General features: G+C 69.2%; 46 protein-coding genes and 1 tRNA gene (2 of these 47 cut by a window edge). 30 read left to right on the top strand and 17 right to left on the bottom strand.

Features of this window, described 5'->3' with window-relative positions; all coding sequences use genetic code 11:
- A protein-coding gene (locus KEC56_RS07720; RefSeq protein ID WP_227530472.1) for a putative hexosyltransferase crosses the window boundary here: on the top strand, positions 1-568 show its final stretch. The gene continues 647 nt to the left of window position 1, outside the view; only the last 568 of its 1,215 coding nucleotides appear in the window; the start codon falls outside the window, past its left edge; it ends in the stop codon at positions 566-568.
- Positions 569-671: 103 nt separating this feature from the next.
- Complete coding sequence (locus KEC56_RS07715; protein ID WP_147039918.1) at positions 672-839, top strand: DUF3117 domain-containing protein; 168 nt, start codon at positions 672-674, stop codon at positions 837-839.
- Between the two features lie 144 nt (positions 840-983).
- Here KEC56_RS07715 and KEC56_RS07710 read toward each other — a convergent pair whose 3' ends face one another.
- Positions 984-1,619 (bottom strand): O-methyltransferase, encoded by a 636-nt coding sequence (locus tag KEC56_RS07710; RefSeq protein WP_227530471.1) that lies wholly within the window; start codon positions 1,617-1,619, stop codon positions 984-986.
- A 75-nt stretch (positions 1,620-1,694) separates the two neighbouring features.
- Here KEC56_RS07710 and KEC56_RS07705 point away from each other — a divergent pair, with 75 nt between their 5' ends.
- The gene (locus KEC56_RS07705; RefSeq protein WP_227530470.1) at positions 1,695-2,105 is read left to right on the top strand and encodes a twin-arginine translocase TatA/TatE family subunit; all 411 of its coding nucleotides are present in this window, start codon (positions 1,695-1,697) and stop codon (positions 2,103-2,105) included.
- A gap of 27 nt (positions 2,106-2,132) precedes the next feature.
- On the opposite strand, the gene KEC56_RS07700 is transcribed toward KEC56_RS07705, so the two are convergent.
- The 4 genes from KEC56_RS07700 to KEC56_RS07685 are packed head-to-tail and all read right to left on the bottom strand — an operon-like array spanning position 2,133 to position 5,613.
- Complete coding sequence (locus KEC56_RS07700; RefSeq protein ID WP_227530469.1) at positions 2,133-2,633, bottom strand: hypothetical protein; 501 nt, start codon at positions 2,631-2,633, stop codon at positions 2,133-2,135.
- 12 nt (positions 2,634-2,645) lie between these two features.
- The gene (locus KEC56_RS07695; protein ID WP_227530468.1) at positions 2,646-3,788 is read right to left on the bottom strand and encodes an Mrp/NBP35 family ATP-binding protein; all 1,143 of its coding nucleotides are present in this window, start codon (positions 3,786-3,788) and stop codon (positions 2,646-2,648) included.
- Complete coding sequence (locus KEC56_RS07690) at positions 3,785-4,348, bottom strand: DUF1003 domain-containing protein (protein ID WP_227530712.1); 564 nt, start codon at positions 4,346-4,348, stop codon at positions 3,785-3,787. The genes KEC56_RS07695 and KEC56_RS07690 overlap by 4 nt, the downstream gene beginning before the upstream one ends.
- On the bottom strand, positions 4,348-5,613 hold the full coding sequence (locus tag KEC56_RS07685; RefSeq protein WP_175985881.1) for a magnesium transporter MgtE N-terminal domain-containing protein: 1,266 nt from the start codon (positions 5,611-5,613) through the stop codon (positions 4,348-4,350). Before KEC56_RS07685 ends, KEC56_RS07690 begins: the two co-directional genes overlap by 1 nt.
- A gap of 67 nt (positions 5,614-5,680) precedes the next feature.
- Between KEC56_RS07685 and KEC56_RS07680 the strand changes: the two genes are divergently transcribed.
- Together KEC56_RS07680 and KEC56_RS07675 are read left to right on the top strand one after the other, a co-directional pair.
- Positions 5,681-6,421, top strand: coding sequence for a YflT domain-containing protein (locus tag KEC56_RS07680; protein WP_227530467.1), 741 nt, complete (start codon positions 5,681-5,683; stop codon positions 6,419-6,421).
- 1 nt (position 6,422) lies between these two features.
- On the top strand, positions 6,423-7,067 hold the full coding sequence (locus KEC56_RS07675) for an alpha/beta hydrolase family protein (protein WP_372456251.1): 645 nt from the start codon (positions 6,423-6,425) through the stop codon (positions 7,065-7,067).
- A 12-nt stretch (positions 7,068-7,079) separates the two neighbouring features.
- Here the strand turns inward: KEC56_RS07675 and KEC56_RS07670 are convergent, their stop codons facing one another.
- Positions 7,080-7,688: a YdcF family protein gene (locus KEC56_RS07670; protein ID WP_227530466.1), complete on the bottom strand. Its 609-nt coding sequence runs from the start codon at positions 7,686-7,688 to the stop codon at positions 7,080-7,082.
- Positions 7,689-7,701: 13 nt separating this feature from the next.
- Positions 7,702-9,099: an aminopeptidase P family protein gene (locus tag KEC56_RS07665; protein ID WP_227530465.1), complete on the bottom strand. Its 1,398-nt coding sequence runs from the start codon at positions 9,097-9,099 to the stop codon at positions 7,702-7,704.
- A 36-nt stretch (positions 9,100-9,135) separates the two neighbouring features.
- On the opposite strand from KEC56_RS07665, the gene KEC56_RS07660 reads away from it, so the two are divergent.
- Positions 9,136-9,498 carry a DUF3054 domain-containing protein gene (locus KEC56_RS07660; RefSeq protein ID WP_227530464.1) on the top strand — a complete coding sequence of 121 codons (363 nt, stop codon included), beginning with the start codon at positions 9,136-9,138 and terminating at the stop codon, positions 9,496-9,498.
- 4 nt (positions 9,499-9,502) lie between these two features.
- Here KEC56_RS07660 and KEC56_RS07655 read toward each other — a convergent pair whose 3' ends face one another.
- Complete coding sequence (locus tag KEC56_RS07655) at positions 9,503-10,522, bottom strand: endonuclease/exonuclease/phosphatase family protein (protein WP_227530463.1); 1,020 nt, start codon at positions 10,520-10,522, stop codon at positions 9,503-9,505.
- Positions 10,523-10,607: 85 nt separating this feature from the next.
- On the opposite strand from KEC56_RS07655, the gene KEC56_RS07650 reads away from it, so the two are divergent.
- Positions 10,608-11,477, top strand: coding sequence for a PHP domain-containing protein (locus KEC56_RS07650; protein ID WP_227530462.1), 870 nt, complete (start codon positions 10,608-10,610; stop codon positions 11,475-11,477).
- A 1-nt stretch (position 11,478) separates the two neighbouring features.
- On the opposite strand, the gene KEC56_RS07645 is transcribed toward KEC56_RS07650, so the two are convergent.
- Entirely contained in the window at positions 11,479-12,996 is a 1,518-nt protein-coding gene (locus KEC56_RS07645) for a DEAD/DEAH box helicase (RefSeq protein WP_175985886.1), read from the bottom strand.
- 169 nt (positions 12,997-13,165) lie between these two features.
- Here KEC56_RS07645 and KEC56_RS07640 point away from each other — a divergent pair, with 169 nt between their 5' ends.
- Positions 13,166-13,876 carry a ferritin-like fold-containing protein gene (locus KEC56_RS07640; protein ID WP_227530461.1) on the top strand — a complete coding sequence of 237 codons (711 nt, stop codon included), beginning with the start codon at positions 13,166-13,168 and terminating at the stop codon, positions 13,874-13,876.
- 4 nt (positions 13,877-13,880) lie between these two features.
- On the opposite strand, the gene KEC56_RS07635 is transcribed toward KEC56_RS07640, so the two are convergent.
- A complete protein-coding gene (locus KEC56_RS07635; protein WP_227530460.1) occupies positions 13,881-14,168 on the bottom strand; it encodes a hypothetical protein in 288 nt (95 codons plus the stop codon).
- A 4-nt stretch (positions 14,169-14,172) separates the two neighbouring features.
- Entirely contained in the window at positions 14,173-14,397 is a 225-nt protein-coding gene (locus tag KEC56_RS07630) for a DUF3107 domain-containing protein (RefSeq protein WP_175985888.1), read from the bottom strand.
- A gap of 152 nt (positions 14,398-14,549) precedes the next feature.
- On the opposite strand from KEC56_RS07630, the gene KEC56_RS07625 reads away from it, so the two are divergent.
- Both KEC56_RS07625 and KEC56_RS07620 read left to right on the top strand, forming a co-directional pair.
- Positions 14,550-17,795, top strand: a complete 3,246-nt coding sequence (locus KEC56_RS07625) for an ATP-dependent helicase (RefSeq protein WP_227530459.1) — start codon at positions 14,550-14,552, stop codon at positions 17,793-17,795.
- Entirely contained in the window at positions 17,792-21,256 is a 3,465-nt protein-coding gene (locus KEC56_RS07620) for an ATP-dependent helicase (RefSeq protein ID WP_227530458.1), read from the top strand. Before KEC56_RS07625 ends, KEC56_RS07620 begins: the two co-directional genes overlap by 4 nt.
- On the opposite strand, the gene KEC56_RS07615 is transcribed toward KEC56_RS07620, so the two are convergent.
- Positions 21,202-22,554 (bottom strand): phosphotransferase, encoded by a 1,353-nt coding sequence (locus KEC56_RS07615; protein ID WP_227530457.1) that lies wholly within the window; start codon positions 22,552-22,554, stop codon positions 21,202-21,204. The genes KEC56_RS07620 and KEC56_RS07615 overlap by 55 nt on opposite strands.
- 64 nt (positions 22,555-22,618) lie before the next feature.
- Between KEC56_RS07615 and nudC the strand changes: the two genes are divergently transcribed.
- The gene (gene nudC, locus KEC56_RS07610; protein ID WP_227530456.1) at positions 22,619-23,530 is read left to right on the top strand and encodes an NAD(+) diphosphatase; all 912 of its coding nucleotides are present in this window, start codon (positions 22,619-22,621) and stop codon (positions 23,528-23,530) included.
- Complete coding sequence (locus tag KEC56_RS07605; protein WP_227530455.1) at positions 23,527-25,248, top strand: ATP-dependent helicase; 1,722 nt, start codon at positions 23,527-23,529, stop codon at positions 25,246-25,248. The genes nudC and KEC56_RS07605 overlap by 4 nt, the downstream gene beginning before the upstream one ends.
- A gap of 807 nt (positions 25,249-26,055) precedes the next feature.
- On the opposite strand, the gene KEC56_RS07600 is transcribed toward KEC56_RS07605, so the two are convergent.
- Positions 26,056-27,477 (bottom strand): zinc-dependent metalloprotease, encoded by a 1,422-nt coding sequence (locus KEC56_RS07600; RefSeq protein ID WP_227530454.1) that lies wholly within the window; start codon positions 27,475-27,477, stop codon positions 26,056-26,058.
- A 117-nt stretch (positions 27,478-27,594) separates the two neighbouring features.
- Here KEC56_RS07600 and KEC56_RS07595 point away from each other — a divergent pair, with 117 nt between their 5' ends.
- Positions 27,595-28,680 carry a YlbL family protein gene (locus KEC56_RS07595; RefSeq protein WP_227530453.1) on the top strand — a complete coding sequence of 362 codons (1,086 nt, stop codon included), beginning with the start codon at positions 27,595-27,597 and terminating at the stop codon, positions 28,678-28,680.
- A 56-nt stretch (positions 28,681-28,736) separates the two neighbouring features.
- A complete protein-coding gene (locus tag KEC56_RS07590; protein WP_227530452.1) occupies positions 28,737-31,667 on the top strand; it encodes a UPF0182 family membrane protein in 2,931 nt (976 codons plus the stop codon).
- A gap of 245 nt (positions 31,668-31,912) precedes the next feature.
- Here the strand turns inward: KEC56_RS07590 and KEC56_RS07585 are convergent.
- Positions 31,913-31,986, bottom strand: a tRNA-Met gene (locus tag KEC56_RS07585).
- A gap of 70 nt (positions 31,987-32,056) precedes the next feature.
- On the opposite strand from KEC56_RS07585, the gene KEC56_RS07580 reads away from it, so the two are divergent.
- Positions 32,057-32,848, top strand: a complete 792-nt coding sequence (locus KEC56_RS07580) for a carbon-nitrogen hydrolase family protein (RefSeq protein WP_227530451.1) — start codon at positions 32,057-32,059, stop codon at positions 32,846-32,848.
- A gap of 57 nt (positions 32,849-32,905) precedes the next feature.
- On the opposite strand, the gene KEC56_RS07575 is transcribed toward KEC56_RS07580, so the two are convergent.
- On the bottom strand, positions 32,906-34,108 hold the full coding sequence (locus tag KEC56_RS07575) for an aminotransferase class I/II-fold pyridoxal phosphate-dependent enzyme (RefSeq protein WP_227530450.1): 1,203 nt from the start codon (positions 34,106-34,108) through the stop codon (positions 32,906-32,908).
- 95 nt (positions 34,109-34,203) lie between these two features.
- Here KEC56_RS07575 and KEC56_RS07570 point away from each other — a divergent pair, with 95 nt between their 5' ends.
- Genes KEC56_RS07570 through KEC56_RS07560 form a run of 3 tightly spaced genes read left to right on the top strand, consistent with a single transcriptional unit; the run spans position 34,204 to position 38,418 of the window.
- Positions 34,204-35,688 (top strand): S1C family serine protease, encoded by a 1,485-nt coding sequence (locus tag KEC56_RS07570; RefSeq protein ID WP_227530449.1) that lies wholly within the window; start codon positions 34,204-34,206, stop codon positions 35,686-35,688.
- A 49-nt stretch (positions 35,689-35,737) separates the two neighbouring features.
- Positions 35,738-36,985 carry a CDP-glycerol glycerophosphotransferase family protein gene (locus KEC56_RS07565; protein ID WP_227530448.1) on the top strand — a complete coding sequence of 416 codons (1,248 nt, stop codon included), beginning with the start codon at positions 35,738-35,740 and terminating at the stop codon, positions 36,983-36,985.
- Complete coding sequence (locus KEC56_RS07560; protein ID WP_227530447.1) at positions 36,982-38,418, top strand: CDP-glycerol glycerophosphotransferase family protein; 1,437 nt, start codon at positions 36,982-36,984, stop codon at positions 38,416-38,418. Before KEC56_RS07565 ends, KEC56_RS07560 begins: the two co-directional genes overlap by 4 nt.
- A 3-nt stretch (positions 38,419-38,421) precedes the next feature.
- On the opposite strand, the gene KEC56_RS07555 is transcribed toward KEC56_RS07560, so the two are convergent.
- Positions 38,422-39,495 (bottom strand): glycosyltransferase family 2 protein, encoded by a 1,074-nt coding sequence (locus KEC56_RS07555; protein ID WP_504871044.1) that lies wholly within the window; start codon positions 39,493-39,495, stop codon positions 38,422-38,424.
- A gap of 49 nt (positions 39,496-39,544) precedes the next feature.
- Here KEC56_RS07555 and KEC56_RS07550 point away from each other — a divergent pair, with 49 nt between their 5' ends.
- The 6 genes from KEC56_RS07550 (at position 39,545) to KEC56_RS07525 (ending at position 45,502) form a co-directional block, all read left to right on the top strand.
- A complete protein-coding gene (locus tag KEC56_RS07550; RefSeq protein ID WP_227530446.1) occupies positions 39,545-40,819 on the top strand; it encodes a CDP-glycerol glycerophosphotransferase family protein in 1,275 nt (424 codons plus the stop codon).
- Positions 40,820-40,865: 46 nt separating this feature from the next.
- Complete coding sequence (locus tag KEC56_RS07545; protein ID WP_227530445.1) at positions 40,866-41,630, top strand: biotin--[acetyl-CoA-carboxylase] ligase; 765 nt, start codon at positions 40,866-40,868, stop codon at positions 41,628-41,630.
- Positions 41,631-41,709: 79 nt separating this feature from the next.
- A complete protein-coding gene (locus tag KEC56_RS07540; RefSeq protein ID WP_227530444.1) occupies positions 41,710-42,264 on the top strand; it encodes a PH domain-containing protein in 555 nt (184 codons plus the stop codon).
- 34 nt (positions 42,265-42,298) lie between these two features.
- On the top strand, positions 42,299-43,456 hold the full coding sequence (locus tag KEC56_RS07535; RefSeq protein WP_308013009.1) for a 5-(carboxyamino)imidazole ribonucleotide synthase: 1,158 nt from the start codon (positions 42,299-42,301) through the stop codon (positions 43,454-43,456).
- Positions 43,457-43,577: 121 nt separating this feature from the next.
- A complete protein-coding gene (gene purE, locus KEC56_RS07530) occupies positions 43,578-44,045 on the top strand; it encodes a 5-(carboxyamino)imidazole ribonucleotide mutase (protein WP_227530709.1) in 468 nt (155 codons plus the stop codon).
- Positions 44,042-45,502, top strand: coding sequence for an LCP family glycopolymer transferase (locus tag KEC56_RS07525; RefSeq protein ID WP_227530442.1), 1,461 nt, complete (start codon positions 44,042-44,044; stop codon positions 45,500-45,502). The genes purE and KEC56_RS07525 overlap by 4 nt, the downstream gene beginning before the upstream one ends.
- A gap of 101 nt (positions 45,503-45,603) precedes the next feature.
- On the opposite strand, the gene KEC56_RS07520 is transcribed toward KEC56_RS07525, so the two are convergent.
- Positions 45,604-47,319 (bottom strand): DUF4012 domain-containing protein, encoded by a 1,716-nt coding sequence (locus tag KEC56_RS07520; RefSeq protein WP_227530441.1) that lies wholly within the window; start codon positions 47,317-47,319, stop codon positions 45,604-45,606.
- Positions 47,320-47,435: 116 nt separating this feature from the next.
- Here KEC56_RS07520 and KEC56_RS07515 point away from each other — a divergent pair, with 116 nt between their 5' ends.
- The 6 genes from KEC56_RS07515 to KEC56_RS07490 all read left to right on the top strand — a co-directional run.
- On the top strand, positions 47,436-48,509 hold the full coding sequence (locus KEC56_RS07515; protein ID WP_227530440.1) for a glycosyltransferase: 1,074 nt from the start codon (positions 47,436-47,438) through the stop codon (positions 48,507-48,509).
- Positions 48,510-48,669: 160 nt separating this feature from the next.
- Positions 48,670-50,880: a LasA N-terminal domain-containing protein gene (locus KEC56_RS07510; protein WP_227530439.1), complete on the top strand. Its 2,211-nt coding sequence runs from the start codon at positions 48,670-48,672 to the stop codon at positions 50,878-50,880.
- Between the two features lie 201 nt (positions 50,881-51,081).
- On the top strand, positions 51,082-54,291 hold the full coding sequence (locus KEC56_RS07505; RefSeq protein ID WP_227530438.1) for a glycosyltransferase: 3,210 nt from the start codon (positions 51,082-51,084) through the stop codon (positions 54,289-54,291).
- A 78-nt stretch (positions 54,292-54,369) separates the two neighbouring features.
- Positions 54,370-55,239, top strand: coding sequence for an ABC transporter permease (locus KEC56_RS07500; protein ID WP_227530437.1), 870 nt, complete (start codon positions 54,370-54,372; stop codon positions 55,237-55,239).
- Positions 55,239-55,997: an ABC transporter ATP-binding protein gene (locus KEC56_RS07495; RefSeq protein WP_227530436.1), complete on the top strand. Its 759-nt coding sequence runs from the start codon at positions 55,239-55,241 to the stop codon at positions 55,995-55,997. The genes KEC56_RS07500 and KEC56_RS07495 overlap by 1 nt, the downstream gene beginning before the upstream one ends.
- Positions 55,994-57,671 carry the 5' portion of a glycosyltransferase family 2 protein gene (locus KEC56_RS07490; protein ID WP_227530435.1) on the top strand. It continues 26 nt past the right edge of the window, so the window shows 1,678 of its 1,704 coding nt (coding positions 1-1,678); its start codon is at positions 55,994-55,996; its stop codon lies off the right edge, out of view. Before KEC56_RS07495 ends, KEC56_RS07490 begins: the two co-directional genes overlap by 4 nt.

Here is a 57,671-nt window from a genome sequence, read left to right as displayed (position 1 = left end):
GCGCTGGGTCCGTCGTCGTCGCGAACCGCTGCCGGCCCGCGACGTCGTCCATATCATCGCCCTCGGGGCGCTGGCGACGGCCACGGGGTTCGGCTGGCAGGCGATCGCGGGTCTCGTCACCGGGGATCCCGGCGCCTATCTCGCGACAGAGCTGGCCTGGCGGCGCAACTGGGGTGTCGGCGAGGCCGCCTTCGTGCCCTTCGACGGCTGGATCCAGGCGGCTCAGTTCTGGTTCGTCCAGTGGGGGATGCCCGCGGCGTGGGGGATCGTCGCCCTCGTCGTGCTCGTGCTCGCGGCGGCAGCCGCTCTGCTGCTGCCGCAGGTGCGCAGGCTCGGCGCCGACCTGCGGCTGTGGGGTGCGAGCTATCTGCTGTACCTGCTCGCGGTGTTCTTTCCGCAGTCCAGCACGTTCCGGCTGCTGATGCCCCTCACCCCGCTCGCCGGAGCGCTCGCCGTCCCGCGGTCGAGGACGTATCGATGCACCGTTCTCGCGCTGTGCATCGCCGGTCAATGGCTGTGGATCGATCAGATGTACGCGAACGGGAACACGTTCTGGCAGGTCCCCTGAACGCCGGTGGGGCGGTGTTCACGAGGTATTCCCCCTGGGCGCGCACCGGGGCGGAAGTGTACCGATAAACTTGATGCATACCACCGAGGGAAAGGAAGCCACGATGGCAGCGATGAAGCCGAGGACCGGAGACGGACCCATGGAGGCCGTGAAAGAGGGACGACTCATCATCGTGCGCGTCCCCCTCGAAGGCGGCGGTCGCCTTGTCGTCTCGGTCAACGACGAAGAGGCGAAGGAGCTGCACGACGTCCTCGCCGGCGTCGTGAGCTGAGACTCGGGTTTTCACCCTGAAGGGCGGCGGATCCTCGGATCCGCCGCCCTTCGTCGTCCTCCGGGCTGCACGACGACGATCCCATCCGATTCCGCACCGGGTCCGAACGACTCATTGTGCGGCGAATGTCGCACGGAGTCCGAGTCAGTCCGTGCTGAGGCTGACGAGCTGCAGCAGGCCCTCGCCGGCGGTCGAGATCGCAGCCAGCACGGCGGGGGACTCCTGCGTCTCCTGGATCAGTGACCGGTATGCGCTGGTGACGGCGTCGCGCTGCACCGGGTCGGCGGCTCGCCCGCCCGCGAGAATCCGGGGCACGGCGACGACACCGCCGGTGCGGGCCAGGCGCAGCCCGTGCTCGACGTACTCGATGACGTTCTCGGGGTCGGCGTCGACGAGGACGATGTCGTACGCCCCCTCGTTCATGCGCGGCAGCACCTCGGCCGCGCGCCCGGTGATGAACCGGGCGCGGGTTGCGGGGACCTTCGCCTCGGCGAAGCCGCGCCGGGCGGCCGCGAGGTGCTCGGGCTCGTTGTCGATCGAGGTCAGGACGGCGCGCGGAGCGCCGCGCAGCATCCACAGGCCGGAGACACCGGCTCCGGTGCCGATCTCGACGATCGATCGGGCATCCGTCGTCGCGGCGAGCACCGCGAGCTGCGCCCCGACGGCGGGGCTCACCGATGCGACGCCGAGCTCCTGAGCATGCGTGCGGGCGCGCGCGATGTGCGCGGGCTCGATGACCGCCTCGCGGATGTATCGTGCGTTCGCGTCGTTCTCGCTCATGGCCGTATCCTCCGGTTCCCAGGGTATTCGCACGTCGGGTTCTTCACCGTCAGGCGCGGCGGGTAGCCTGTCTACATGGATTTCGGCCTTACCATCGAGAAGCTCTTTCTCATCGGTGTGATCGCCGCGGTCATCATCGGTCCTGAGCGGCTGCCGAAAGCGGCCGAGGCGTTCGCCGGGTTCGTCCGCAAGGCGGGGGAGTACCTGCGGGACACGCGCACGCGGATGCGCGATGAGCTCGGCCCGGAGATGGACGAGGTCGACTGGCGCAAACTCGACCCGCGGCAGTACGACCCGCGGCGGATCATCCGCGACGCCCTGCTCGAGGACGCGCCGGCAGCGCCCGCGACGGCAGCGCCCGCGACGGCAGCCTCGACGGCTGTGGCGCCGGCGCCCGCCGTCACCGCGTCGAGCCCGGGCCCGCTCAAGACCCGGCCCGAGTTCACCCGCGATTCCCCGCCGCCGTTCGACCTCGAGGCCACCTGAGCCTGTCTGAGTGCGCGGCCCTGTCCGTCAGATCCTGGACTTCAGCAGCGCGACGTCCTCGTCGCTGAGCACGGCCCGCGGCAGGACCGTGACGACCGATGTTCCACGCAGGCGCAGCAGCGCCGCGTGCCGGCCGACATGCACGGACCGGAACGTCGCATAGCGGATTTCGGAGGCCCCGGCTTTGGAGACCGCTTTGAGCGACTCCTCGCCCACCTCGACACGGACCACTGATCCCGGCGGCATCGTCGTGCTGATGGCACGGCGCGTCGACGCCCTGGTGAAGAGGATCGACGCGACGATCAGGGCGGCGATCGCGAGCATGGTCCAGGTCAGCGTCGTCGTCTGCTCCTGGTCGCCCCCGACCATCCCCAGGACGATCGCGTTGACGACGAACGCCGCGATCAGCGCCGCGTACGCGATCACGGCCAGTGGACGGGTGAGCGTGTAGATCACGGCATCCGTCGTCATTGCGCGGATCATCTCGGCATCCACGACGGCGGTGCGTGCGGGGGAATCGGCAGTCACCTCACGAGTCTTTCACGACTCGTCAGCGGTGGCCCTCGTCACCGTGATCGGCAGCGACCTGCCGGGCAGCCGCCGGCCCTGGCGCACGAGCCGGCGCGCGAGGGCGTCGATCTGCTGCGCCGCGGCATCCTCGGGCGCGCCGAGGACGACCGGGATGCCGGCATCGCCGCCTGCGCGCAGAGCGGGACTGAGCGGCACCGAGGCCAGCAGCGGCACATCGTCCCCTGACTGCGAGAGCGCGGCGGCCACCTCGGCTCCGCCACCGGATCCGAACAGGTCGACGGTCGTGCCGTCGGGCAGCGTGAGGGCGGCCATGTTCTCGACGACGCCGATCACGCGCTGACCGGTCTGCCGGGCGACCAGGCCGCTGCGGATGGCGACGTCGGATGCCGCGGACTGCGGGGTGGTCACGACGACGACCTCGGCGTGCGGCAGGAGCTGCCCGATCGAGATCGCGACATCGCCGGTGCCCGGCGGCATGTCGATGAGCAGCACGTCGATGTCGCCGAAGAACACGTCGGTGAGGAACTGCTGCACGGTGCGGTGCAGCATGGGTCCGCGCCAGGCGACCACGGCCTCGCCGTCGCGCAGGAACATCCCGATCGAGACCGTCTTCACGTCGTGGGCGACCGGGGGGAGCATGAGGTCGTCGATGCGGGTGGGCTGGGTGCCGGCGGGGATGCCGAGCAGCCCGGGGATGGAGAATCCGTGGACATCGGCGTCGACGAGGCCCACCGCGAGCCCCTGAGCCGCCAGCGCGACGGCGAGGTTCGCGGTGAGCGTGGATTTGCCGACCCCGCCCTTGCCGCTCGAGACGAGGATGACCCTGGTGAGCGAATCGGGTCCGAACGGCATCTGCCGTGCCGGTCGTCCGTCACGCAGCTTCTCGGTGAGTGCGGCGCGCTCCGCAGGCGTCATCACGCCGACCTCGACGTCGACCTCGGCGATGCCGTCGACGGATGCCGCGGCACGGCGGACATCGGACTCGATCCGGTCGGCTGCGGGGCACCCGACGATCGTGAGGACGATGCCGACCGTCGCCCTGCCGCGTTCGACCGTGATGTCGCGGAGCATGTCGAGTTCGCCGATGGGCCGTCGCAGCTCCGGATCGGAGACGGCGCCGACGGCCGCACGGACGCGGTCGGCCGCGCTCATGCGCGTGGTCGCCGCGGCCGGGTGATCGGGCCCGTCCTGGTGTCTCCTGCGGCCTCGGCGGGCGGCTCGTCGTCGAGGTCGGCGAGCAGCGCGCGCAGCTCGTGCCGCAGCACGTCGCGGGTCACCGCCTGCGCGTTGCGCTCCTCGAGGGCCATGCGCAGCGCGACGATCTCGCGGGCGAGGTACTCGGTGTCGGCGAGGTTGCGCTCTGCGCGCTGGCGGTCGTGCTCGATCTGCACGCGGTCGCGGTCGTCCTGCCGGTTCTGGGCGAGCAGGATCAGCGGCGCGGCGTACGAGGCCTGCAGCGACAGGATCAGCGTCAGCGCGGTGAAGCCGAGGGCGGCTGAGTCGAACCGCCACCAGCCGTTCTGCTCGGCGACGACCGTGTAGACCATCCACAGCGCGCAGAACAGCGTGAGCATCAGGAGGAAGACGGGCGTGCCCATGGCACGGGCGACCCATTCGGTGAAGCGCCCGAACCGGTCGCGCGACTGCGGCTTCTGACGCGACGCGCCGCGGCCGAGCGGGGCGTCGAGGCCCGAGCGGTCGTCCTTGGCCATCATCGCGCACCCCCTGCGGTCAGTTCGTCATCGGCATCCTGGGTGCGCCAGTCGTCGGGCAGCAGGTAGTCGAGCACATCGTCGATGCTGACGACGCCGACCAGACGCCCCGCCGCGTCGACGACGGGGAGCGAGACGAGGTCGTAGCTCGCCAGCAGCCGGGCGGTCTCCGCGGCGGAGGCCGCCACCGAGATCGGCTCCATCGTCTCGTCGACGATCGCGCCGAGACGTTCATGGGGCGGGTAGCGCAGCATCCGCTGGAAGTGCACGACGCCGAGCAGACGCCCGGTGGGCGTCTCGAACGGCGGCAGCGTGACGAAGACGGCCGCGGCCAGTGCGGGATGCAGCTCGTGGCGACGGATCAGGGCGAGGGCCTCGGCGACCGTCGCATCGGCAGACAGCACGATCGGCTCCGTCGTCATGAGGCCGCCCGCGGTGTCCGGTCCGTAGCTCAGCAGCGTCCTGACGTCCTCCGCCTCCTCCGGCTCCATCAGATCGAGCAGCTGCTCGAGCCGCTTCTCGGGGAGCTGGGCGAGGAGGTCGGCCGCGTCGTCCGGTTCCATGTGATCGAGGATGTCGGCCGCGCGCTCGTCGCCGAGGCCGTCGAGGATGTGCACCTGATCCTCTTCCGGCATCTCCTCGAGGGCGTCCGCGAGGCGGTCGTCGGAGAGCTCCTCGGCGACCTCGATGAGTCGCTGCTGAGGAAGGTCGAGGAGGGTCGTGGCGAGGTCGGCGGCGTGCAGCTCGGAGTACGAGGCCACGAGCTGCTCCGCCGACTGCGACTCGCCCGGTGTGTGCTTCTCGGTCACCTCGTTCCAGGCGGCGAACGTCGTCGGCCCCTTCGCGAAGGGGGACGCGCTCGTCTTGGGCTTGCGCAGGAAGAGCTGGTTGACGCTCCATTCGCCGAGCCGGTTCGGTTCGATGGCGACGTCCTCGATGACCGCGCTCCCGCTGCCGTCGACGAGCTCGACGCGGCGGCCCAGCAGCTCGGCGAGCACGCGCACCTCGCCCGGGCGGGGCTGGAAGCGGCGCACGTTGATGAGACCCGTGGTCAGGACCTGACCGGCACGGATCGACGTGACCCTGCCGATCGACATGAACACGTGACGGCGGCCGGGGATCTCCACGACCAGCCCGATCACACGGGGCGAAGCCGAACTTCGGTACACGATGACGACATCCCGGACCTTGCCGAGCCGGTCGCCCACGGGGTCGAAGACGGCGCAGCCGGCCAGGCGCGCGACGAAAACCCGTTGTGTGCTCACGCGTCCAGCGTAGTCCGCGCGACCCGGATCTCGGCTCCTGCAGAGGCGTGCGTGGAACAATGGGCGGATGAGCATGTTGAACCGTCCAGCCACCGGCACCGCAGTCGGCGAGACCGTCGCATCGGTCCGCGAATACGAGGCCGCCCAGAAGACGGTGTCGAAGCTGATCGCCGCCGAGGTGCCCGCCCGCGACATCGCGATCGTCGGGCAGTCCGTCCGCACGATCGAGCGGGTCACCGGACGCCTCGGCTACGCGGCGGCGGCCCGGTCGGGAGCCGTCAACGGCGTGCTCATCGGCCTGCTGCTCTCGGCGATCCTCGTGATCGGGAACCCGGATGCCCCGATCCAGCTGTTCGTCGGGTTCGTGTTCATCGGCGTCGCGCTGGGCATGATCCTCAGCCTCGTCACCTACGCGATCGTCCGACGCCGGCGCGACTTCGCGAGCGTCACCCAGCTCGCCGCCGACCACTACGAGGTCACCGTCATGCCGGCGTCCCTCGCGAAGGCCCGCGAGGCCCTCGGCACCGGCCAGCGCACCGAGGTCGTGCGACCCCCGGTCGATCTGGACGAGCCGCCGCGCTACGGCGAACGCGTCGCCCCTGGCACGGATGCCGCCGCCGCGGCCCAGCAGAGTCCGGCCGGGCACGTTATTCCGCCGCGACCGGCCGACCCGCGCCCTGCAGACACACGCGCTGCCGACGCGAAGCCGCGGTACGGCGAGCGAGTCGAAGCGAAGGAGAACGCCGGCGACGAGCAGCCGGACGCCGCGGCGGACGCGCCCGTCGAGAAGCGCGACGACGCGAGCTGACGTGGGCTTCGACGTCGAGCTGCCCCAGAGCACCGTCACCGTCAGCGCCGCATGGGGCGACGGAGACGGCAGAGGGACGATCGTCGTCGCGCATGGCGCCGGGGCCGGGATGGAGCATCCGTTCCTCGTCGGCTTCACCGACGCGCTGAACGCAGTCGGATTCTCGACGATGAGATTCAATTTTCCCTACCGGGAGCAGGGCAGGCGGATGCCGGGGCCTGCGGCCCATGCGACCGTCACCTGGCGCGCAGCGGTCGCGCATGCCCGAGAGATGTCCGCGGGGCCGATCTGGGCGACGGGCAAGTCGTACGGCGGCCGGATGGCGTCGATGGCCGTCGCTGAGGGGCTCGACGTCGACGGACTGATCTATCTCGGATACCCGCTGCATCCGCCGGGGCAGCCCGAGAAGCTCCGGGCCGAGCACCTGCCGTCGATCGCCGCGCCGCAACTTTTCATCGAAGGGACGAACGACCCGTTCGTGCAGCCGATCGCGCAGTTCGAGCAGGTCGTCGCGACGTGTCAGGACGCGCGCATCGCGTGGATCGAGGGCGGCGGCCACTCATTCGAGGTGAAGGGACGAAAGCGTCCCGCCGATGAGATCGGCGCATCCCTCGCCCCGCTCGTGGCGGAGTTCGCCACTCGCTGACCCGCCGGATCCTCAGCGGTGCTGCCAGCGGAACAGCAGCAGTCGCAGCGCAACGCCGATCTTCATCGGCACGATCTCGCCGAACCGGTGCTCATCGGCGCGCACGAGTCGATCCGCCAGATCGGGCCGCTGCTGGCGGAGGTACTCGCGGGCGACCTCGGCGTGCGGCGAGTTCGACACGATCTTGATGACGTCGGCGTGCTCGATCAGGGGGATCGCGTTCTCGATGTTCTCCCACGTCGACCGGCTGTCCGGTTCGAGCACGATCGCGCCGGTGTAGTCCAGCTCGTCACGGGCGTAGCGCTCCATGATGACGGCCTCTGGCGTGTCGCCCTCCACGGTTCCGCCGCACAGGACGACCGTGGTGTCGGCTTCGCGATCGATCGAGCGGATGCCGGCCCGCATCCGGTACCTGTTGACGAGGTTCGCCCGCTCGCCGGCGTTGCCGTATCCGAGCACGACCACGGCCTCCGTGACGGGGGATCCGCTCGCGGTGCGCGCGGGGGCGACCGACCGCGTACTCGATCGCCAGTTCACGAACTCCGCCCAGGCGGCGACCGCCGTGTACGCCGCGAAGCCCGTCCAGAACAGCCGGCGTGCGAGGCTTCCGGACCGGTTCACTCCTCCGGGCCCGTCATCCCTGCGAGCCGCGCGCGATCCACGCCTCGATCTCGTCGGCCGTCCGCGGAATGTCCGACGAGAGGTTCACCGGGCCGTCTGCGGTCATGAGGATGTCGTCCTCGATGCGCACGCCGATGCCGCGGAACTCCTCGGGAACCGTCAGGTCGTCGATCTGGAAGTACAGGCCGGGCTCGATCGTGAAGACCATGCCGGCCTCCAGGACACCGTCGTAGTACATCTCGCGCCGCGCCTGCGCGCAGTCGTGCACGTCGATGCCGAGGTGGTGGCTCGTGCCGTGCACCATGTAGCGGCGGTGCTGCCCGCCGGCGTCGGCATCGAGGGCCTCCTCGGCGGTGACCGGGAGCAGACCCCACTCGGCGGTGCGCTTCGCGATCACGGCCATCGCGGCCTCGTGCACCTCGCGGAAGCGCACACCGGGTCGTGCCGCGGCGAACGCGGCGTCTGCGGCCTCGAGGACCGTCTCGTACACGCGGCGCTGCACGTCCGAGAACGTGCCGTTCACGGGGAGGGTCCTCGTGACGTCGGCCGTGTACAGGCTGTCGGCCTCGACGCCGGCATCCACGAGGATGAGGTCGCCGGGAAGAACCGTGCCGTCGTTGCGCGTCCAGTGCAGGTAGCACGCGTGCGGACCGGATGCCGCGATCGTGTCGTAGCCCTCGCCGTTGCCGTCCTCGCGGGCCCGTCGGTGGAACACGCCCTCCACGACCCGCTCGCCGCGCGCATGCCGCGTCGCGTCGGGGAGCGCCGCGATGATGTCGTCGAACCCGCGTGCGGTGATCTCCACGGCGCGGCGCATCTCGTCGATCTCGTACTCGTCCTTGATGAGACGCAGCTCCGACACGAAGCGGGCGAGCTCGTCGTCGGCCAGGGTCACGTCGTCATCGGCGGCGCTGAACGCCTCGAGGTGGTCGGTCGCCACGGCGAGGTCCGCCGCGACGCCGGCGAGGGACGGACGCGGTCCGATCCAGAACTCGCCGATCGTGGCATCCGCATAGAACTCCGTCGTCGTGCGGTCGGCGCGCTCGCGGAAGTACAGCGTGACGTCGTGCCCGGATTCCGCCGGCTCGAACACGAGCACGGAGTCCGGCTCGGAGTCGATCGCCCAGCCGGTCAGGTGCGCGAAGGCCGAGTGCGCGCGGAACGGGTAGTCGGTGTCATTGCTGCGCTGCTTGAAAGAACCGGCCTCGATCACGAGGCGCTTGCCGGGGAACGCGGCCGACACGGCATCGCGCCGGGCCGCGGCGTACGCGGCCTGCGGGCGAGCGGCCGGCAGCGACTCGGGGCGCTCGGCCCAGCCGGTGGAGATCGTGTCCAGGAATCCGCGCGGGAACGGCTGCTTGCGGTTCGTGACGGGGGCTTCTTCGATCGTCTCGTTCTCTGCAGTGCTCATCCACCCAGTCTCTCACCCCTTTGTAGGCTGGGGAATGTGGTGATCCTCATCGATCTGGTGCTCGTGGTCGTCTTCTGCGCGATCGGACGGCTCTCGCACGCCGAGGGCATCCTCGGGGATCTGCCGGGAACGCTGAACACGGTCTGGCCGTTCGTCGTCGCCCTGCTCGTCGCACACGGCGCGCTGCTGCTGCGCCGGGCGCACGCCGAGCGGATGCTGCCGGGGCTCGTCGTCTGGGCCGTGACTGCTGCCGGCGGCCTGCTGCTGCGCGCAGCGAGCGGTCAAGGCACGGCGGTGCCGTTCATCATCGTCGCCGCCCTCACGCTGGTGCTGTTCCTGCTCGGCTGGCGCGCTGTGGTCGCGCTCGTGCGGCGATCACGGACGGGTTCGGGCCGCTGAACGCTCAGTCGGCGGCCGGGTCGAGCTGCACGACGAGCGCGCGGTGGTCGGAACCGGCGGCATCCAGCACGAGCGAGCCGGTCGGGTTCCAGTTCTGCGTCGCCATCACATGGTCGATCGGGGCGCCGATGAGCTCGGGATAGTCCGCGGGCCATGTGCCGGTGATCCCGGTGCCGGTGCGTGACGCGGCGTCGCGGCAGTAGCCCATGTCGCCCCCGCCGACGCCGAGGGCGGCCATGTGGTCGAGGGTCGCATTGAAGTCGCCTGCGATGATGAAGTCACCCTGTGGGCACTGGTCGGCGATCCACTCCAGGTCGGACTGCCAGCGCTCCATCGCCTCGACGCGCGGTGCCACAGCGTGCACGGCGACGATCGTGGGGCCGGAGCCGCTCACCGGCATGATGACCGCACTGGGAACGGAGCTGGTGTTGCTGCTGCCGTCCTCGGACGACTGGATCACCGAGTAGTCGCCGAGGTCGGGGGAGATGAGGATCGTCGTCTCCCAGGCCTGCGGGCCGTTCTCGACGTCGCCGAACTGCACGTGATGCACCCACATCGGATGCCCCTGCTCGCGCAGCATGACGGCGATGCGCTCACCGACGGACTCCGCCGTCTCCGGCAGGGTCACGACGTCGACCTCGCGGGTGAGGATGGCATCGGCGATCGTCTCGGCCGAGACGGCCTCGCCTGCGGTGTTCCAGGTGAGCACCCGCACGCTCGCATCGGTCTTCTCGGGCAGCGAACCCGTCCCGAAGCCGCGCATCGCGCCGATAGCTCCCGTGGCGGCAGCGCCCACGAGCGCGACGATGAGGATGGATGCCGCGAACCCGCGAAGTGGCCGGGCGAACAGCATGAGCAGCGACAGCACCGCGATCGCCAGGAAGGCGGCGAGGACGACACCGCGGACGGCGACGATCTGAGCGAACGGGAAGGTCTGCTCGAGCTGGAAGAACTGCGGCCAGACGACGATCGCCGTCGCGATCGCGAACAGCACCGTGAGGAGGATTCCCAGCAGTCGAAGCATCCTCACGAGCCTACGGGCGCACGCTGTGAATCGCCTGCCGCGTCGCCGCCGCGCCGTCGACTCGGTCCCGCAGTAGTGTCGAGTCATGACCGACGCCGGCAGCTTCGCGGGGCCGAGTGACCTGCACCTGCACTCCAATCACTCCGACGGCACCGAGAACCCGGGTCAGGTAGTCCGCCAGGCCCATGCGAACGGCATCCGCACGCTCGCCCTCACCGATCACGACCGCACGACGGGGTGGGACGAAGCCGCCAGCACGGCGGGAGCACTGGGCATGACGTTCATTCCCGGCATGGAGCTGTCGGCCAAGCACCAGTGGCGGAGTGTCCACGTGCTCGGCTACCTGTTCGACCCCGAGGACGCGGCGCTGCGCGCCGAGACCGAGCGGATCCGCGATGACAGGGTCGGTCGCGCGGAGCGGATCGTGCGCAACATCGGCCGCGACTACGCCCTGACCTGGGCCGACGTTCTCGAGCAGACGACCGCGGATGCCACGGTGGGACGCCCCCACATCGCCGACGCCCTCGTGGCGCAGGGCATCGTGCGCGACCGCTCGGAGGCGTTCGACGGGATCCTGCACCCGCGCGAGGGGTACTACGAGCCGCACTACGCGCCCGACCCGCTCACCGCCGTCCGGCTGATCACGGATGCCGGGGGAGTGGCGATCATCGCGCACCCGGTCACGGCCGGTCGCGACAGGATGATGCCGCTCGCGTTCATCGAGGAGCTCATCGCCGCAGGGCTCGGCGGATTCGAGATCGATCATCGCGAGAACACCGAGTCCGGCAAGCGCACTCTGCGCGCGCTCGCCGCGAAGCACGACCTGATCGTCACCGGGTCGAGCGACTATCACGGTGCCGGCAAGCCGAACCGGCCGGGCGAGAACACCACGAGCGACGAGATGGTCGCCCGCATCATCGACGCGGCGACGGGGACGAGTCCGCGTCGCCCCTGACTCAGGCGCCGGCCGGTGCGGCTCCGCCGGAGCGACGACGACGGCGACGGCGCTGCGGGGCCGGCTTACCGTCGCGGTGCTCGCCCGTGACGTCGCCGTCGTGCGTGCCTGCGCCCTCGGCGTCGCGGTCGGTCGCAGGTGCCGATGCGGCTCCGGTGGCGGCGGTCTCCGCGCCTTCGGTGAAGGTCGAGCCGACCCCGCCGCCCGATCCGCCGCGGCGGCGACGCCGGCGACGCTTCGTGGTGCCCTCGTCCGTGCCCTCTGCGGCGGCATCCGCCGCCTTCTGCGGCTGGCGCTGGCGACGCTCGGAGGCGGGCTTGTCGGCCTTCGGCGCTGTCGTCAGCCGTCCCTTCGTGCCCTCGGGGATGTTGAGGTCGGTGTACAGGTGCGGGCTCGACGAGTACGTCTCGACGGGCTCGGGCTGGCCGAATTCCAGCGCGCGGTTGATGAGGGCCCACTTGTGCAGGTCCTCCCAGTCGACGAACGTGACCGCGATGCCCGTCTTGCCCGCGCGGCCGGTGCGACCGGCGCGGTGCAGGTACGTCTTCTCCTCGTCGGGGATGGTGTGGTTGATCACGTGCGTGACGTCGTCGACGTCGATGCCGCGGGCGGCGACGTCGGTGGCGACCAGGACGTCGCGCTTGCCCGCCTTGAACGCGGCCATCGAGCGCTCGCGCTGCTCCTGCCCCATATCGCCGTGCACGCCGCCGACGTTGAACCCGCGGTCGCCGAGCTCGTCGACGAGCTTCTGCGCCGCGCGCTTGGTGCGCGTGAAGATGACGGTCTTGCCGCGGCCCTCGGCCTGCAGGATGCGGGCGATGACCTCGTCCTTGTCGAGCGAGTGCGCCCGGTAGACCAGGTGCTTGATGTTCGCCTGCGTGAGGCCTTCGTCGGGGTCGTTCGCGCGGATGTGGATCGGGTTCGACATGAACCGGCGGGCGAGCGCGACGATCGGGCCGGGCATGGTCGCCGAGAACAGCTGCGTGTGGCGGACCGCCGGCACCTTCTGGAAGATCTTCTCGATATCGGCGAGGAAGCCGAGGTCGAGCATCTTGTCGGCTTCGTCGAGGACGACCTCGGTCGCGTTCGACAGGTCGAGCAGGCGCTGGCCGGCGAGGTCGATCAGGCGACCAGGGGTGCCGACGACGATCTGCGCGCCGGCCTTGAGCTGGTCGATCTGGCCCTCGTACGCCTTGCCGCCGTAGATCGCGACGACGCTCGTGGAGCGGTTCGAGGTCAGCAGGTCGATGTCCTCGTAGACCTGCACGGCGAGTTCGCGCGTCGGCACGACGATGAGCGCCTTGACCCCGGGCTCCGGGTCCTGGCCGAGGCGCTGGACGACGGGGATGCCGAAACCGAAGGTCTTGCCCGTTCCGGTCTTGGCCTGGCCGATGATGTCCTGGCCGGGAAGGCCGAGGGGGATGGTCTGCTCCTGGATGGGGAACGCGTCGACGATGCCCTTGGCGGCGAGTGCGTCGACGATGTCCTGATCGATGCCGAGATCAGCGAATGAAGTCACTATGTCCTGTGTGCCTGTCCGGCGGCCCTCTACTGAAGCGGCCGCCACGTAACGGATCCACGCCGTCTCGTGTGCCACAGGCGCGGCGTCCTGCTCCGACGGCAGGACGCGTCCAGCCTACCGGAGGGGCGCCCGCAACGCCGATCCGAAGCGCGGGTAGTCTGATCACGTGGTGAAGTGGTTCTGGCAGCGAGACAAGCCCCGACGCACTCTGACGCTGCGCAGTCGCGGCGACGTGGGCGATGCGACCCGCGTCGACTTCGCCGAGCTCGCCCCTGAGCTGAACCGCTTCCTCGGGCAGGCGGCATACCTGCAGCTCGGCTATTTCGAGACGCTGACCCGGCTCATCCGGGCCACCCCCGAGCTCGCCGAGAAGGAGGCGCTGGCGCGGGCCGCGGGTGCCGCGCTCAGCAAGCATCGCGGAATCGTCGAGGTGATCACCTCTCAGGGGGAGGACCCGACCGAGATCATGCTCCCGTTCCAGGAGCACCTCGACGCGTTCCGCCGCAAGACCATCGGTGCGCGCCCGCGCGAGACCCTGCTCGCCGTCTACATCACGGCGGGCATGCTCGACGACTTCTATCTCGCCCTCGCCTCGAGCTACGGCGAGACGGGCGCCCGCGTCGCCGCGATCCTGCGCGAGGACGACGACACCGGCGAGATCGTGGCGATCCTCAAGCGCACGATCGACAGCGACGCCGAGTGGCGATCTCTGCTGTCGATGTGGGCGCGTCGCATGGTGGGCGACACGGTGCTCGTGGCCCGTCAGGCCCTGCGCGCCGAGCGCCTCATCGAGGACGACGACCGCGTCGAGCCGGTGTACACCGAGCTCATGGGAGCCCACGCGCGCCGCATGGACGCGATGGGCCTGGCCGCCTGAGCGCTCAGATGCCCAGGGCCGCGCGCTTCGCGGCGTCGGACGTCCGACGGGATGCCGTCAGTCCGTATCCGACCGCCGTCGCGACGACGACCGCGCCGAGGATGCTCGCCAGCCACAGCCAGACGCTGTCCTCGCCGACGCCCGCCCACTGCATGCCGGTGTAGACGATCGCCGACGCGGCCGTCGCGACGGCGGGGACGACCGCGACGCCGCGCAGCGCGCGGTGCGGCAGCAGGAAGTGGACGCCGACGCCGAGCGCGCAGGCCGCGATCAGCGCGAGGAGGATGTACATCGTGTCAGGCGACGAAGCCGACGCGACGCGACTCCTCGGTGCCGAGCTCGATGTACGCGAGGTTCGCGGTCGGGACGATGAACGAGTTGCCCTTGACGTCGGTGAAGCTCACGTGAGCGGTGTTCTGCTCGAGGGCAGCGGCGACCTGGCTGCGGACGTCGTCCGCGCTCGTGGCGGTCTCGAAGTTCAGTTCGCGGCCGGTGTTGATGATGCCGATGCGGATTTCCACGCGTGCTCCTTGAAGATTCGGGGACTGACACGACTCTACCCCGGTGGTGCGGCGTCGGATCGGGGTGGACGGCCGGTTTCGCCGTGGGCGCACAAGCGCGTCGCGCGAGGCGTGCACGGGCGGTGTCGGCGCCGGCCGATAGCGTGGACGGCATGACACCGAGCCCGCCCCGCGCCGCACCGGATGCCGCGCAGCGCGAGGTGGTCGCCGCACCCGTCAGCGCATCCGGCGTCGTCATCGGCGGCCCGGGCACGGGCAAGACGCACACGCTCATCGACCGTGTGGACGCGCTCCTCGGCGAGCAGGGGCTGACGCCGGAGCAGGTGCTCGTGCTCACCCCGAGCAGGCAGGCGGCGACCGCGCTGCGCGACCGCATCGGCGTGCGCATCGGCCGGGCGACACCGGGGCCGCTGGCCCGATCACTGGGATCCTTCGCCTTCCAGGTCGTCCGCGGTGCGATGGTGCACGCGGGCGGCGAGCCGCCCGCGCTGCTCACCGGAGCCGATCAGGACCGCATCGTCGCCGAGCTGCTGGCCGGTGACGCCGACGACGAGGCCGCTGGCATGCTCAGCCGATGGCCGGCATCCCTGCCCGCGACCGTGCGCGCGTCGAAGGACTTCCGCTCCGAACTGCGTGCCTTCCTGGCCGAGTGCACCGAGCTGGGGGTCCTCCCCGACGAGCTCCAGCGCTCGGAGCGCCCCGTCTGGCCGGCGGCCGGTGCGTTCATCGACGAGTACCGCACCGTCCTCGGCGACATGCGCACGGCTTATCGCGACGCCGCCGATCTCGTCAGCGAAGCCGCGGCGATCCTGCGCGAAGCCGATTCCGCGACGCTCGGACCCCTCGCGGGGCTGCGCGCCGTGCTCATCGACGACGCGCAGGAGATCACCCGCGGGGGACTCACGCTCGTCCGGGCGCTGCGTGCCAGAGGGATCGCCGTGACCGCGTTCGGCGACCCCGACATCTCCTCCGGCGCGTTCCGCGGCGCGAGCCCGCAGCTCTTCCACGAGCTGTCCACCCTGCTCGACGACGTGTTCGTGCTCGACACCGCGCACCGGCAGACCCCGGCCCTGAGCGACCTCACCCGCACGGTCACCCAGGCGATCGGCGTCGCCGGCCGCGTCGAGCACCGCCGGCCCCCGGGACCGCCTCCCGAGACGGCGGATCCGTCCGTGCGGACCTTCCTGGCATCGTCGCCGTACGAAGAGGTCGATCGCATCGCCGGCACGCTGCGCGACTGGCATGTGAGCTCCGGCATCCCCTGGAGCGACATGGCCGTCATCGCGCACGACACGCGCCAGGTCGCCGCCCTCGAGACCGAGCTCGCCGCGCGCGAGGTCCCGACGCGTGCGGCGGGGGTGCAGCGCCCGCTGGGCAGCGAGCGCGTCGTCCGCGATCTCGTCGGCATCGTGCGTCTCGCGCTGCAGCCGGCGTCCGAGCGCACGCCGGACGACCTCGTCGACGCGCTGCGGTCGCCTTTCGGCGGGCTGGATGCCGTCGGGCTCCGGCGCCTGCGCGCCCGGTTGCGGCATCTCGAGCTCGACGAGGGCGGCTCGACTCCGGCATCCGAGCTCCTGCGGCAGGCGATGGAGTTCCCTGCGCACTTCGCGTTCATCGACGCGCCGGAGGCGCGGATCGCCTCCCGGTTCGCCACGACCCTCGCCGAGACGGGGGCCGCGGCCCAGAACGAGACCATCCACGAGCTGCTCTGGCGCGTCTGGGACTCGTCCCGCGCGCCCGGCGGCGCCAGGCTCGCCCAGCACTGGCAGGAAGCCGCGGCGCTCCCCGGTGGCGGGGAGACCGCCAGGAACCTCGACGCGCTCGTCGCGCTCTTCGACGCCGCGAAGCGATTCGTCGAGCGCACCCCGAACGAGGACCCGGAGACGTTCGTGCGCGACATCCTCGACAGCGAGGTCCCGGAGGACTCGCTCTCGACCCCCGACCGTCCCGGCCTCGTGACCCTGCTGACGCCGGCGACGGCCCTGGGTACGCAGTTCGAGGCCGTCGTGGTCGCCGGCGTGCAGGACGGCGTGTGGCCCAACACGCGGCTTCGCGGCGGGCTCCTCGAGACGTGGCGCCTGGCGGATGCCGTGACCGCCGCCCGCACGGGAGCCGGCGCCGTCGACCCCGGGGTGCTCGACCGGCGCCGCGATGCGCTGCACGACGAGCTGCGGCTGTTCGTGCGGGCGGTCTCCCGCGCACGATCGCGGATCCTCGTGTCGGCCGTGGATGACGACGACTCCACGCCGAGCCCGTTCTTCGGGTTCCTCCCCGAACCGCCGCCGGCGTCCGATCACCCGGCGGCGGAGCATCCGCTCACCCTGCGCGGTCTCGTGGCGCGGCACCGCCGCACGCTTACCAGCGCACCGGATGCCGCATCGCGGGCCGAGGCCGCCGGGCAGCTGGCCGTCCTCGCGCGCGAGGGCGTGCCCGGCGCAGACCCGGCCGACTGGTACGGCACGACCGCGCCGTCGACCGCGGCGCCGCTGCACGATCTCTCGGTCGAACCGGCACGGGTATCGCCGTCTCGGATGGAGTCCTTCGAGGAGTGCGAGCTGCACTGGGCGATCTCCGCCCTCGGCGGCGACACGGTCCTGCCGCCGTCTGCGGGGATCGGCACGATCATCCACGAGGCGATGGAGAAGGTCCCTGCCGGCGACCTCGAGGCCATGCGCGCGATCGTGGCGGAGCACTGGGGCGAGCTGGACTTCGAGACCGAGTGGATCAGCCGCAAGGAGCACCGCCGAGCGGATCTGTACGTCGAACGGCTGCACGCGTATCTGGGCGAGGTCGTCCGCGACGGCGGGCGGGTGCTGGCCAGCGAGGTCGAGTTCCGATTCGCGGTGGATGCGACCGGCGCAGGTGAAGAGCCCGCCGTGCACATCGGAGATGCCGCGGGAGAACCGGGGCGCGCGCTGGTGCACGGCTTCATCGACCGCGTCGAGGCGTACCCGGTCGGCGCGGGCGAGCACGCGGCGGCCCGCGCCCGCGGGTCGGCGCCCATGGCCGCGTCCGCTGACGGGGAGCGCGTCGTCGTCGTCGACCTGAAGACCGGCAAGTATGAGCCGGAGTCCGACGCCAAGGTCGAAGACCACGCCCAGCTCGCGGCCTATCAGGTCGCCGTCGAGCAGGGCCTCATCGAGGGTGCCGATCCCGCAGCGCTCGCCGGGGCGCGGCTGCTCGTCGTCGCCAAGACGCTCTCGGGCAGCGACTACCGGATCGCCCATCAGCACACGCTCGAGGGCGAGGCGCGCACACGGTTCCTCACGAGACTCGCGGATGCGGCCAGAGGCATGTCCGCGGGGAGCTTCACCGCCCACGTCGAGGCGCACTGCGCCGATGTGCAGTGGCGCGTGCAGCCGTGCCGCATCCACACGGTGCCGGCGGTGAGCGCATGAGCGCGGAATGGGCAGGCAACGGCCCGGGACTGTCCGCACTGGACGTCGCGGCCGCGCTCGGCCAGCCGCCGCCGACGCCCGCGCAGCAGCGCGTCATCGAGGCTCCGCCCGCCCCGGCGCTGGTCGTGGCCGGTGCCGGCAGCGGCAAGACCGAGACGATGGCGGGGCGCGTGGTGTGGCTGGTCGCGAACGGTCACGTGCGCCGCGACGAGATCCTTGGGCTCACCTTCACGCGCAAGGCGGCGGGCGAGCTCGCCGAGCGCATCGGCGCTCGCCTCGCGGTGATCGATGAGTTCGGCCGGCGCGGTCTGCTCCCGCACGTGCCCGAGATCGTCCGTTCGGGTGCGCTTACGCCGATCGCCGACGCGGACGGCGCGCAGCGGCAGGCGGTCCGCGCACACGTCCTCGACGGGCTGGCCGCGCGGTACGGCACCGGTTGGGATGCCGCAGCGCCGCGTACCGCGGAGGACATGCTCATCCGCCCCCGAGTGTCGACGTACAACGCGTTCGCCGATTCGATCGTCCGCGAGCACGCCGCGAGGATCGGACGCGACCCCGATGTCGAGATGCTCAGCCAGGCGGCGTCGTGGATGCTCGCGCGGGAGGTCGTGCTGCGCGCCGATCTGCCGCAGCTGGAGGACATCGAGCTGTCCGTCGCGACCGTCGTCGACGCCGTGCAGCGGCTCGCAGGAGAAGCGCTGGATCATCGCGCCGACCTCGGCAGGGCCGAGCGCATCGCGCTCGAGCACGCGGCGGCGTTCGCCCCGTACCGGAGCCAGGGCGACGTCGAGAAGGCGGCCGACAACCTGCTTGCCCTCCCGACCCTCACCGCCCTCGTACGCGAGTACATCGCCGAGAAGCATCGGCGCGGTGTTCTCGACTTCGCCGACCAGGTCAGCGGCGCGTTCGACATCGTGGAGTCCTCGCCGGATGTGCGCGCCGATCTGCGCGAGCAGCACCGCGTCGTGCTCCTCGACGAGTACCAGGACACCTCGGTCATCCAGACCCAGTTCCTGTCAGCGGTGTTCCAGGACTCCGCCGTGATGGCCGTCGGCGACCCGCACCAGTCGATCTACGGATGGCGCGGCGCCAGCGCAGACAACCTCTACGCGTTCGCGCGCACGTTCGCCGATCAGCAGCAACCCGAGTCGTACAGTCTGATGACGAGTTGGCGCAACGACAGCTCCATCCTCGGGATCGCCAACCGCATCCTCGAGCCGCTTCAGCGCCCCGGGCTCGACGTGCCGCCGCTCGAACCGCGACCGGGCGCGGGCCAGGGCGATGTCCAGGTGCGGTATCCGCTGACCGTGCACGACGAGGCGGACCAGGTCGCCGAGTGGTTCTTCCAGCGCCGTGCCGAGCACACCGACGCCGCGAAGCCGCACACCGGTGCGATCCTGTTCCGATCCAAGCGGCACATGCAGACCTTCGCCGAGGCGCTCGCCGCGCGCGGCGTTCCGCATCGCATCCTGGGCCTGGGCGGACTCCTTGCGACTCCGGAGGTCGTCGACGTCGTCGCGACACTGCGGGTGCTGCACGACCCGAACGCCGGTTCCGCCCTGATCCGACTGCTCGTCGGGCCGCGGTTCGGGGTCGGCGTCGCCGACATGGGTGCGCTGTACGACCTCGCCGGCGAGCTCTCCAGACGCGACAGCGGCCTCATGCCGCTGCCCGATGAGCTGCGCGCCCGGATTCGCGCCTCGCGCGGCGCCGACGAGGCGGTCTCGATCGTGGACGCCGTCGACGTGGTCCGGGGTCTCCGCGACGACTACCGGCTGCTCGAGAGAATCACGCAGGACGGGCGCGCACGCATCCGCGCGGCGGGGGAGATGCTCGAGCGTCTCAGACGTGCTTCGGGACAGCCGATCCCCGAACTCATCCGCAGCATCGAGACCGAACTTAGGCTCGACATCGAGCTGGCGGCCAACGAGACCCGGGGCCCTGCCCGCATCGCGGCGACGCAGCTGCGGGCGTTCACCGACGAGGTGCGCGCGTTCCTCTCCGCCGATGAACGCGGCACGATCGGCAGCCTGCTGGCCTGGCTCGACAAGGCCGAGAGCACGGACGAGCTCATGCCGCGGCCGGAACCGCCCGAGCCGGGGGTCGTGCAGCTGCTGACCATCCACGGATCCAAGGGCCTCGAATGGGATGCCGTGGCCGTGGTGCGCATGGTCGAGGGCGAGCTGCCGTCGCCGCCGACGAGCACGTCGGGCTGGTTCGGCTTCGGGGTTCTGCCGTTCGCGCTGCGCGGCGACCGCGACGCGCTCCCGGTGTTCCGGTGGGATCCGCCGCCCGAGCACGAGGAACCCGACCCGGCGAAGCGGCTCAAGGCCGGGGTGGCGTCGCTCACCAGCAGGAGCAGGACGGCACCCGGCGCACTGACCGTCTTCAAGGACGCCTACCGCGACTACCAGCAGCAGGAGGAACGCCGTCTCGCCTACGTCGCCGTGACGAGGGCTCGCACCCACCTGCTGCTCACCGGAGCGCACTGGGCCGGGCAGAAGAAGCCCCGGCAGGCCGGTCCCTACCTGCTCGAGGCGTTCGACGTGCTCGGTCACGGCGGCGTCGGTGAGGTCGATGCCGACGAGAACCCGTATGAAGGCGAGGGCAAGACCACGGTGTGGCCGCTGGACCCGCTCGGTGGACGACGGGGCAGGGTCGAGGCCGCGGCGGACGCGGTCCGATCGGCGCTCGCAGCCGACCCCGTAACTCCCACCCCCCAGCTCGAACGCCTGCTCGCCGAGCGGGCGGAACGGCAGCGCGGCGTGCTCGCCGAGCCTCCGACCCGTGTGCCGGCATCGCGGTTCAAGGACTACGTCACCGACTTCGACGGCACGCTCCGCGAGATCGCGCGTCCGATGCCGGAACGCCCGTACCGGCAGACGCGGTTGGGCACCCTTTTCCACGCGTGGGTGGAGCACCGCTCCGGCCTCGTCGGCGCGGGCCCGAGTGCGGACGCCGCCCTGTGGGACAGCGACGACGAGCAGGCGGACCCCTCGGCCGTCTCGGCCGCGGACGACGCCGATCTGCAGACGCTGCGCGAGACCTTCGAGCGCAGCGAATGGGCGGACCTCGCACCGATCGCGGTCGAGATCGAGATCGACTTCGCGCTCGGCGCGGGCACGACCGCAGGCGCAGGGGAGCCGACCTCGGGGCCCGCCCCGGGCCACATCGTCATCTGCAAGCTCGACGCGGTGTACCGGCGTGAGGACCGCGGCGGGCGGATCGAGATCGTGGACTGGAAGACCGGTCGCGCTCCGCGCACGCCGGCGGAGCGCGAAGAGCGGATGCTGCAGCTCGCCCTGTACCGGCTCGCCTACCACCGCCGGTTCGGCGTGCCGCTCGACGAGATCGATGTCGCGCTCTACTACGTCGCCGACGACCTCGTCATCCGCGGCGACCGGGTCTATTCGGAGGCGGAGTTGGTCCAGCGGTGGAGCGCGGCGCGCGCTGCGCGCTGAGCCTCATCCGCCGGGTCGTGCTCGGGTTCTGCCGTCGCCGCGTCACTTCGACTCGCTGACGCTCGCTCAGCACGAGCGACAGGATCAGGGGCCGAGGACTCCGAGCCGGTCGCGGGCGCGTCGACGGGCTCGGCGGTCGACGCGTCCGCGACCGAGTCCGCCCGCCAGGTCTCGGCGACGTCGCTGAGGTCCTCCGTGGCATCGCCGATGCGGTCGTCGTTCGCGGTCGCGGGGTCCTCGGGGAGCAGGTCGTCAGGGTTGTAAGCGTCGGTCTCCATCGCCGTGCTGATGCCCGTCGCAGCGGTCTGCGGCACGCGGTCGAGAGCGTCTAGTGCCGAATCGACGCCTTCGCCTCGCGCCGCGATGACCGAGAGGTCGTTCTCGCGCAGCCCGTCGGCGAGGGCCCCGAGGAGTGCCGCGGCATCGTCGACGATGTCGGTGCGGCGCATGGTGTCGCCGTGCACGAGCCACCGGGCGAACTCCAGTTCCGCCAGCATCCGAGCCCGTACGGCCAGGGCGGGATCCGGTGCGCGGTCGGACGCCTCGGCGTACGCAGCGTGGACGTCGCCGGCGGCGTCCGGGGCGGACGAGAGCCAGGCGAGGTCCACGGCGGGGTCGCCGAGTGCGAGGCCGTGCCAGTCGAGCATCCCGATCACCTCGGGGCCGCGCTCCGGGTCGTCGTCGAACAGGAACGAGGTCGCCTTCGCGCCGCCCAGGGTCACGGCGGATTCGAAGCGCCACAGGTCGTCGTCCTCGACCGCCTCGCGCCAGCGGACCGTGAGCCGGGCCGGAACGCGCCCGGTGGCCGCCGCTCGGTCGACGAGGCGACGGATCTCGTCGCGCACCTCCTCGGCGCTTCGTGCGGTGAGCCCGGCGCTGCGGACGACCGAGGCGGGCAGCGCGTGCACGGCGGCGATGGAGGCGCCCATGGATGCTGCGGCCCCGCGGCCGCGCGGCACATGGTGCGCCTCGATCTGGAATCCGGGCAGCAGGCTCGAGACGAGTGCCCGGCCTTCGGCCAGCCGGGTCTCGCCGACGTACTCGGGCACCTGGAAGGGGAGCATCGCACGGGCACCGGCGGTCAGTGCGCGCAGGGCCAGCGCTTCGGCGGCGAGCTCGCGCGCGGTCTCGTCGTCGTCTCCGACACGGATCGCGAGTTCGCGGCCGTCGGCGAGCGTGGCGACGGCGGAGTCGAAGCGCCCGTCGCCCTCGGCGGAGAGGGATCGAGCGCCGACGACCTCCGCCCCGGGCAGAGCGGCCGTGACCGCCGCCGCTAGAGTAAAGGGAGACCGTGCCATGCCCCCAGATTAGGTCGCATCGCGCGCGGTTCCGCCTACGCCACGCCTGTGAGAGAGGGAGTCGATGACCGTCCAGCGCGTACAGTTCGATCGGGCAGCACACCTCCGCGATGAGCAGGGCGTCCTCGACGCGCTGCGGTCGTCGCCCGACGCTCGAGCGATCGTCGTCCGAGACGGGCGTGCACGGATCGAGGACGGCACGCTGGTCGCCGTCGCCCCGTCAGAGGTCGCGGGCGACGCGGAATGGGCGCTGCTCGGCAGGCGCGAGGACGGCACGCTGCTGCTGCTCGCCGCCGTCGGCCGTGAGGCCGAGAGCATCGACGCCGCGCCCGAGGAGACCTGGCTCGGCGTCCGCGACACCGGGGGCATGCTCGCCGCGGAGGACACCGAGCTGCTCGTCACGGCCGTCGCCCTCGCATCCTGGCTGCGGGATGCCCGGTTCTGCCCGACCTGCGGATCGGAGACCGTCCTGCGCCAGGGTGGCTGGTCGCGGCGCTGCGAGCGGTGCGGGCACGACATCTTCCCGCGGACGGACCCCGCGGTCATCGTCGCCGTCGAGAGCGCGGACGGCGAGCGGCTGCTGCTCGGCGCCAACGCGAACTGGCGCGGACGGATGTACTCCTGCTTCGCCGGCTTCGTCGAGGCCGGTGAGTCCCTCGAGGTGACCGTGCACCGCGAGATCGAAGAGGAGGCCGGCGTCCTCCTCGACGAGGTCCGCTACGTGTCCTCGCAGCCGTGGCCGTACCCGCGTTCGCTCATGATCGGGTTCCGCGCCACAGCATCCGAGGAGCGCCGCGCCCGCCCGGACGGCGAGGAGATCATCGACGTCCGCTGGTTCACACGCGACGAGATCCGCTCGGCTCTGAAGGGGGAGGGGCCGGTGGGGCTCCCCGGTCCGGCATCCATCGCCCGCGCCCTCATCATCGACTGGTGCGACGGGCGTCCAGCCGCCGAAGACGCCGACGGGGCGCAGTGAGCGCACTGGACGCCCTCGACGAACGACAGCGCGAGGCGGCATCCGTGCTGCGCGGGCCGGTCGCGGTGCTCGCCGGAGCCGGAACGGGGAAGACCCGGGTCATCACGCACCGCATCGCGCACGGGGTCGACACGGGCGCTTACTCGCCGAGCAGGGTCATGGCCGTGACCTTCACGGCGAAAGCCGCGGGCGAGCTCCGCGGGCGTCTGCGCACGCTCGGCATCGAGGGTGTCGCGGCGCGCACGTTCCACGCTGCAGCGCTCGCGCAGCTGAACTTCTTCTGGCCGACGCTCGCGGGCTCGCCGGCTCCGTCGATCATCGACAACAAGGTGCGTCTGCTCGGGCAGGCCGCCGAGCAGCTCCGTCTGCGTCTGGACACCCCGACGCTCCGCGACGTCGCGAGCGAGATCGAATGGCGCAAGGTGTCGATGAGGTCGATCGACCAGCACGCCGCGCTCGGCAGATCGGTCGGTCGGGTGAGCGCGGAGCAGCTCGCCGACCTGCAGCGGGCGTACGAGACCCTCAAGGACGACCGCCGCCAGCTCGACTTCGAAGACGTGCTGCTCGCATGCGCCGGGATGCTGGAGGCCGAGCCCCGCGTTGCGGCATCCGTCCACGAGCAGTACCGGCACTTCACCGTCGACGAGTACCAGGACGTCTCGCCGCTGCAGAACCGGCTCCTCGAACTCTGGCTCGGGGACCGGAGGGACCTGTGCGTCGTCGGCGACGCCAGCCAGACGATCTACTCGTTCGCCGGAGCCGACCAGCGCTACCTGCTCGAGTTCGGCAGGAGGTTCCCGGACGCCACCGTCGTGCGCCTGGAGACGAACTATCGCTCCCAGCCGCCGATCCTCGCCGCAGCCAACGCGCTCATGAACGGCAGACCGGGAGCACTCGAACTCTGCCCCGCGCGGGAGGCCCCGAAAGCCGAGCCGCCCACCCTCACGGCGTACGACACCGAGACCGAGGAGGCGGCCGGGATCGCGGCATCCGTCTCGGCGCGCATCGCATCGGGTGCCGCCCCGTCCGAGATCGCCGTGCTGTACCGCGCTCACGCGCAGTCCGCAGCGATCCAGCAGGCGCTCGCCGACGCGGGGATCGCGTCGACCGTGCTGGGCGGCAGACGTTTCTTCGACATGCCGGAGGTGCGCCAGTCGATCCTCGCCCTGCGCGGCGCGGCCGTCGCACCGACGGAGCGAGGCTTCCTGCCGAATGTGCGTCGAGTGCTGCGCGAGATCGGGTTGACCGACGAGGCGCCCGCCGCCGGCGGCGCGCAGCGCGACGGCTGGGAAGCGCGCAGGGCGATACTGCGGCTCGCGGAGGAGGCGCCGGACGACACGACGCTGCGCTCCTTCAGTGACGCGCTGATGGCCAGGGCGAAGGACCAGCACGAGCCGACGATGCAGATGGTGACGCTGTCCACTCTGCACGCGGCCAAGGGCCTGGAGTGGTCGCACGTCGTGCTCGCCGGCTGCGCCGAGGGCGCACTGCCCATCTCGTACGCCACAGGCTTCGACGCCATCGACGAGGAACGGCGCCTCGCCTACGTCGGCATCACGCGCGCCGCGCGGACGCTCGAGCTGACGTGGTCGCGATCGGCAGGGCGGGGGGAGCGCCGGCCGTCGCGGTTCCTGGAGGAGATCGGAACGACTGCTCGCGGCACCGGCACTCTGCGTGAAACCTCGCCTCGCGCCAGGTCCGCCGGCCGTCGGGGCTGACCCGCACCGATCGCGGTCCCGCGTCGGTCTCGCGGAGCAGCCGGGCAATAAATCCCGCAGCCTCGGCGGTGCGCGCCGTCGTGATCCGTCCGCAGTGCGCGCCGATGAGCTGCGCGTGCATGGCGGGCCACGCCGGATCGCGATCGCGCTCGTGCGCGTCGCGGCACGCCAGGCACGGCGAGCGGCCGGGGACGATCAGAGGGCCGATGACCAGGCCCCCGGGTTCGAACGCGACAGGCAGATGCACGAGATCGTCGTGCAGGTAGCCGGCGAGCCGGTGAGCGGATGCCGCGCCCTGCACGAGCACGATCCCGACAGCCGGGGCCGCGCCGCGCGGCGCCGTGGAGAAGCCCTCATCGTGCAGGGCGATCTCCATCCGCGCCTCGACGCGCGAGTCGTCGACGTCGACGCTCTCGATCCACACCGGCGGCGGTGCCGGAAGGTCGGTGATGAGGATCGGCTCGAGCATCTCGAGGAGCCTGCGGGCGGCTTCCCTCGGTGCGCCGACGCCGTGCGCGACGACGTCGAAGGCACTGCGGCGGATGCCGCTGCGGAGCGCCTGGATGAGCGGCTCGATCCACGGCTCGCCCGCATCGATGCGCAGGCCGCCCTCCAGGCCGAACTGCACCGTGTCGGCATCGCGCCAGAGCATCGGATACTCCGGAGCGATCCGGGTCAGCGTCGTCGGAGTCATCGGTGGCATGACCCGATTCTGCTCACCCTGCGCTCAGCGCGGAGCGCCCAGCCACGATCCGTGGAGAACTCCGTGAGGAGGCTGATCGGTGCACAGCGGAGCGTGCATCCGGGTCAGACGGGTCTCTCGCCCTCTCCGGAGTCGTCGCCCGTGCCGGATTCCCCGTCGCCCTCCGCAGCGTCGGCGGACCCGTCGCCGCGGTCCTGCGAGAAGTCCTCCCCGTCGAGGAGCCGTGCCAGCGCCTCATCGAACTCGTCGGCCACGGGTTCCTCGCCGCGGGCGTGCGCCTGCAGGCGTTCGATGAGCGCCGTCGGGTCGTCGATGTCGGCTGCGGTGGGAAGGAGGTCGGGGTAGTCCCACAGCGAGTCACGGGCCGCGATGCCCACGGCATCCGTCACCCGGCGCCACATCGCCGCGGCCTCGCGCAGGCGGCGTGGCCGCAGTTTCAGTCCGACCAGCGCGCCCAGTGCGTCTTCGGCGGGGCCGCCGACTGCTCGGCGGCGGCGCGCAGCCTCGGCGAGGCGTGCGCCGTCGGGGAGGCGCGAGGTGGCCTCGGCCGTGACCACGTCGACCCAGCCGTCGATCATCGCCACGATGTTCTCCAGGCGGCCGAGCGCTTCGCGCTGCGCCTCGGTCTGCGCAGGCAGCAGCGCGCCGCCCTCGATCGCCGCGCGCAGCTCCTCGGGGTTCGACGGATCGAGTCGGCTCGCGACGTCCTCGAGCGCCTCGACGTCGACCGTGACGCCGCGGGCGAAGTCGGTGATCTGCGACATGACTTGCAGGTGAAGCCACTTGGCGTGCCGGTAGAGGCGGGCATAGGCGAGCTCGCGCGTGGCGAGGTAGAGCGTGATCTGGTCCTCGGGGATCTCGAGGCCCGCGCCGAATGCGGTGATGTTCTGCGGGATGACCGCCGCAGTGCCAGCCGGGAGCACGGGGATGCCGACGTCGCCGCCCGACACCACTTCGAGGGAGAGGTTGCCCAGCACCTGGCCGAACTGGGCGGCGAACACCGAGGAGCCGAGGCCCCGCATGAGCTTTCCCGCGCCCTGGATCGCCCCGCGCATGTCTTCGGGCACCTGGGTGTCCAGGGCGCTCGTGAGGGCGTCGGCGATGCTCGTGGAGACGGGGCCTGCGATCTCCTTCCACACCGGGAGCGTCTTCTCGATCCACTCGCCGCGCGTCATCGGCTGCGGTGCCTCGGACAGCTCCGAGATCGTCGTGGCCTCGCCCAGCCACAGGTTCGCCAGGCCGAAGGCATCCACCAGTGAATGCCGGGAGCCGTCGGTGATGCCCTGGCCCTCGCGGTTCGCGATGTGCAGGGCCTGACGCAGCGCGTTCTCCCACGGATCGCCGCCGAGCACGCTCTGCAGCTGCTGCGACAGGGCTGCCATCATGGCCGGATCCAGTTGGAGGCCGTCTTCGCCCCCGAGGGCGTTCTGGAGCGCGCTGAGGTCGAAGTCCCCGCCGCCCTGCCCCGACATCATCTTGCGCAGGAACTCCTGGAAGTCCTCGGGGGTGGGTTCGTCATCTGCCATGTCGGTCGCCTCTCAGCACGTCGCTAGCCGTGCCATCTACGCTAGTTGCAGGTTTCTGCACGCACCCCCGACGCGAGCAGATCGCTGTACGCCGGTCGCGAACGACGGAGGACTCACGTGGCACGAACTCAGCCCGCCCGCATCGGGCTCGGCGTCTGGGCGCTCATCGTCGCGCTCATCGCACTGGTCGTGCTGACCTTCCTGCCCACGCCCTATGTGATCCAGCGGCCGGGTCCGGTGTACGACACCCTCGGGAGTGCTGCGAGCGCCGATGGAGAGCAGGTGCCTCTGATCGAGATCGACGGCGCCGAGACGTTCGAGACCAGCGGCAGCCTGAGCCTCACGACGGTGCAGGTCGTCGGCAACCGCGAGCGCACCCCGTCGTGGTTCGAGCTGGCGCTGGCCTGGATGGACCCCTCGCGCGCGGTCGTGCCGCTCGACTCGGTCTTCCCTGAGGGCGTCACGACCGAGGAGCGCGACGAGCGCAATGCCGATCTCATGGTCGACTCCCAGCACGAGGCGACGGCGGCAGCTCTGCACGAGCTCGGGTACGACACCGGAGCGAGAGTCGAGGTCGTCTCGACCGTCGAGGACTCCCCGGCGGACGGACTTCTGGAGGAGGGCGACGTCGTGGAGCAGATCGACGGCGCGGACGTCACCAGTGCCGCAGGGCTCCGGGCGGCGATCCAGGATGCCGAGGGGGATGCCGTCGTGCTGACCGTGCAGCGCGACGGCGAAGAGCACGAGGTCGAGCTCACGCCGGAGAAGGAGCAGGTAGGCGGGGTGGACACCTGGCTGATCGGCATCACCCTGACCACGGACTACGACTTCCCGTTCGAGGTGCACATCCAGCTCGACAACGTCGGAGGGCCGAGCGCCGGCATGATGTTCGCGCTCGGCATCGTGGATGAGCTGACACCGGGAGAACTGACCGGCGGCAACGACATCGCCGGCACCGGAACGATCGACGCGACCGGCGCCGTCGGCCCGATCGGCGGCATCCGTCAGAAGCTGTACGGCGCACGGGATGCCGGCGCCGACTACTTCCTCGCCCCGGCATCCAACTGCGACGAGGTCGCAGGTCACGTGCCGGACGGCCTGGCCGTGATCAGCACCGCGACACTGGAGGAATCGCTCGACGCGATCGAGGTGATCGCGGACGGCGGCGACGTCGGCGCACTGCCGACGTGCAGCGTTTCGTGACCTGAGCGACACCGTCCACCCGGCCCGCTCATAGTCTGCGCACATAGGATGGTCAGGTGACCACGACCTCAGCGCCGAATCCGGCCACGCCCCGAACATCCCGACGGATTGCCACGATCTCGCTGGTGATCATCGCCGCGCTGGTCGCGGCCTTCTTCGTCTTCGCCTCGCTGTACACGGACTTCCTGTGGTTCGATCAGCTCGGCTTCTCGCGTGTGCTCACCACGCAGTGGATCGGTGCGGCGGTGATGTTCGTCGTCGGCTTCCTCGGCATGGCCGTGCCGCTGTTCGTCGTCATCCAGCTCGCGTACCGGCTGCGCCCGGTGTATGTGCGCCTGAGCTCCCAGCTCGACCGCTACCAGGAGGTCATCGAGCCTTTGCGGCGCCTGGCCATGTGGGGTATGCCGATCTTCTTCGGCATCTTCGCCGGCTTCGCGGCGGCAGGCAACTGGGAGACCGTCTGGTTGTGGTTCAACGGCGGTGCGACCGGTGCCGTCGACCCGGAGTTCGGCGTCGACACCGGGTTCTACCTGTTCGCGATGCCGTTCTACTCGATCCTGCTCGCGTTCGTGTCGGCGGTGATCCTCCTCTGCCTGATCGTCACGGCCCTGGTGTCGTACCTCTACGGCTCCGTGCGGATCGGCCAGGGCGAGCTGCGCATCTCCAAGCCCGCGCGCATCCAGCTCGCCGTCCTCGCCGGGCTCTACCTGCTCGTGCAGGCCGCCAGCCTCTGGCTCGACCGCTTCAAGACCCTGGTCACTGAAGAGGATCGCATCACCGGTGCCGCCTACACCGGGGCGAACGCCACGATCCCGGGCCTGGCGATCCTCGCGATCCTCGCGGCGCTCGTGGCCATCCTGTTCTTCGTCACGGCGATCATCGGCCGCTGGCGCTTCCCGCTGGCGGCGACCGCGCTGCTGATCGTCGCCGCGCTGGTCGTCGGCATCGGCTACCCCTGGGTCGTGACGACCTTCCAGGTGCGCCCGAACCAGAACAGCCTCCAGGCCGAGTACTACCAGCGCAACATCGACGGCACGAAAGAGGCCTACGGCGTCAACGACCTCGAGGTCACGCCGTTCAAGGCCGTCACCGACGCCGCCGCCGGTCAGTTGCGCGAGGACGCCGAGACCACGGCATCCATCCGCATCCTCGACCCGAGCATCATCAGCCCGACCGTGCAGCAGCTCGAGCAGTTCCGCGGCTACTACCAGTTCCAGAACACCCTCGACGTCGACCGCTACGAGATCGACGGCAAGACGCAGGACACAGTGGTCGCCATCCGCGAGCTCGACGTGTCGCGCCTGGGCGACAGCAACAACTGGAACAACCGCACGGCCGTCTACACGCACGGCTACGGCCTCGTCGTCGCGGCGGGCAACCAGCGCACGAGCGAGGGAGAGCCGGTGTTCCTCGAGCGCGGCATCCCGTCGTCCGGTTTCCTGACCGACTCGGAGAAGTTCGAGCCCCGCGTCTACTTCGGCGAGACCTCGCCGCTGTACTCGATCGTCGGAGCGCCCGAGGGCACCGACCCGGTCGAGATCGACTACCCGCGCGGTCAGGACGGCGCGAACGAGACCAAGACGACGTTCGACGGCGATGGCGGACCGTCGATCGGCAACACGTTCAACAAGCTGCTGTACGCGTTGAAGTTCCAGGAGGCCGAGATCCTGTTCTCCGACCTCGTGAACGACGACTCGCAGATCCTGTACGACCGCGACCCGGTCGATCGCGTGCAGAAGGCTGCCCCGTACCTCACACTCGACAGCGACCCGTACCCGAGCGTGGTCGACGGCGAGATCGTCTGGATCGTCGACGGCTACACGACCAGCGCGACGTACCCGTACTCGACCGGCGTGAACCTGCCGGACGCGATCGCCGACTCGAACACGCCGACGCCGAGCTTCGCTCTAAACAACATCAACTACATCCGCAACTCCGTCAAGGCGACCGTGAACGCCTATGACGGGTCGGTGACGCTGTACGCCTGGGACGAGGAGGACCCGATCCTCAAGGCGTGGGAGAACGTCTACCCGACGACGATCGAGCCGGTCAGTGAGATGTCGGCCGACCTCATGAGCCACGTGCGCTACCCGACGGACCTCTTCAAGGTGCAGCGCGAGATCCTCGGCGTCTACCACGTCGACACGGCGGGTTCGTTCGCTCAGCAGGACAACCGGTGGCAGACCCCGGACGACCCGCGCGACCCGACGTCACTGCAGCCGCCGTACTACCTGTCGATGCAGATGCCGGGCCAGGATTCGCCGCGGTTCTCGATGTTCTCGACGTTCATCCCGGCGTCCGCGCAGGGGACGACGAGCCGCAACGTGCTGATGGGCTACCTCGCGGTCGATTCGGATGCCGGCGCCACAGCGGGCGAGAAGTCCGAGGGCTACGGGAAGATGCGACTGCTCGAGATCGATGCGGACACGACCGTACCCGGCCCCGGTCAGGTGCAGAACACATTCAACTCCGACCCGAACGTCGTGCGCGAGCTCAACCTGCTGCAGCAGGGGGAGTCCGAGGTGAAGTACGGCAATCTGCTGACCCTCCCGGTCGGCGGTGGTCTGCTGTACGTCCAGCCGGTGTACGTCCAGTCCTCTGACGCGGGCGGCACGCAGCTGCCGCTGCTGCAGAAGGTGCTCGTGACCTTCGGCGACAACGTCGCCTTCGAGGACACGCTGACCGAGGCCCTCGACACGATCTTCGGCGGCGACTCCGGCGCCACCGGCGGCGACGAGGAGGTGGAGCCGACTCCGGGCGAGACGACTCCTCCGGACGAGGGCGGCACGGACCCGGGCACCGAGGAGCCGGGAACGGGTACCGGCTCCGGCGCGTATCAGGACGCTCTGAGCGCCGCCCAGGAGGCGCTGGCCGACCGCGAGGCCGCGCTGAAGGACGGCGACCTCACCGCGTTCGCCGAGGCCGACAAGCGTCTGACGGATGCCGTCACCGAGCTGCTCGCCCTGGAGGAAGCAGCCGGGGAGTGATCCGGAGGCTCCGGCCGCATGTCTGAGAAATGGCGGGTTCGCGCGTGCGCGACCCGCCATTTCTGCGACCTGCCGACGGGCAAGCGAAAGGCCCGGGCAAGCGAAAGGCCCGGGCAAGCGAAAGGCCCGGGCAAGCGAAAGGCCCGGGCAAGCGAAAGGCCCGGGCAAACGAAAGGCCCGGGCAAACGAAAGGCCCCTGATCGGGATTTCTCCTGATCAGGGACCTTTCTCGTGTCGCATTCTCGTTGCGGGGACAGGATTTGAACCTGCGACCTCCGGGTTATGAGCCCGGCGAGCTACCGAACTGCTCCACCCCGCGGCACGTCTACTAGCCTAACACGGGAATCGGCGGGTGGTTGACAACGGGTGAACTGCGCGAGGATGGGGGCATGTCCTCGACCGTCGCCGTCTGCCAGTTCAGCCCGACCGCCTCGCCTGCGGACAATCGCGCCCGCATCGCAGAACTGGCCGCTGCCGCCGCTGGTCGCGGCGCACGTCTGGTCGTGTTCCCGGAGTACTCCAGCTACTTCGTCGACCCGATGGATGCCACGCTCGCGGCCAACGCCGAGACGCTGGACGGCGACTTCGTCCTGGCGTTGCAGCAGGCGGCATCCGTTCACGGCGTGACGATCGTCGCCGGGCTCGTGGAAGCCGCGGGGGAGCACGTGCGCAACACACTCGTCGCCGTGGATGCTGCGGGTGTGCGCGCCGTGTACCGCAAGCAGCACCTGTACGACGCGTTCGGACAGACGGAATCGGACTGGATCGAACCCGGTGCGCTCGATGAGCCGCAGACCTTCGTGGTCGACGGGCTGCGCTTCGCGATGATGACCTGCTACGACCTGCGCTTCCCCGAGGTCGCCCGCACGCTCGTGGACGCGGGGGCCGACGTCATCGTCGTGCCGGCCGAGTGGGTCCGCGGGCCGCTCAAAGAGCACCACTGGACCACGTTGCTCGCGGCCCGCGCGATCGAGAACACGGTCTACGTCGTCGCAGCGGATCACCCGGGGCCGATTGGTGTCGGGAACTCGCAGATCATCGACCCTCAGGGCGTGGTCATCGCCGGTGTGGGGACGGGGGAGGGCATCGCCGTCGCCGAGATCGACGAGGATGCCGTCGCCCGCGTCCGCGAGACGAACCCCGTGCTGCGGCTGCGCCGCTACGCCGTCACCCCGCGCTGACGGCTGCGGGCCTGAGCACGTTCCGCTCTGGTTCACGGGAGTGCGGGCTTCGCCGCCTCAGAACGTCGCTGACGCCAGCCTGGTCGCGGCCTCTTCGAGCACCTCGACCCGCTTGCACGCGGCGAAGCGCACGAGGCCCGCGAACCGATCCTGGTGCTCGGCGCTGACGAACGCGCTCAGCGGTATCGCGACGACCCCGGCTCGCTCGGGCAGCGCACGGCAGAAGGCCGCGGCATCCGACCCGCCCAGCGCCCCGGCGTCGGCGACCGTGAAGTAACCGCCCTGCGGCGGGATCACCTCGAATCCGGCGGTGCGCAGCCCCTCGCCGAGGATCTCGTGCTTGCGACGGAGCGTCGCCGCGGCATTCGCGAAGAAGGCGTCGGGCAGCCCGAGCCCCACCGCGATGGCCGGCTGGAACGGCGAACCGTTCACGTAGGTGAGGTACTGCTTGACCGTCAGGACGGCCGTGATGAGGTCGGCCGGACCGTGCACCCAGCCGATCTTCCAGCCCGTCGTGGAGAACGTCTTGCCCGCGGACGAGATCGTCAGCGTCCGTTCGGCGGCACCGGGACGCGTGGCGAGCGGCACGTGCGGGGCGGAGAACGTCAGGTGCTCGTACACCTCGTCCGTGACGATGATCGCTTCGTGCCGCTCGGCGAGCCGCACGATCTCCGCTCCCACCTCCGGAGAGAACACGGTGCCGGTCGGATTGTGCGGGTCGTTGACGAGGATGATCCGCGTGCGGTCGGTGACGGATGCCGCGAGAGCGTCGAGGTCGGGCTGGAAATCCGGCAGCCGCAGCGGCACCGTGCGCAGTCGAGCGCCCGCCAGCGCCACCGCGGCGGCGTACGAGTCGTAGTAGGGCTCGAAGACGACGACCTCGTCGTCGGGGGAGTCGATCAGCGCGAGCAGCGTCGCCGTGAGCGCCTCGGTGGCGCCCGCCGTGACGATGACCTCTGCGGCGGGATCCACCTCGAGGCCGTAGAACCGGCGCTGATGTTCGGCGATCGCCGCGAGCAGCTCCGGGTTGCCGCGCCCGGGCGGGTACTGATTCACACCGTCCGCGATGGCGGATCGTGCCGCGTCGAGCACCTCGGCGGGGCCGTCCTCGTCGGGGAAGCCCTGGCCGAGATTGATGGCACCGGTGCGGACCGCAGCCGCAGACATCTCTGCGAAGATGGTGGGCGCGACGTCACCGTCGGGGGAGAGAAGGCCTGCTCCCGCTGCCGTGCGCCGCCAGGCGCCGGGAATAGTACTCATGCAAACCAGGCTAAGGCCATAGAGAGCACTCACCCTGCCCATATCGAACGCACAGCATCGGGCGGCAACCTGAGATGGTCGATGAAGGAGCAGACATGAACGACGACAACACCCCAGAAGAGACCTCGTCCCCCGACCAGACTCCGCAGACCCCGGGTGGCGGCGGATCCGGCCACGAGCTGCCGGCTGCGTTCACGTCGCACGCGGCGCTGGCGGGTCCGGTCCCGAACGACGGGCCGACCGCACCGATCGCGCACTTCACGGCACCCGTCGCGAACCCCGGGCACGGGGCCGCGTTCGGCGTCCCCGCGCAGAGCGCTCCCGGCGCCGACCACGCGGCAGCGGAGACGACGGCACCGGTGACCCCCACCCACACCAAGACCAAGGACAAGAAGCCCGTCGGAGCAGGCAAGGTCGCAGCGCTCATCGTCGCGGCATCCCTCGTCGGAGGCGCAGCGGGGCTCGGTGGCGGCTACCTGGGCAGCACGCTCTGGGCGCAGCCGACCGGCTCGACCGTGAGCGGCCCGTCCACCATCACGGTCAACAACCCCGGCTCCGTCAACGAGACCACCGCGATCGCGACCGAGGTCCTGCCCTCGGTCGTCACGATCGAGGCCACCGGCTCGAGCGGGTCCGGCAGCGGCTCGGGCGTCGTGCTCAGCGACGACGGCTACGTGCTGACCAACACGCACGTCGTGACCCTCGGCGGCGCCGAGGCGAACGCGACGATCCGCGTCACGGCATCCGACGGGCGCATCTACGACGCCGAGGTCGTCGGCACCGACCCGATCTACGACCTCGCGGTGATCAAACTGAAGGGCGCATCGGGCCTCACCCCGATCGAGTTCGCGGACTCGTCCGACCTCAACGTCGGCGACACCGCCGTCGCGATCGGCGCACCGCTGGGGCTGTCGAACTCGGTGACCACGGGAATCGTGAGCGCGCTGAACCGCAGCATCCAGATCGCCTCGTCCGCCGTGCCCGATTCGGCCCAGGACTCGCAGGAGGACCAGGGCGATCAGGGCGGCAGCCCGTTCCAGTTCGACCTTCCCGGCACGCAGCAGCAGAGCCCGAACTCGTCCATCTCGATCTCGGTGATCCAGACGGATGCCGCGATCAACCCCGGCAACTCCGGCGGCGCACTGGTGGACAGCGAGGGAAAGCTCATCGGCGTCAACGTCGCGATCGCGACCGCCGGCAGCTCCGAGGAGTCCGGCTCGATCGGCGTCGGATTCTCGATCCCGTCGAACATCGCCAAGCGCGTGTCCGACGAGATCATCGAGAACGGATCGGCGACCCACGGTCTGCTCGGCGCGACCGTGCGGGATGTGTCCTCCGCGCAGGATGCCGACGTCGTCGGCGCTGTGATCGTCGAGCCCACGTCCGGCGGTCCCGCGGCGCAGGCCGGGCTGAAGGCGGGCGACATCGTCACCGGGTTCAACGGTCTCCCGATCACTGGCGCGACAGACCTCACCGCTCAGGTCAGGGCCGCGGCTGCGGGCAGCGAGGCGACGATCACGTACATCCGCGGAGGCAAGGAGTACGAGGCCACGGTTACCCTCGGGGAGCTCGATCTCTGAGCCCCCTCGGCTCACAGCGAAGGACGCCACCCCGCGATAGGCTCGCGGGGTGGCGTCCTTCTCCTTCGGCTCGGGCAATGCGGCAGGGCTCCTGCGCATCCCGCTGTATGCCGTAGGGCGCATGGGAACGATGCTCGTCCCGCGTGGAACCCGATGGGTGTTCGGATGCGGGACCGGCATCGGCGACGGTGCGCTGGCGCTGTGGCGGCTGGCGACATCCGAAGGCCGCACGGCTGTGTGGCTCACCTCCTCGGAGCGCGAACGCGCCGACGCCGCAGCTCTGGGGATCCCGACCATCCCGAAAACGTCGCCGCGCGGCTGGTGGGCGACGGCCAGAGCGGGAGTGGTGGTCGTGACCCACGGTCAGGGCGACGTCAACCGCTACGCGACATCCGGTGCCTTCCTCGTGCAACTCTGGCACGGCATCCCGCTCAAGCGCATCGGCCTGGACTCACCGGCGACCGTGACCGTGCCCGACGTCCCGGGGGCCGCGGTGCTGAGGAGAGTCATCGCTCTCCTCTATCGGAGCGCTGCCCAGCGCATCCGCCTCATGCCCGCAGCATCCGATCGATCGCGCGGGCGGCTGGAGTCCGCCTTCGCGCTCGGCGGGGGCCGCGTCGTCGTCACGGGCGAGCCGCGCGTCGACGTGCTCTCGGCCGGTGCGCCGGAGGAGAGCCGCCGGACGGCGCGGGCGCTGCTCGAGGATGCGTCCGGTCCGCTGCCGTCCGGATCGAGGACGTTGCTGTACGCGCCGACCTGGCGCGATGGCTCAGACGACCCCGCGGTGCCGTCTGCCGCGGACTGGGTGCGGCTCATCGCGCTGCTCGAACGCGAGGACGCCGTGCTGTTCGTGCGATCGCATCCGCTCGGAGCGGGCGAGTATCGGCCTCCGCTGCCGACCAGGCGCGTGCGGATGCTCGGATCGGACGTGCTCGCCGATGTCACCCCCGCGCTGCCGGGGATCGACGCGCTGATCACCGACTACTCGTCGATGGCCTACGACGTGGGGCTCATCGGGATGCCGGTGCTCTTCCTGGCCCCCGACGCCGAGGAGTACGCGCGCACACGCGGGTTCTACGGCAGGTACGAGGAGGTGGCAGGAGACGGTGCAGCGAAGGACTGGCACGTCCTCACCGCTCGGATCGAGCAGCTGCTGACCGACGAGGGCTTCTTCGCGGCGCTCGCCGAACGTTCACGGACCCTGAGCGCGCAGATGCACGCGTTCCGCGACGGCGGGAGCACACGGCGCGTCTACGACGCCATCCGTGCCCGCACAGCCTCGAGAGGAGCACGATGACGACCGCCCGTATCGATGAGGACGCCGAGCGTCTCATCATCACCGGCACCGGGGCCAGGCCGACGTCCGCGGCGCTCGCCGGCTCCCGCGCCCGCGTCGATGCCACGATCACCGGCGGCGGCAAGACCTGGAAGGCCGCGTTCGACCTGAGGGCCTCGCGCTGGGGCGGCCCGTCGCTGCCGCTGCCGTCGGGTGAATACCGCCTCGAGATCGACGGCGCCGATCTGTCCGGCATCGAGGAGCAGACGCGGCTGCTGCCCGGTATGCGCATCACGATCCGCGGATCGCAGGTCGATCTCGCACCACCGATCGACCCGGTCCATGAGACGCCTGAGGGCAGGGCTGCCCTCGAAGCGGGCTATGCCGCGCAGCAGGGCGGCGATGAGGACGCCGTGTTCTTCGAGAGCTTCTACGGGCAGAGCGCCGGTTGCAACCCCCGAGCCATCGACGCCGAGATCGCCCGACGCTCCCCGGGTACGACCCGCTACTGGAGCGTCGTCGACCTGTCCGTCCCCGTGCCGGACGGCGCGATCGCCGTGGTCGAGGGCAGCCCGGAGTGGTGGCGCGCCCGCGGAGCGGCGCGGCTGCTCGTGGTCAACGACTGGCTGCGCCGCAGGTTCGTCCGCAAGGCCGGGCAGAAGGTGCTGCAGACCTGGCACGGCACGCCGCTCAAGCGTCTGGCGCTGCACCGACCGGGCTTCGACCCGCGGCGCATGGCCGCGGTCCTCAAGGAGTCGCGCCGCTGGGATGTGCTGCTCGCGCAGAACCTGTACGCCGAACGCATTCTCCGGAAGGCATATGCATTCTTCGGCAAGCCGGTGTGGACCGACGGGTATCCGCGCAATGACGTGCTCGTGACCGGGGACCCGGCGGCGGCACGCGCCGAGCTCGGCATCGGTCCGCAGGAGCGCGTGCTCCTGTATGCGCCGACCTGGCGGGATGACCGCTCCGAGATCGTCGATTTCGTCGATCCCGAGCTCCTCGCGGAGCAGACCGACGCGGTCGTTCTCGTGCGCGGACATTCGAGGACACTGCGTCCGGGCAGGGACAAGGCCGGCGCGCGGGTGATCGACGTCACGGGATTCTCCGACACGGCCCTTCTCCTGCTCGTCGCCGACGCGCTCATCACCGATTACTCGTCGGTGATGTTCGACTACAGCGTCACGGGCAAGCCGATGTTCTTCCTCGTGCCGGACCTCGAGCACTACCGCGGTCAGCTCAGGGGCTTCTACTTCGATCTCGCCGAGCGCGCGCCAGGGCCGCTCGTCACGTCGCAGGATGAGCTCGTCGCGGCGGTCCTCGACGAGGGCGTTCCCGCACGCTTCGCGGATCGCTACGCGGCGTGGCGGCGCCAGTTCAACGGGCTCGACGACGGTCGTGCCGCGGAGCGCGTCGTCTCGCGCCTTATCGGCCTGGGCTACCTGAGCGCCTGATCCCTACGGCAGCGGGGTGTTCCGCGTACCCAGGCGCGAAGCATCCACCGTGTCGCGCGCACCGCGCAGCACGCCGGCTATGAACCCGAATCCCCACGACAGGTGCATGGTCGGCAGCACCGCGAGGGTCCAGAGCCGTTCGCGGAACGTGCGCCCGCCGCCCGGCTTCAGCGCCATGACCGCGACGAGGAGGACGTAAGCGACCAGGGGCAGATACACGACGGACGCCAGGATCGAGGCGAGACCCGCGAGGACGCCGGTGAGCTGCAGGATGCCGACGACCAGAGCGAGGGCCGTGATCAGCACGAGCGCGGGCGGTGCGAAGAACCGCAGCCCGTTGCGGCGGCCGTAACGGCGCACCAGTTCGCCGCGCCACGCGCCGGTCGCGCGGAACTGCCTGGCCAGACGCCACCAGCTCTCGCGCGGCCAGTAGGTCACTGAGAGCTTCGGATCCAGCCACACCCGGTGGCCCGCGCGGCGGATGCGGAGATTGAGCTCCCAGTCCTCGCCGCGGCGCACGGTCTCGTCGAACAGACCGACCTCGTCCAGGACGGAGCGGCGCATGACTCCGAGATAGGCGGATTCGGCCTCGCCCTCATGCGTCGTGCCGTGATAGGCGCCGCCGCCGAGCCCGACAGGGGAGTTGTAGGCGCGGGCGACGGCCTTCTGGAACGGCGTGCGGCCGTCGGCGCTCATGACGCCGCCCACGTTGGCCGCACCGGTGCGCTCGAGCGTCGCGAGAGCGCGCTGGGCGTAGCCGGGGGCGAGTTCGGAATGCGCGTCGACACGAACGATCGTCGGGTACCTGCTCGCCCTGATCGCGGCGTTCAGACCGACGGGGATGTGCGCGGCAGGATTGTCGACCAGGCGGATGCGGTCGTCGCCCGCCGCCAGACGCTGCGCGAGCTCCGTCGTGCCGTCCGTCGACGGACCGAGCGCGAGCACGAGCTCGCTGGGACCGCTGAGCTCCTGATCGAGCACCGAGGCCACCGCGTGCTCGAGGTACTTCCGCTCGTTGAGCACGGGCATGATGAACGACACCCCTGTTGCAGGTGTTGTCGAATCGTACTCTTCCACCCGTCGATCATGTCATGGAGCGCGCAGGCGCCATGCGTACTCTTGAGAGGTGAGCGGTGTCAGCGATGTGAAGAAGGCCTACCGGCTGCTGCGCAAGGCGCTGCGCTCCCGCAAGGCGGTCCAACGCGTACGCCGGCGTCTTCAGGCGCACCCCGAGAACCACTACAAGGTCGCCGTCTACTTCGCCGACGGCGCCGTGAACATGTACCAGATGCGCCAGTGGTACCGCCCCCTCGCCGAACTGCAGAAGCTCTGGCCGGTCGTGGTGCTGGCCCGCAATGCGGGCGGCGCCGAAAAGCTCCTCGACGAGGACGCGCCGCCGGTCGCCTTCGTGCCCACGGTGCGCGACCTCGAGCGGTTCATCGCGAAGCAGGACATCCGCATCGTGCTGTACGTGAACCAGAACACCCGCAACTTCCAGATGTTCCGCTACGGCCGGCGCTGGCACGTGTTCATCAATCACGGCGAGTCCGACAAGATGTACATGACCACGAACCAGTACAAGGCGTACGACTACGCGTTCGTGGCAGGTCAGGCCGCGCGGGATCGCCTCAGCCGCACGTTGTGGGACTACGACGTGGATACCAGGACGCTCGAGATCGGTCGGCCTCAGGCCGACCACTACTCCGGCTCGCTGCCCTACACGCCCGATGACCGCACGGTCGTGCTGTACGCGCCGACCTGGGAGGGCGATCGTCCGAGCGCCCACTACGGCTCGATCGCCACGCACGGCGAGGCCCTCGTCGCAGGCCTCCTCGCCACTGGCCGGCACCGCGTCATCTACCGGCCGCACCCGCGCAGCGGGGTGCTCGACCCCGAGTACGGCGCAGCGCACCGGCGCGTCCTCGCCGCGATCGCCGAGGCGAACGCCGCCGACGCCGCCGCGCACCACGTCCACGACGACGGCCCGGAGCTCGGCTGGCAGCTCGTGGCTGCGGACGTTGCGATCGTCGACATCTCGGCGATGGTCTACGACCGTCTCGCCGCGGGCAAGCCGCTGATGATCACGCGCCCCGTCGACGAGCGCGCGTCGATCGACGTCGGCGGATACCTGTCGGACTGCGAGTGGTTGACGGCGGAGGGTGCAGCCGGCATCGTCGCGGAGGTCGATCGCGTCCGCGCCGACGAGGATGCCGTCGCGAGGCTGCGCATCTGGGTGCAGCACTACTTCGGCGACACCACGCCCGGCGTCGCCACGGCGAAGTTCCACGCGGCCGTCGAGCATCTGATGGGGCTGTGGGACGACTGGCGCGACCGCGAGATCGGCGCGATCAGCCCCGACGAGGACGACGACGACGAAGAGGACAAGGAAGACGAGCTCTGACCCGCAGCCCCTGACGCCGTCCGCCGCCGGTTCGTAGACTGGCGGCATGGACTTCCCCCAGGCGACGGCAGCGGCATCCCGGTTCGAGTTCCTCTCCGAGTCGGCGTCGACGAACGCTGCGCTTCGCGTGCTCTCGGCGGATGCAGACGCCTGGCCCCACCTGTCGGTCATCGTCACCGACAACCAGACGGCCGGGCGGGGACGCCTCGACCGTTCCTGGGACGCGCCGGCGGGCACCGCGCTCGCCGTGTCCGTCCTCCTGCGCCGCCTGCCGAGCGACCCGGAGGCGACCGGGTGGATCCCCCTGGTCGCAGGACTCGCGATGGCGGATGCCGTGACGGTGCAGCTGGCCGATCACGAGGTCGGCGTCAAATGGCCCAATGACGTGCTCGTGGACGGGCGCAAGATCTGCGGCATCCTGGCGGAGTCCACCGGCTCCGCGATCGTGCTGGGAGCGGGTGTGAACACCGCGATGACCGCGGCGCAGCTCCCGGTGCCGACGGCGACCTCGTTCGCGGCGCTCGGGGCCGTGGCGGATCATGACCGGTTGGTCTCGGACTACCTCCGGCGGCTGAGCGGCCTGCTGGAGGCCCTGGCGACATGGGGCGACGCCGACCGCAGCGGCGTGCGCGACGCGGTGTCCGCGCGCTGCGCGACCCTCGGCCGCGACGTCGACGTGTCGCTGCCCGGCGGCGGCGCGCTGCGCGGGACCGCGATCCGGCTCGCGGGCGACGGGCGGCTGGTCGTCGAGGTCGACGGTGCGGAGCACCTCGTCGCCGCCGGTGACGTCGTTCACGCCCGACTCGCCTGATCGTCCGGGGCCCACCGGGCCAGGGCGGACACGCCGTCACACAGCGGGTGTTGTCCGCGGTGACAGGCACAATGGAGCCATGACCCAACCCGTGACGCTCAGCGGGCGGCCGATGATGCCGCCGCCAGGGGCACCTGCCGAGGAGCTGCTCATCGCGCGCTTCCGCGGCCGGGCGCGCGGGCTGTTCTGGTCGGCGCTGCTCCTGATCGCCGTCTGCGGGGCCACGGCCTTCTTCTTCGACAACCTGCCGGACGGCTTCCAGAACTGGATGCTGCTCGCAGCCGCGGGCGTGCTCGTGCTGCTCGGGGTCGTCATCCCGTTCCTCGTGTGGTTCTCGCGCACATACACCGTCACAACGCGGCGCGTGATCGTCCGGCATGGGCTGGGAGCGCGCCAGCGCCGCGAGATGTCGCACGTGCGCGGCTACTCGATCGGGGTGCGCCGCGGCATCGGGCAGCGGATGTGGGGGGCCGGGACGATCACGCTCTCGAACGGCCTGGATGCGCCGCTGAGCCTGGTGAACATCCCGAACGTCACTCTCGTGCACGAGGCGCTGGCCGACCAGATCGAGGTCAACCAGATTCTGGCGCACCGCGACGCCCAGTCCATGGGCGACACCGACCCGGTGACCTGACGCACGAGGGTCTGACGCGCGAGCACTCCGCTCGATACGGAAGAATGGCTCACGACGAACGGAGAACCACATGGTGTTGCGCATCGGCGTGATCGGCGGCGGTCAGCTGGCGAGGATGATGATCGCCCCGGCGGTGGAGCTCGGGATCGATCTGCGTGTCCTCGCCGAGGCGGAGGGCATGTCCGCGCAGCTGGCCGCGACCGCGGTGGGCGACTACCGCGACCTGGACACAGTGCGGGCCTTCGCGCAGGACGTCGACGTCATCACGTTCGACCACGAGCACGTTCCGCAGGAGGTTCTGCGCGCTCTCGTGTCGGAGGGCGTCGCCGTGCACCCGGGGCCCGATGCGCTCCGTTTCGCGCAGGACAAGCTGGAGATGCGCGAGCGCCTCGCGGAGCTCGGGGTGCCGCAACCGGACTGGGCACGGGTGACCGGCATCGACGATCTGCAGGCATTCCTCGACGACCACGGCGGGCGCGGCGTCGTGAAGACACCGCGCGGCGGCTATGACGGCAAGGGCGTGCGCGTGGTCGGTGCGGCGACTGAGGCGTCGGACTGGTTCGAGCGGGCAGACGGCGAAGCACTCCTCGTCGAGGAGCTCGTCGCGTTCCGCCGTGAGCTCGCTCAGCAGATCGCGCGCAGGCCGAGCGGGCAGATGGTCGCCTACCCGGTCGTGGAGACCGTGCAGCGCGACGGCGTGTGCGCAGAGGTGTTCGCTCCGGCTCCCGGCGCGGGGGAGCGCCTTGTCCAGGTGGCCGAAGGCATCGGACGCCGGATCGCCGAGGGCCTCGGCGTGACGGGCATGCTTGCCGTCGAGCTGTTCGAGACGGATGACGAGCGGATCCTCGTGAACGAGCTCGCCATGCGCCCGCACAACAGCGGTCACTGGAGCCAGGACGGCGCCGTGACGGGGCAGTTCGAGCAGCACCTGCGTGCGGTCGCCGACCTGCCGCTCGGAGATGCGTCGCCGAGCGCGGCCTGGGCGACGATGGTGAACATCCTCGGCGGCCCGCTCGACGGCACGTTCGAGAGCCGCTTCGATGCGGCGATGTCCGCGCATCCGGACGCGAAGATCCACATCTACGGCAAGGACGCGCGCCCCGGCCGCAAGGTCGGACACATCAACGTCTCCGGCGACGACCTCGACGACATCGTCTACACGGCGCGTGCGGTCGCCGCCCACTTCGACTGAATCCGCTGAGAACACGAGGTCAAAGCTCGTGCCGTTCAGCAGAACTCCGGCGAGCGGAAAGTAGCCTGGGGGAGTGACCGAGCCACTGCACTCCTCCAGCGCGCCCGTCGTCGGCGTCGTGATGGGTTCCGACTCCGACTGGCGCGTGATGAGCGACGCCTCCCAGGCGCTCACCGACTTCGGCATCCCGCACGAGGTCGAGGTGGTGTCCGCGCACCGGACGCCGGACAAGCTCATGTCCTACGCGCGCGAGGCGCGTGCCCGCGGCATCCGCGTGATCATCGCCGGGGCCGGGGGGGCCGCGCACCTGCCGGGCATGCTGGCGTCGATGACGCCGCTTCCGGTGATCGGCGTGCCCGTGCCGCTGGCCTATCTCGACGGCATGGACTCCCTGCTCTCGATCGTGCAGATGCCCGCCGGCATCCCGGTCGCCACGGTCTCGATCGGCGGTGCGCGCAACGCGGGACTGCTCGCCGCGCGCATCCTCGGCGCCTCGGATGCCGCGATCGCCGATCGCGTCGAGGAGTTCGCGCGCGATCTCGAGAACCAGGTGGCGGAGAAGAACGAGCGGCTGAAGGGCTCCCTGTGACCCTTGCCGCACCACGTGCGACGCCGGGCACGGGTCGGCGCCTGATCGAGCCGCGTCCGCTGCGCAACCCCGACGTCTCCGACGAATCGTTCATGGGGCGCCGCGGCTGGTGGCTGGTGGCGATGAACGTGCTGGTGCCTGGTTCCGCACAGATCCTCGCCGGACGTAATCGCAGGCTCGGCCGGTTCGGGCTGGGGGCGACGCTGGTCGGCTGGGTGCTCGTCCTCGTGGCTGCCGGGATCGCGCTGTTCGCACAGTCGGCCCTCGTGTGGCTGGTGAGCGGTCCGCTGTCCTGGGGCGTGCTGACGCTCGTGCAGGTGCTGCTGATCGGGTACTTCGTGCTGTGGCTGGTTCTCACGATCGATACCTTGCGTCTGGTGCGTCTGGTGAAAGTGTCCACGGTGTCTCGGTGGGCGATCCCGATCGCGTCACTGCTCGTGCTGACCCTCGTGGGCGGTGGAGCGCTCTACGCGGCCAGCGCCGCAGCGTCCGGTCGTGGTGCTCTGGGGGACATCTTCGGCAGCAGCGGCCCGAGCGTCGACCCCAGCGATGGGTACTACAACATCCTGCTCCTCGGTGCCGACAGCGGAGACGGGCGCGACTCCATGCGTTTCGACAGCATCTCGGTGGCATCCATCAACGCCACGACCGGTGCGGTGACGCTCTTCGGCATCCCGCGCGAGCTGCCGAACGCCCCCTTCAGCGACGGCAGCCCGATGCAGCAGCTCTACCCGGACGGCTTCCAGGGCCAGTCGTCGGCGACGTGCGGCTGGAACGGCTGGATGAACCACATCCGTTACGCCGCCGAGGTGTGCCGCGAGGACGAGGGCGCGAGTCTGTACCCGGATGCCGCGAACCACGGTTCCGCGCCCGGTATCGAGGCGACGAAGGATGCCGCAGAGGGGATCCTCGGCATCGAGATCCCGTATTACGTGTTCATCGACATGCATGGCTTCGCCGACATGATCGATGCGCTCGGCGGCGTCGACATCAACGTCACCGAGCGGCTCCCCAAGGGTGGTCCGCCCGAGGGATGGACCGGCACCGACGCCGACGAGTGGGCGATCGGCTGGATCGAGCCGGGCCAGCAGCACATGGACGGCGACACCGCTCAGTGGTACGCGCGTTCGCGGTACACCACCAGCGACTGGGACCGCATGCAGCGTCAGCGCGAGCTGCAGATCGCGATGCTCGAGCAGTTCACGCCGCAGAACGTGCTCGCACGGTTCAACGAGATCGCGGCCGCCGGTACGGTTCTCATCGACACAGACCTTCCCAAGGACAAGCTGCCGGAGTTCTTCGACCTGATGGTGAAGGCCAAGGAGCAGCCCGTCACGACGATCGAGCTGACCCCCGACAACGGCGTCGACGAGTTCGAGCCGGACTACGCGCACATACGTGAGCTCGCGCACGAGACCCTGCATCCGCCGACGGAGACGCCCGCACCGACGCCGTAGGCGCGCCGCCACCTGGGCCCGCAGGCCCGCTCCCTGAGCCGCCAAGCCCGCTCCCTGAGCCGCCGAGCCCGCTCCCTGAGCCCGTCGAAGGGGCCGGGCGTTCAGCCGCAGTCGATGTCCGCGCGCAGGATCTCGGGATCTTCGAGCATCGGGGTGTGATGCAGACGCGTCAGGGGATCGCTCGAACCGGCACCGGTGAACGTCGCTGTCGCGGTTCCGGACTCTCCGGGAGCGATCGTGATGTCCTGCTGGACGACGGGGCGCCTGTCGAGCGTCGTCGTGAGGCCGCCCCGCGCGGAGGCGCCCTGCGGTCCGTAGATCGCGATCAGGGTGCGCAGGTCGCCGGGTGCGCCGCCTTCGGGGGCGACGGCGGATGCCGCGACCTCTTCCGGGACGGCACTGGTCCATGTCACCCGGATCTGCGTCGCCGGTGTTCCGTCGCACACGCCGAAGGCGGTGGTGATGGTCGCGGCGGCGTAGGCATCGAGGGGAGCTCCGGTGCGGTCGTTGAGCAGCACGCCGACATGGACGTCGTGATCGTCGTCATGGGGGAGCGCCCCGCCGAGGGAGGACGCAGCGAGCAGGTCCTGCTCCTCTTCATGTGCGCTCCAGATGCGGATGCGGTCGTCGCGTGCGGCGTCGCTGAGTGCGGCGAGCAGCGACGACGGCTCCTCGCTGGACAGGGCGGCGCCGAGCACGGCCTGAGCAGCCCGGGAGAAGGCGATGTCCTGCGCCGCCGGGTCCGGGATCGCCTGCGGCATGTCGTTCGTCAGAACAGTCGTGATGGAGTCCGATGTCGCGGTGAACGCGTCGAACTGCACGGCGTCGGTCGCGGTGAGCACATGGCGCATCGTGTCGATGTCCACGGCGATGACTCCGTCGACCGCTGTGCCGAACTGCGATTGCCAGCGCTGTGCGATCAAGGATCCGGCCGCGGCGAAATCCGGCACGCTCGTCATGTCGCGGGGTATGCGCCACGGCCCGTCGCCGTACAGAACGAGCACTGCGTCGTCCAGTTCGAGGGGCTCCGTCAGCGCCGGAACGTCGAGGCCGGATGCTGCGCGCACGACGCTGATCGTCCCGCCGGCGGCGCTGACCTGGATGAACGCGGCGGCAGCACCCCCGTGCGAACGCAGTTCGGCGTTGTTCTGCACGGCGATGACGTATGTTCTCGGTTCAGAGGATCCGAGCATCCCGGGCAGCAGCGTCGCGGCGCCGTGCAGTGCCCCGACGGTGGATGCCGCGTCTTCGATCATGCTGCGGGTCTCGCCGACGGCATCCGCGATCAGTGAGAGCGTGCCGTCGAGGTCGATGAGACGCGCACGGGCATCCGCGGCCGCGAGAGCGGAAGCGGCACCGCTGAGGGGGTCTGCCAGCTTGGGCAGCGGAACCAGGTCGATCCGGCTTCCGCTGAGACCGAGCGTCGTCAGATCGACGTCGGCGGCGAGCGCGACGATCGGCGTCACGGCGTCGTCGACGGCGTCACCTGCGATCGCTGCGATCTCGCGGATCGCGGTGAAGTTCTGACCCAGCCAGGGGACGAACTCGAAACCTCGCCAGATCGGGTCGGAGGTGAGGTCGCCGGCGAGCTCGGTGTGCTGCGCGATGCGAGGGGCGATTCGGTCGGCGCGGTCGACCGCGCGCTCGTCGATCGCCTTGTGGAGCTGAGCGACAGAGTGACGCACGTTCTGGAGTTCGCTGAGCGCACCGAATCCTCGGACCATGACCCACCCGATCGCGAAGAGCAGGAGCATGACGATCACGGCGACGATCCACCCCACCGTGCGTCGTCGTGTCGGCAGTCGCCCGTCACTCATGAGTGCATTCAAGCATGTCGCGGTGCGCGCCGTCATCGTCGCCAGGCCGATCCCTGAGCCTGTCGAAGGGCGAGGCGATCCCCGTCACCGCGCACCCGCGCGACTATCCTTTCGATATGGGTGCTGAACTGCGCGTCGTCCTCGACCAGCTCGCGAGCGTCGTCGACATCGACGAGGCTCGCGCCGCTCGCGACCTCGTCGCAGGCCTCGTCGAGACGGCGCCGACCGACTGCACAGTCCAGGCGATCATCCCGTCCGGCACGTCCGTTGGTATCCCCGGTGTCGCCTCCGAGCACACCCTGGGTCTGAGGCGACGCGAGCTCGCCGCCTCGTGGCAGTTGGGTCTGGTGTCAGGGGTCGGCGGGGGGCTGATCCACGCACCTTCGCTGATGGCTCCGCTGGTCAAGCACGATCGGGTTCACGACCATGACCAGACCGTGGTCACCGTCTGGGATCTCAGCGCCTGGGAGGCACCTGGCACGTTGTCGAAGTCGACTGTCGCGTGGCAGCGAGGCATGCTGCGCCGAGCGGCGAAGCATGCGGATGCCGTGGTCGTGCCGTCGCACGAGATGGCGGAGCGGATCGGGGAGTTCGCGAAGCTCGGCGATCGCGTGCGCGTGATCGCCGGCGCGCCGCCGACGGGGTTCGCCGTTCCGACGGATGCCTCGTGGCGTCGCGGCGAACTGGCGTTGCCCTCGCAGTATCTGGTGCTCTCCCGCGCAGCGGATGAGCTCGAGCAGGGGTTCCGGGCGGCGGCAGCATCGGACCTCGATGTCGTCGTGATGGATGCCGCGGACGGAGCTGAACCGGGGCTCGCCGAGGCGGCATCGGCCGCCGGGCTCCCAGAACGTCGCGCGCACATCCGCGGCACGCTGTCGGCCGAGGATCGTGCGGCGGTGCTGGACGGTGCGTCGGTGTTCGTCGCGACCAGCTCGCGCTCGGCGTGGCCGTGGCGAGCGATGGAGGCGCTGACACTCGGCGTGCCGATCGTCGCGGCTGACAGCGGATCCCACCGCGACGCGATCGCCGAGGGCGGCGCGCTCGTGGCGCCCGATGAGATCCCGGATGCCGTGGTGGATGCTGTCGGGGCGGGAGAGCGCCGGCTGCGAGTGCTGGCGAGTGACAGGGCGAAGGCGTTCTCGTGGTCGAGTTCGGCGGAGCGCGTCTGGGCGCTGCACGCCGACCTCTGATGCCGGATCCCTGAGTCCGCCGATCCCTGAGCCTGTCGAAGGGTCGACCGCCTCGAGGAGTCTCTGCACGTTGCCTGCCAATCAGGGCGACACGCCGTGTTCTTGTATCGAATCCCGAGTCCCAGTGGCATGATTCTGCAACTTCCGTCACACTAGTCACATGTCTCGTCGTGTCGCGCGTCCCCGAAACGCGCTCCGCCTGCCTCGGTTCCTCGCTGTCTTCGTCGCTTCGCTTGCTGTGGTGATCGGCACCGTCATGCCGCTTGAGGCAGCGTCGGCCTCGACAGTCGCGTCTTCGTCGACGAGTCTTGCGCGCTCGGGTGGAGATGCCGTGCAGGCCGGTATCGCGAAGACATCTCTGGCCGGATTCAACCCCGGCAACATCATCAGCGACGCGATGTTCACGAACAAGAGCACTATGACCGAAGCGCAGATCCAGTCGTTCCTCAATGCGAAAGTTCCCAAATGCGTCGTCGGCAAGGACGAGGACGGCAAGCCGTTCGTCTGCCTGAAGGACCTGAAGATCGCTACGCAGTCCAAGGCTGCCGACAAGTACTGCAAGGCGTACACGGGCGCCTCGAGCGAATCGGCCGCGCGCGTCCTCTATAAGGTCGCCCAGGCCTGCAATATCAACCCCCAGGTTCTCATCGTCATGCTCCAGAAGGAGCAGGGCCTGGTCACCCACATCTGGCCGAGCAACTGGCGCTACAACAAGGCGATGGGGCAGGCATGCCCCGACACCGCGCCGTGCGACACGGCGTTCGCGGGCTTCTTCACCCAGGTCTACGGCGCCGCTCGCCAGATGCAGATCTACATGGAGGGCCGATACTTCCAGTGGTACAAGGCCGGTAAGACCTGGCAGGTGCAGTATCACCCGAACAAGGCGTGCGGCACTGCGCCGGTGTACATCGCGAACAAGGCCACCGAGGCGCTGTACTACTACACGCCGTATCAGCCGAACGCTGCAGCGCTGCGTGCGAACTACGGAGAGGGCGACGGCTGCTCGAGCTACGGCAACCGCAACTTCTACAACTACTTCACGGACTGGTTCGGTTCGACGCAGTCGTCTGACACCGTGGTCCGCGCCGGAACCGATATCTATTTCATCAGCGCCGGGGTTCGGTACCACATCACCGGTGATGACTGGCCCGAGTATCGTGCCAAGTTCGGCAACTACCGGCAGGTCGATTCGGTGTCGCAGTACACGGACGGGGGCGATACCTCGCGCTTCGTGCGGAACCTGACCACCGGGGTCATCGCGTACTTCGATGGCGGCAAGACGCATCGATTCCCCACCTGCGATCTTGTGACCTCCTGGGGCGGATCGTGTGACCGGGTCGTGCAGATGGCCGATGATGATTTCGCGCGGATCGGGGCCGGGCCCGAGGTGACGGCGTTTGCGCGCGTTGCCGAAGGCGGCACCGTGCACCGCATTTCAGGGAACACGCTGATCCCTCTCTATGACGCTGCGGCTCGGATCGCGGCCAACGGCGGGAAGGCCGATCCGTATGCGGCCGTGATGGCACCAGCGTCCCGGGCGAAGTTCGCAGTCAGCTCGCAACTTCAGTTCGCACCGGGCCAATTCGTTTCAGCAGCGGGGACGGCCGAGGTGTATCTCGCGACCTTGGACGGAAGACTTCTGCATCTGCCCTCCTGGGACATGGCGCAAGATCTTGGGCTGAGCCGGACCAAGGCGACGGTTCCGTCGGCTAATATCAGCCAACGCAAGAAGAGCGCACTCACTGCTGTTCTTGCGTGCAACGGCAAGTACTATGTGCCATCCGGAGCGGGATTGAGTCAGCTCATTGCGGGAAACACGACAGGGATCGCGACGACGGCACTCGACGCCGCGACGTGCGCTCGTCTGAACACAGGCGGCGCTTCGGTGGCGACCCAGTTGTTCGTTCGTTTTGCCGGTAGCGATGCCGTTCTGCATGTCACAGGGGGCGTCACGCGTCACGTCGTGACGACGGCCCAGGTCCGTGCCATCGCGGGAGGGGCCTATCCGCGTGTTGTTCAGTTGCGATCCGGCACCGCGACCGCATTCGCCTCTGGACCGACGTACATGTCACCAGGATCCTTCGTTCGTGCAGATGGAACAAGTGAGGTGCATCTGGTCGACGGACTCACTCTGATCCACTTGCCGTCGTGGGACATGGCATCTGCGTTCGGACTGCCGCGTTCTGCGAAGATCGAGAGCGTCGCTGCGCTGTCCGCATTCGCGAGGAGGCCGGCGCTGACGACGTGGGTATCGTGTGGTGGGATCGTGTATTCCGCGAACGGTGGCGTCTTCACACGCGCCAATCCGCCGAGTGGGTCTGTGCTGACGTCCCTCGAAGCCACCACCTGTGCGGCCCTTGGCATTGCGTGATGGTTCGTGCCGATAGTCGATCGGACGGATCCGTCGGCCAATAGACTTGGACCGGGACTGGGCTCGACAGGATTCGATTGGATGAGTCGGATGAGATGGTGGAAGCAGAGGCGTCATGCGGAGGAGTCGCCCGACCCGGTTTCCGCGCTGGCTTTTCCGGAGCGGGTCACTTCACGGGAGTACTATGGTGCTCTCCTCGGCATGCGGTTCGAGACCGACGCCGCGTCGGCGGAGCACTACCTGTCTGACGGGTGGCGCGAAGGCGTGCTTCCCCACCCGTTCCTCGATCGGCCGATGGCACGATCGTCGATGGACGAGGCCGTACGGCTTCGCAATGAATTGCGGGAGTTCGGCACTGTCGCCGAGGCGCGTCCCCGATTGGGAGCGCTCGTCGGAATCGCTGATCTGAGCGAAATGCGGGAGGCGGGCAAGACCTCGCTCATCGGCTCGACGGCTGATTTCCTGGCCGCTTCGGCGGCCGAACGGGATGCCCTTCTCGTGCGCGGCGGAATGACCTGGGGAGAGTTGCGCGCGCTGTTGGCTGACTCGTCGCATGTAGTCCCCAGGATCGAAGCCGCCGGGTTCTTCGATCTCGAGCACTACGGGCGCGCTCGACCTTTCCTGAGCTGGCGCGCCGCACTGGATGACTACCTTGTCTCCGGCGAGAACGACGGCCTGACTCCGAACTGGGCTTTCGAGCCCGAGTGGCACGCTGCGCACGACCGCTCCCAGCAACGCGGACCGCGAGCCTTCAACCAGTTGTTCCAATACGTCTTGGGAGGCGAGCACTCCACGACCAGCCCTGCGCACAGCGATGGTCGTTCGCTCGGCGATTTGCTTGAAGCGGAGGACGATGAGTCCGTGTTCCCCGAGGGCGAGGAACAGATTTCGTTGGGGAGCATGCGAGAGGCTGCATCCACAGACGCGTCGTTCGAGGCTGAACCACGGCAGGGGCGGCGAGTGGCGTTCCGAGGAGGGGCGCCCCTCGACGTCGCGGTGATTGTGGATGGCCGCCATCTGGTCTCGCCGGCCCACGTCGAAGAGCTCCGTGAGCTGACGGAGGTTCAAGATGCTGGCACTGCCGCTGTTTTCGTCGTAACCGATGCAGACGACGGCCACGAGCCGCCGTTGTCCGTCCAACTGGACGGACAACGGGTTTCGTTCCGCAGCTCTGGGCTGGGCACGCCGTTCGGGGCGACCGCGGCTGCGCTCGTCGAGGAGAACGGGTTCCCTGCATGGACGCTGTGGCGACCGGGCCAGCGGTGGAAGCCCAACGGCCTGATCGACATGACGCGTGCGCTCGAGGCGAACCCGCAGGCATCCGCGGCGGCCGCTTACACGCCTCATGCCCCGCAGCAGTGGGGCTCCTTGTCGAGCGCACTCTGGCATTCTCGGCTCGACGCGGCCGGGATCGTGTTCCGCACCGACCGGATCGCCCCTGACGCACGTTGGGACTATGGGCTCAACGCTGACGCCGTCGCTCGACTCGCCATCGCGGGTGATGGGATGGTGATCGAGGGCGACCGCTTCTGGGCTCGTGCCTACGATGCGAACGTGCATGCGAATCGCGCCGGAGCGAACCTCGCGCGTAAGAATCACATGCCTGAGATCGAATGCACTTTGCCCGACGGTCTTCGTGCGACGGTGGTGATCCCCACCTATCAGGACTGGCGCATGACGCTCGAAGCTGTGCGAGCTGTGCTGGCGAGTCAGGACGTCGGAGTGATCGTTGTCGACAACGGTTCCCGTCGCGCGGTGGGCGCGATTCTCGGTCAGGCCTTCGCTGCTGATTCTCGCGTGCAGCTCGTACGGCTGCCCCGGAACACAGATTTCGCCGTAGCCAGTGATCTCGGAGCACGCGTCGCGAAGTCGGATGCGGTGGTCTTCCTCAACAACGACACGCTCGTGCAGGAGGCCTGGCTCGACGTCCTGCTGTCTGTTCTTCCCTCGGCAGCAGCGGCGCAGCCGATGCTGCTCTTTGCCGACCGCACCGTTCAATCGGCGGGAACGGTGTTCGCTGGTGGACTGTCGATGCCCCGACACCTGTTCAGCGGCTTCCACCTCGACGACGTGCCGGTCGAGCTGGGCGACTACAACTTCTCGGCACTGACGGCAGCTTGTCTGGCAGTTAGGCGATTCGATTACCTGGAGGCGGGAGGATTCGATGCCGAGTACGTCAACGGCATGGAGGACATCGATCTGTGTCTGCGGTTGAAGCAGCAGACGCGACGCCCGCTTCGCCTAGCGATGGGGGCGAGAGTAGTCCATCTGGAGAGCAAGACAGAGGGGCGATTCGCGCACGTGACGCCGAATCGGCACCGGTTCGCCCAGCGGTGGCGTCATGAGCTGCTGACGGAACTCGACGACCGTCACGTTCTCGATGGCACAGGCCTCCGCGTTGCCGATGTGCGCTGGCTCCCCAAGCAGACGGCCGATCTGCGCGAGCCCGAGTGGCGGATCGAACGCGCCGCCGTTCGGGTCGTCGAGCACCCACCGCGACTGCGGTGGGCGATAAAGTTCTCGAGCCCTGGCACGATTGGAGGCGACCTCTGGGGTGATTCGTTTTTTGCCGCCGACCTTGCAGCAGCACTCCGGAGACTCGGGCAGCAAGTGTTGCTCGATCGGACGAGTTCTTGGGAACGACCGGAATCTTCCGGCTGGGACGACATAACGCTCACCCTGCGGGGCCTGCAGCGTTATACACCGCAGCCCGGTGCCACGAACCTACTCTGGGTCATCTCTCATCCGGATCGTGTGACGATCGATGAGCTGAGCGCAGGCTGGGACCGCGTCTACTCGGCGGGGCCCGTGTGGGCGAAAGAACAGGCGGCCCTGTCCCGTGTCGAGGTGCTGCCCCTGCTCCAAGCAACGGATTCGACGCGCTTCCGCAACGAAGGGAACGCACGCGTCAGACGAGGCGTCCTCTTCGTCGGTCGTACCCGAGGAGAACGACGACCAATTGTCCTCGACGCTTCTGAGGTGACGTCTGAGCTCAGCGTCTATGGTGACGACGGTTGGGAGCGCTATCTGGACTCGCGACACATACGCGGAGCATCGATACCCAACACCTTGCTGCCGCAGGCATACTCCGGCGCCCGTGTCGTGCTCAACGATCATTGGGACGACATGCGCCGCGGTGGCTTTCTTTCCAACCGGCTGTTCGACGCCGCTGCGACTGGGGCGAGGATCGTCAGTGATGACGTTGCGGGATTGCACGAGATCTTCGGCGACCAAGTCCGCACGTATTCGAGCGCGGACGAGCTGAAAGCGTTGCTAGCGGCGGACTCGACTCAGTGGCCGGGCGACGTCGAGATGGCGACGATGGCTTCCCGCGTTGCGTCGGTCCACTCGTTCGACGCCAGGGCGCGCACGCTGCTCGACGATGTGCTTCGCACGCGACGCGTCGGCTGAGAGACTCACAGGTTGCCCGGATAGACTGTTGCGGGCGTCTGCGCGAATTGCGGTCGCCCGTGGAGGAGAGGACCGCAATTGGCAGGGACGTTCGTCGATGTCTCGATGTACGATCGGCCTGGCCGCGGAAGTGGCTTGCTTGATGTATTCCGGTGGCGCTACCTGCTTCGGGTTCTCATCCGCAAGGGGACGGCGACTCGGTATCGGAATTCCACTCTGGGCTGGATCTGGTCGTATGTGAAGCCGGCGTCGCAGTTCGCCATCTATTACTTCGTGATGGGGATCGTTCTTCAGAACCATCGTCTTGAGAACTATGCGGTGTACCTGTTCAGCGGCATCGTGATCGTCAACTTGTTCAACGAGGCGTTCGGGAACGCGACGAACTCGATCGTGGACAACCGGGCGCTTGTGCGCAAGATCTACATGCCGCGTGAACTCTTCCCCGTTGCGGCCATCGTCGGAGCGGTCATCCACTTCCTTCCGCAGATGGCAATCCTGCTCGTGGTGTGTTTGCTGATCGGATGGGTGCCCACGGTTGCTGGCCTCGTCGGAGCTCTCTTGGGACTTTTCCTGATTCTCGCGTTCTCGCTCGGTCTGGGTATGCTCTTCAGCGGATTGAACGTTCGCTACCGGGACGCGCAGAATTTCGTCGACCTGATCAAGATGTTCTCCACATGGACATCACCTGTGCTCTACAGCTGGGTCCTCATCGCTGAAACATTTCACAATTATCCCTGGGCGACCTTCCTGTACACCGTCAACCCGATCACCGTTGCGGTCGAACTCTTCCATGTCGCCTTCTGGGAGCCGACCGTCGACACGACGGAGGGGCTTCCGTCCTTCTTCGGATGGGCATCCCTCTGCGCTGTCATCCTCACGCTGTGCATCTTGCTGATCGGACAGGCTGTGTTCCGTCATTACGAGCGAACGTTCGCGCAGGATCTGTGATGTCGGAAATCGAGGTTCTCACTCAGTCGACGCCGAGCATCATCGTCGACCATGTCACCAAACGCTTCATCAAGCGCAACTCGCATTCGTTCAAGGAAGCGTTCGTCGGCTGGTTGCGAGGGCGGAAGGTCAGGGCGGACTCGTTCACAGCTCTGGAGGACGTCACCTTCCAGGTCGGCGAGGGCGAGTCGGTCGCGGTGCTCGGGTTCAACGGTTCTGGAAAGTCGACCTCGCTCAAACTGGTCTCCGGTGTGCTCGAGCCCGACGAGGGTATCGTCCTCACTCGAGGCAGAGTTGCAGGGCTGATCGAGGTCGGTGCGGGATTCCACCCTGATCTGACAGGGCGCGAGAACGTATTCCTGAACGCAGCGATTCTGGGGATGAGCCGCGCGGAAACCGAAGCGCGTTTCGATGAGATTCTGGAGTTCTCCGAGATCGGTGATTTCATCGATCAGGAGGTCAAACATTATTCCTCGGGCATGTTCATGCGCCTCGCATTCTCGGTCGCCATACATGTGGACCTCGACATACTGCTCGTCGACGAGGTGCTATCCGTCGGCGACGCACCATTCCGTGAAAAATGTCGCGTGCGGATCCAGCAACTCGCGGAAACCGGCGTGACGATGCTGGTCGTCAGTCATGACATGAAGATGGTCGAGGAACTGTGTGAGAGAGGAATCGTGATCAACCGCGGGCGGAAAATCTTCGATGGTCCTATCGTCGATGCGATCGACGTTCTCAAGAAGAGCCGGCGATGACGATGGCGGCTTCGCAGCTTCAAGCGGAAACGGGATGCACTCTCTCGGTGATCATCCCCACGCACAATGTTCGCGGCTGGATCAAGGAGACCTTGCGGTCGATACTCGTGCAGGATGTCGACGGTATGGAGATCATCGTCGTGGACGACGGCTCGGTTGATGGCACCCCTGAGCTGGTGGAGAGCATCGCTGCGAAGGACGATCGAGTCACCGTAGTGCGAGCGCAGAGCAAGGGCGGCGGGTCAGCGCGGAACGAAGGCGTGGCGCGCGCGCGCGGAAAATACATCGTCTTCGCCGACGGCGACGACATCGTGCCTCGCGGGGCCTATCGAGCGCTCGTCTCCTCGCTGACCGACAGCGGGTCTGATGTTGCAATCGGCGACTACCTCAAATTCTCACCCACGAGAACCTGGCGACCCACTGCAAGCATGCGCGTGTTCGATCATGCGGTACGGGGTGTGACTCTCGTTGAGGCTCCGACGATGATCTTCAGCAGACCGTGCTGGAACAAGGCATTCGATCGGGGCTTCTGGAATCGGCACGGCATCCGTTTCCCGGATGTTCCGCGATCGAACGACATCGTGCCGATGATGACTGCATACATCATGGCCGATGCCATCGATGTGATCGACGATGTCGTGTACCTGTACCGGGACCGGCCCGGCAACACTTCTATGACGGCGAAGGCCTCGTCGTCTGCGTCGTTCTTGAGCTATCTGTCCCAGGAGATGGCGTGTGCCGACCTGATCGCTTCGGTGCATGACACGGAGTTGGCCGCGCGATACTCCGCTCTGATCTACGACCGCGACGGCTTCTTCCACGCGCGCAAGTACTTGGCAGTGCTGACTGAGCACGGGGCGGACTCGGACAAGGTGTCTGATCACGTCTCGGAGCTGCTGTCGAAGATCGAGCCGCCCGCTACCTGGATCGACGCGCGGAAGCGTCTGACGATGCGGCTCCTCGCATCCGGAGACTCGCTTGCGGCGCGTGCGGTGGCCCAAACGGTGGATGGCGGTGTCTGGCGCAACGATGAGGGGCTCATTCGGCTTCGCGCCACTCGAGCTCTTCTCTCGAGCCTCGATGCGTCGAGCCCGGATGCTGTCCCTGAGGACGAGCTGTGCATCGGAGTCGCCCGCACGTTGAAGAACGTACGCATCGAGGGACCGGAGATTGAAGCCGCCTGGGTCGAGCTGGCTACTGCGGCAAGCGTGCGCTTCGGCCCGGCCATTCGTTCGCTGGTCCCCGAGCTCAGCGGTGGGGACATCGCTGGAGCGGCTCATCGTCAGCGGACCGTCGAGGGCACTGTGACGCCCTTGTTCGGGGGCGATCCGCTGCGCCTTCGCATCCGAGATTCGTCCGAGGAAGCGGCTCCGGTGCTATGGGCACCCGGCCACGTCGTGCAGCCCGCCAAGACCGTGAGGAGGACTGCAGCATCGGGCGAGCCGAGTTCCGAAGTGGAGTTCGCGATCTCACGACTTCCGCGTGGCGTTTCACTGCAGCCCGCCTTCCTGTTCGCGGACGGAGCCATCGTGTCCGCATACGCTGATGCCGACGTGCCCGAGTACCGACCATTCGAAAACGTGCTCTATGAACAAGCCGGCGCATGGATTCAACTCGAGCGCCGCGCACACTGGGTGGTCCGTGCGCCTCGTCGACTCGCGCTCAAGGCTCTGT

The sequence above is a fragment of the Microbacterium tenebrionis genome, from assembly GCF_020682665.1.
GTDB classification, from domain to species: domain Bacteria; phylum Actinomycetota; class Actinomycetes; order Actinomycetales; family Microbacteriaceae; genus Microbacterium; species Microbacterium tenebrionis.
The sequence above is the reverse complement of the archived record's forward strand: the minus strand, read 5'-3'. Positions and strand labels throughout refer to the sequence as shown.

Bases quoted from the DNA above. Each gene is read 5' to 3' on its own strand.
- KEC56_RS07515 (WP_227530440.1), top strand. From the start codon at position 47,436: ATGGGTGCTGAACTGCGCGTCGTCCTCGACCAGCTCGCGAGCGTCGTC.
- purE (WP_227530709.1), top strand. From the start codon at position 43,578: ATGGGTTCCGACTCCGACTGGCGCGTGATGAGCGACGCCTCCCAGGCG.
- KEC56_RS07625 (WP_227530459.1), top strand. From the start codon at position 14,550: ATGACACCGAGCCCGCCCCGCGCCGCACCGGATGCCGCGCAGCGCGAG.
- KEC56_RS07510 (WP_227530439.1), top strand. From the start codon at position 48,670: ATGTCTCGTCGTGTCGCGCGTCCCCGAAACGCGCTCCGCCTGCCTCGG.
- KEC56_RS07635 (WP_227530460.1), bottom strand. From the start codon at position 14,168: ATGTACATCCTCCTCGCGCTGATCGCGGCCTGCGCGCTCGGCGTCGGC.
- KEC56_RS07560 (WP_227530447.1), top strand. From the start codon at position 36,982: ATGACGACCGCCCGTATCGATGAGGACGCCGAGCGTCTCATCATCACC.
- KEC56_RS07505 (WP_227530438.1), top strand. From the start codon at position 51,082: ATGCGGTTCGAGACCGACGCCGCGTCGGCGGAGCACTACCTGTCTGAC.
- KEC56_RS07655 (WP_227530463.1), bottom strand. From the start codon at position 10,522: ATGCTTCGACTGCTGGGAATCCTCCTCACGGTGCTGTTCGCGATCGCG.
- KEC56_RS07620 (WP_227530458.1), top strand. From the start codon at position 17,792: ATGAGCGCGGAATGGGCAGGCAACGGCCCGGGACTGTCCGCACTGGAC.
- KEC56_RS07680 (WP_227530467.1), top strand. From the start codon at position 5,681: ATGAGCATGTTGAACCGTCCAGCCACCGGCACCGCAGTCGGCGAGACC.
- KEC56_RS07710 (WP_227530471.1), bottom strand. From the start codon at position 1,619: ATGAGCGAGAACGACGCGAACGCACGATACATCCGCGAGGCGGTCATC.
- KEC56_RS07615 (WP_227530457.1), bottom strand. From the start codon at position 22,554: ATGGCACGGTCTCCCTTTACTCTAGCGGCGGCGGTCACGGCCGCTCTG.
- KEC56_RS07495 (WP_227530436.1), top strand. From the start codon at position 55,239: ATGTCGGAAATCGAGGTTCTCACTCAGTCGACGCCGAGCATCATCGTC.
- KEC56_RS07650 (WP_227530462.1), top strand. From the start codon at position 10,608: ATGACCGACGCCGGCAGCTTCGCGGGGCCGAGTGACCTGCACCTGCAC.
- KEC56_RS07695 (WP_227530468.1), bottom strand. From the start codon at position 3,788: ATGAGCGCGGCCGACCGCGTCCGTGCGGCCGTCGGCGCCGTCTCCGAT.
- KEC56_RS07665 (WP_227530465.1), bottom strand. From the start codon at position 9,099: ATGAGCACTGCAGAGAACGAGACGATCGAAGAAGCCCCCGTCACGAAC.
- KEC56_RS07575 (WP_227530450.1), bottom strand. From the start codon at position 34,108: ATGAGTACTATTCCCGGCGCCTGGCGGCGCACGGCAGCGGGAGCAGGC.
- KEC56_RS07715 (WP_147039918.1), top strand. From the start codon at position 672: ATGGCAGCGATGAAGCCGAGGACCGGAGACGGACCCATGGAGGCCGTG.
- KEC56_RS07705 (WP_227530470.1), top strand. From the start codon at position 1,695: ATGGATTTCGGCCTTACCATCGAGAAGCTCTTTCTCATCGGTGTGATC.
- KEC56_RS07600 (WP_227530454.1), bottom strand. From the start codon at position 27,477: ATGGCAGATGACGAACCCACCCCCGAGGACTTCCAGGAGTTCCTGCGC.
- KEC56_RS07520 (WP_227530441.1), bottom strand. From the start codon at position 47,319: ATGAGTGACGGGCGACTGCCGACACGACGACGCACGGTGGGGTGGATC.
- nudC (WP_227530456.1), top strand. From the start codon at position 22,619: ATGACCGTCCAGCGCGTACAGTTCGATCGGGCAGCACACCTCCGCGAT.
- KEC56_RS07570 (WP_227530449.1), top strand. From the start codon at position 34,204: ATGAACGACGACAACACCCCAGAAGAGACCTCGTCCCCCGACCAGACT.
- KEC56_RS07690 (WP_227530712.1), bottom strand. From the start codon at position 4,348: ATGGCCAAGGACGACCGCTCGGGCCTCGACGCCCCGCTCGGCCGCGGC.
- KEC56_RS07545 (WP_227530445.1), top strand. From the start codon at position 40,866: ATGGACTTCCCCCAGGCGACGGCAGCGGCATCCCGGTTCGAGTTCCTC.
- KEC56_RS07540 (WP_227530444.1), top strand. From the start codon at position 41,710: ATGACCCAACCCGTGACGCTCAGCGGGCGGCCGATGATGCCGCCGCCA.
- KEC56_RS07580 (WP_227530451.1), top strand. From the start codon at position 32,057: ATGTCCTCGACCGTCGCCGTCTGCCAGTTCAGCCCGACCGCCTCGCCT.